Annotated in this window: 55 protein-coding genes and 1 pseudogene (1 of these 56 running past the window's edge); 48 read left to right on the forward strand and 8 right to left on the reverse strand. The window is 28.4% G+C overall.

Annotated elements, in window-relative coordinates; translation table 11 throughout:
- Both OW763_RS14570 and OW763_RS14575 read left to right on the forward strand, forming a co-directional pair.
- Nucleotides 1-344, forward strand: a 344-nt coding sequence (locus tag OW763_RS14570; RefSeq protein WP_268041992.1) for a 3-hydroxyacyl-CoA dehydrogenase family protein, incomplete at its 5' end; no start/stop codon positions are given.
- Nucleotides 345-489: 145 nt separating this feature from the next.
- The gene (locus OW763_RS14575) at nucleotides 490-1,671 is read left to right on the forward strand and encodes an acetyl-CoA C-acetyltransferase (protein WP_268041994.1); all 1,182 of its coding nucleotides are present in this window, start codon (nucleotides 490-492) and stop codon (nucleotides 1,669-1,671) included.
- A gap of 90 nt (nucleotides 1,672-1,761) precedes the next feature.
- Here the strand turns inward: OW763_RS14575 and OW763_RS14580 are convergent, their stop codons facing one another.
- A complete protein-coding gene (locus OW763_RS14580) occupies nucleotides 1,762-3,390 on the reverse strand; it encodes a Na/Pi cotransporter family protein (RefSeq protein ID WP_268041995.1) in 1,629 nt (542 codons plus the stop codon).
- A gap of 195 nt (nucleotides 3,391-3,585) precedes the next feature.
- Nucleotides 3,586-4,146, reverse strand: a complete 561-nt coding sequence (locus tag OW763_RS14585; RefSeq protein ID WP_268041997.1) for a manganese efflux pump MntP — start codon at nucleotides 4,144-4,146, stop codon at nucleotides 3,586-3,588.
- A gap of 471 nt (nucleotides 4,147-4,617) precedes the next feature.
- On the opposite strand from OW763_RS14585, the gene OW763_RS14590 reads away from it, so the two are divergent.
- From OW763_RS14590 to OW763_RS14620, 7 genes and pseudogenes are all read left to right on the forward strand, one after another.
- Nucleotides 4,618-5,322, forward strand: coding sequence for a cytochrome c biogenesis CcdA family protein (locus tag OW763_RS14590; protein ID WP_268041998.1), 705 nt, complete (start codon nucleotides 4,618-4,620; stop codon nucleotides 5,320-5,322).
- A gap of 105 nt (nucleotides 5,323-5,427) precedes the next feature.
- Nucleotides 5,428-6,030, forward strand: coding sequence for a TlpA disulfide reductase family protein (locus OW763_RS14595; protein ID WP_268042000.1), 603 nt, complete (start codon nucleotides 5,428-5,430; stop codon nucleotides 6,028-6,030).
- Nucleotides 6,031-6,246: 216 nt separating this feature from the next.
- Nucleotides 6,247-6,375: pseudogene (locus OW763_RS14600) on the forward strand (tRNA threonylcarbamoyladenosine dehydratase); the annotation flags it as partial.
- Nucleotides 6,376-6,479: 104 nt separating this feature from the next.
- A complete protein-coding gene (locus OW763_RS14605; RefSeq protein WP_268042001.1) occupies nucleotides 6,480-7,265 on the forward strand; it encodes an amino acid ABC transporter substrate-binding protein in 786 nt (261 codons plus the stop codon).
- A 17-nt stretch (nucleotides 7,266-7,282) separates the two neighbouring features.
- Nucleotides 7,283-7,951 (forward strand): amino acid ABC transporter permease, encoded by a 669-nt coding sequence (locus OW763_RS14610; RefSeq protein ID WP_268042002.1) that lies wholly within the window; start codon nucleotides 7,283-7,285, stop codon nucleotides 7,949-7,951.
- Between the two features lie 47 nt (nucleotides 7,952-7,998).
- On the forward strand, nucleotides 7,999-8,733 hold the full coding sequence (locus OW763_RS14615) for an amino acid ABC transporter ATP-binding protein (RefSeq protein WP_268042212.1): 735 nt from the start codon (nucleotides 7,999-8,001) through the stop codon (nucleotides 8,731-8,733).
- 110 nt (nucleotides 8,734-8,843) lie between these two features.
- Nucleotides 8,844-9,188: a four-helix bundle copper-binding protein gene (locus OW763_RS14620; RefSeq protein ID WP_336296901.1), complete on the forward strand. Its 345-nt coding sequence runs from the start codon at nucleotides 8,844-8,846 to the stop codon at nucleotides 9,186-9,188.
- A gap of 134 nt (nucleotides 9,189-9,322) precedes the next feature.
- Here the strand turns inward: OW763_RS14620 and OW763_RS14625 are convergent, their stop codons facing one another.
- Nucleotides 9,323-10,705 (reverse strand): urease accessory protein UreH domain-containing protein, encoded by a 1,383-nt coding sequence (locus OW763_RS14625; RefSeq protein WP_268042003.1) that lies wholly within the window; start codon nucleotides 10,703-10,705, stop codon nucleotides 9,323-9,325.
- Between the two features lie 224 nt (nucleotides 10,706-10,929).
- Here OW763_RS14625 and OW763_RS14630 point away from each other — a divergent pair, with 224 nt between their 5' ends.
- The 11 genes from OW763_RS14630 (at nucleotide 10,930) to OW763_RS14680 (ending at nucleotide 21,888) form a co-directional block, all read left to right on the forward strand.
- Nucleotides 10,930-11,067, forward strand: a complete 138-nt coding sequence (locus tag OW763_RS14630) for an LDCC motif putative metal-binding protein (protein ID WP_268042005.1) — start codon at nucleotides 10,930-10,932, stop codon at nucleotides 11,065-11,067.
- A gap of 21 nt (nucleotides 11,068-11,088) precedes the next feature.
- Complete coding sequence (locus tag OW763_RS14635; protein ID WP_268042007.1) at nucleotides 11,089-12,198, forward strand: C40 family peptidase; 1,110 nt, start codon at nucleotides 11,089-11,091, stop codon at nucleotides 12,196-12,198.
- A 98-nt stretch (nucleotides 12,199-12,296) separates the two neighbouring features.
- Nucleotides 12,297-12,575 (forward strand): metal-sensing transcriptional repressor, encoded by a 279-nt coding sequence (locus tag OW763_RS14640; RefSeq protein ID WP_268042215.1) that lies wholly within the window; start codon nucleotides 12,297-12,299, stop codon nucleotides 12,573-12,575.
- An 11-nt stretch (nucleotides 12,576-12,586) separates the two neighbouring features.
- Entirely contained in the window at nucleotides 12,587-15,028 is a 2,442-nt protein-coding gene (locus tag OW763_RS14645; protein ID WP_268042009.1) for a heavy metal translocating P-type ATPase, read from the forward strand.
- A 111-nt stretch (nucleotides 15,029-15,139) separates the two neighbouring features.
- On the forward strand, nucleotides 15,140-15,391 hold the full coding sequence (locus OW763_RS14650; protein WP_268042011.1) for a heavy-metal-associated domain-containing protein: 252 nt from the start codon (nucleotides 15,140-15,142) through the stop codon (nucleotides 15,389-15,391).
- Between the two features lie 13 nt (nucleotides 15,392-15,404).
- A complete protein-coding gene (locus OW763_RS14655; RefSeq protein WP_268042013.1) occupies nucleotides 15,405-15,563 on the forward strand; it encodes a YfgJ family double zinc ribbon protein in 159 nt (52 codons plus the stop codon).
- Between the two features lie 187 nt (nucleotides 15,564-15,750).
- Nucleotides 15,751-16,449, forward strand: a complete 699-nt coding sequence (locus tag OW763_RS14660; protein WP_268042015.1) for a response regulator transcription factor — start codon at nucleotides 15,751-15,753, stop codon at nucleotides 16,447-16,449.
- A complete protein-coding gene (locus tag OW763_RS14665) occupies nucleotides 16,450-17,844 on the forward strand; it encodes a sensor histidine kinase (RefSeq protein ID WP_268042017.1) in 1,395 nt (464 codons plus the stop codon).
- 251 nt (nucleotides 17,845-18,095) lie between these two features.
- A complete protein-coding gene (locus OW763_RS14670; RefSeq protein ID WP_268042019.1) occupies nucleotides 18,096-19,562 on the forward strand; it encodes a methyl-accepting chemotaxis protein in 1,467 nt (488 codons plus the stop codon).
- A 116-nt stretch (nucleotides 19,563-19,678) separates the two neighbouring features.
- Nucleotides 19,679-21,391, forward strand: a complete 1,713-nt coding sequence (gene hcp / locus OW763_RS14675) for a hydroxylamine reductase (protein WP_268042021.1) — start codon at nucleotides 19,679-19,681, stop codon at nucleotides 21,389-21,391.
- Nucleotides 21,392-21,582: 191 nt separating this feature from the next.
- Nucleotides 21,583-21,888: a Dabb family protein gene (locus OW763_RS14680; protein WP_268042023.1), complete on the forward strand. Its 306-nt coding sequence runs from the start codon at nucleotides 21,583-21,585 to the stop codon at nucleotides 21,886-21,888.
- A gap of 3 nt (nucleotides 21,889-21,891) precedes the next feature.
- On the opposite strand, the gene OW763_RS14685 is transcribed toward OW763_RS14680, so the two are convergent.
- Entirely contained in the window at nucleotides 21,892-22,569 is a 678-nt protein-coding gene (locus OW763_RS14685; RefSeq protein ID WP_268042025.1) for a Crp/Fnr family transcriptional regulator, read from the reverse strand.
- Between the two features lie 135 nt (nucleotides 22,570-22,704).
- On the opposite strand from OW763_RS14685, the gene OW763_RS14690 reads away from it, so the two are divergent.
- Nucleotides 22,705-23,454, forward strand: a complete 750-nt coding sequence (locus tag OW763_RS14690; RefSeq protein WP_268042027.1) for an ATP-binding protein — start codon at nucleotides 22,705-22,707, stop codon at nucleotides 23,452-23,454.
- Between the two features lie 232 nt (nucleotides 23,455-23,686).
- Complete coding sequence (locus tag OW763_RS14695) at nucleotides 23,687-25,069, forward strand: radical SAM/SPASM domain-containing protein (protein ID WP_268042029.1); 1,383 nt, start codon at nucleotides 23,687-23,689, stop codon at nucleotides 25,067-25,069.
- 73 nt (nucleotides 25,070-25,142) lie between these two features.
- On the opposite strand, the gene OW763_RS14700 is transcribed toward OW763_RS14695, so the two are convergent.
- Entirely contained in the window at nucleotides 25,143-26,252 is a 1,110-nt protein-coding gene (locus tag OW763_RS14700) for a glycosyltransferase family 4 protein (RefSeq protein WP_268042031.1), read from the reverse strand.
- A 153-nt stretch (nucleotides 26,253-26,405) separates the two neighbouring features.
- On the opposite strand from OW763_RS14700, the gene OW763_RS14705 reads away from it, so the two are divergent.
- The 4 genes from OW763_RS14705 to OW763_RS14720 are packed head-to-tail and all read left to right on the forward strand — an operon-like array spanning nucleotide 26,406 to nucleotide 29,433.
- Nucleotides 26,406-27,410: a CotS family spore coat protein gene (locus OW763_RS14705; RefSeq protein ID WP_268042033.1), complete on the forward strand. Its 1,005-nt coding sequence runs from the start codon at nucleotides 26,406-26,408 to the stop codon at nucleotides 27,408-27,410.
- A gap of 20 nt (nucleotides 27,411-27,430) precedes the next feature.
- On the forward strand, nucleotides 27,431-27,628 hold the full coding sequence (locus tag OW763_RS14710) for a hypothetical protein (protein ID WP_268042035.1): 198 nt from the start codon (nucleotides 27,431-27,433) through the stop codon (nucleotides 27,626-27,628).
- Between the two features lie 10 nt (nucleotides 27,629-27,638).
- Nucleotides 27,639-28,394 (forward strand): spore coat protein, encoded by a 756-nt coding sequence (locus OW763_RS14715; protein WP_268042037.1) that lies wholly within the window; start codon nucleotides 27,639-27,641, stop codon nucleotides 28,392-28,394.
- A 13-nt stretch (nucleotides 28,395-28,407) separates the two neighbouring features.
- Entirely contained in the window at nucleotides 28,408-29,433 is a 1,026-nt protein-coding gene (locus OW763_RS14720; protein WP_268042039.1) for a CotS family spore coat protein, read from the forward strand.
- Nucleotides 29,434-29,450: 17 nt separating this feature from the next.
- Here the strand turns inward: OW763_RS14720 and OW763_RS14725 are convergent, their stop codons facing one another.
- Complete coding sequence (locus OW763_RS14725; protein WP_268042041.1) at nucleotides 29,451-30,581, reverse strand: glycosyltransferase family 4 protein; 1,131 nt, start codon at nucleotides 30,579-30,581, stop codon at nucleotides 29,451-29,453.
- Nucleotides 30,582-30,721: 140 nt separating this feature from the next.
- On the opposite strand from OW763_RS14725, the gene OW763_RS14730 reads away from it, so the two are divergent.
- From OW763_RS14730 to OW763_RS14775, 10 genes are all read left to right on the forward strand, one after another.
- Complete coding sequence (locus OW763_RS14730) at nucleotides 30,722-31,726, forward strand: CotS family spore coat protein (protein WP_268042043.1); 1,005 nt, start codon at nucleotides 30,722-30,724, stop codon at nucleotides 31,724-31,726.
- 181 nt (nucleotides 31,727-31,907) lie between these two features.
- Nucleotides 31,908-32,828: a DUF975 family protein gene (locus OW763_RS14735; protein WP_268042045.1), complete on the forward strand. Its 921-nt coding sequence runs from the start codon at nucleotides 31,908-31,910 to the stop codon at nucleotides 32,826-32,828.
- Between the two features lie 206 nt (nucleotides 32,829-33,034).
- Nucleotides 33,035-33,922 (forward strand): sporulation peptidase YabG, encoded by an 888-nt coding sequence (gene yabG, locus OW763_RS14740; RefSeq protein ID WP_268042047.1) that lies wholly within the window; start codon nucleotides 33,035-33,037, stop codon nucleotides 33,920-33,922.
- 214 nt (nucleotides 33,923-34,136) lie between these two features.
- On the forward strand, nucleotides 34,137-34,370 hold the full coding sequence (locus tag OW763_RS14745) for a Veg family protein (protein WP_268042217.1): 234 nt from the start codon (nucleotides 34,137-34,139) through the stop codon (nucleotides 34,368-34,370).
- Between the two features lie 138 nt (nucleotides 34,371-34,508).
- Complete coding sequence (locus OW763_RS14750; protein ID WP_268042049.1) at nucleotides 34,509-36,071, forward strand: DUF3794 and LysM peptidoglycan-binding domain-containing protein; 1,563 nt, start codon at nucleotides 34,509-34,511, stop codon at nucleotides 36,069-36,071.
- Nucleotides 36,072-36,160: 89 nt separating this feature from the next.
- Nucleotides 36,161-37,003 (forward strand): 4-(cytidine 5'-diphospho)-2-C-methyl-D-erythritol kinase, encoded by an 843-nt coding sequence (gene ispE, locus OW763_RS14755; protein ID WP_268042051.1) that lies wholly within the window; start codon nucleotides 36,161-36,163, stop codon nucleotides 37,001-37,003.
- Nucleotides 37,004-37,134: 131 nt separating this feature from the next.
- Nucleotides 37,135-37,326, forward strand: a complete 192-nt coding sequence (locus OW763_RS14760) for a CLC_0170 family protein (RefSeq protein WP_268042053.1) — start codon at nucleotides 37,135-37,137, stop codon at nucleotides 37,324-37,326.
- 16 nt (nucleotides 37,327-37,342) lie between these two features.
- Nucleotides 37,343-38,803, forward strand: a complete 1,461-nt coding sequence (locus OW763_RS14765; RefSeq protein ID WP_268042055.1) for a spore germination protein — start codon at nucleotides 37,343-37,345, stop codon at nucleotides 38,801-38,803.
- Nucleotides 38,804-38,827: 24 nt separating this feature from the next.
- Entirely contained in the window at nucleotides 38,828-39,931 is a 1,104-nt protein-coding gene (locus tag OW763_RS14770) for a GerAB/ArcD/ProY family transporter (protein WP_268042057.1), read from the forward strand.
- Nucleotides 39,921-41,102: a Ger(x)C family spore germination protein gene (locus OW763_RS14775; protein WP_268042059.1), complete on the forward strand. Its 1,182-nt coding sequence runs from the start codon at nucleotides 39,921-39,923 to the stop codon at nucleotides 41,100-41,102. The genes OW763_RS14770 and OW763_RS14775 overlap by 11 nt, the downstream gene beginning before the upstream one ends.
- A gap of 50 nt (nucleotides 41,103-41,152) precedes the next feature.
- Here the strand turns inward: OW763_RS14775 and OW763_RS14780 are convergent, their stop codons facing one another.
- A complete protein-coding gene (locus OW763_RS14780; RefSeq protein ID WP_268042061.1) occupies nucleotides 41,153-42,334 on the reverse strand; it encodes a dicarboxylate/amino acid:cation symporter in 1,182 nt (393 codons plus the stop codon).
- Nucleotides 42,335-43,015: 681 nt separating this feature from the next.
- Between OW763_RS14780 and ilvA the strand changes: the two genes are divergently transcribed.
- From ilvA to rho, 10 genes are all read left to right on the forward strand, one after another.
- A complete protein-coding gene (gene ilvA, locus OW763_RS14785) occupies nucleotides 43,016-44,230 on the forward strand; it encodes a threonine ammonia-lyase (RefSeq protein ID WP_268042063.1) in 1,215 nt (404 codons plus the stop codon).
- A gap of 385 nt (nucleotides 44,231-44,615) precedes the next feature.
- On the forward strand, nucleotides 44,616-45,272 hold the full coding sequence (gene spoIIR, locus OW763_RS14790) for a stage II sporulation protein R (RefSeq protein ID WP_268042065.1): 657 nt from the start codon (nucleotides 44,616-44,618) through the stop codon (nucleotides 45,270-45,272).
- A 94-nt stretch (nucleotides 45,273-45,366) separates the two neighbouring features.
- Nucleotides 45,367-46,734 (forward strand): germination protein YpeB, encoded by a 1,368-nt coding sequence (gene ypeB, locus OW763_RS14795; RefSeq protein ID WP_268042067.1) that lies wholly within the window; start codon nucleotides 45,367-45,369, stop codon nucleotides 46,732-46,734.
- A gap of 302 nt (nucleotides 46,735-47,036) precedes the next feature.
- Entirely contained in the window at nucleotides 47,037-48,677 is a 1,641-nt protein-coding gene (locus OW763_RS14800; RefSeq protein ID WP_268042070.1) for a SulP family inorganic anion transporter, read from the forward strand.
- Nucleotides 48,678-48,908: 231 nt separating this feature from the next.
- On the forward strand, nucleotides 48,909-49,940 hold the full coding sequence (locus OW763_RS14805; RefSeq protein WP_268042075.1) for a D-alanine--D-alanine ligase family protein: 1,032 nt from the start codon (nucleotides 48,909-48,911) through the stop codon (nucleotides 49,938-49,940).
- Nucleotides 49,941-49,972: 32 nt separating this feature from the next.
- Nucleotides 49,973-50,956, forward strand: coding sequence for a tRNA 4-thiouridine(8) synthase ThiI (locus OW763_RS14810; RefSeq protein WP_268042077.1), 984 nt, complete (start codon nucleotides 49,973-49,975; stop codon nucleotides 50,954-50,956).
- A gap of 17 nt (nucleotides 50,957-50,973) precedes the next feature.
- Nucleotides 50,974-51,399 carry a YwiB family protein gene (locus OW763_RS14815; protein WP_268042079.1) on the forward strand — a complete coding sequence of 142 codons (426 nt, stop codon included), beginning with the start codon at nucleotides 50,974-50,976 and terminating at the stop codon, nucleotides 51,397-51,399.
- 515 nt (nucleotides 51,400-51,914) lie between these two features.
- Nucleotides 51,915-53,519 (forward strand): CTP synthase, encoded by a 1,605-nt coding sequence (locus OW763_RS14820; RefSeq protein ID WP_268042081.1) that lies wholly within the window; start codon nucleotides 51,915-51,917, stop codon nucleotides 53,517-53,519.
- Between the two features lie 284 nt (nucleotides 53,520-53,803).
- Nucleotides 53,804-54,148: a hypothetical protein gene (locus tag OW763_RS14825; RefSeq protein WP_268042083.1), complete on the forward strand. Its 345-nt coding sequence runs from the start codon at nucleotides 53,804-53,806 to the stop codon at nucleotides 54,146-54,148.
- Between the two features lie 180 nt (nucleotides 54,149-54,328).
- Complete coding sequence (rho, locus tag OW763_RS14830; protein ID WP_268042085.1) at nucleotides 54,329-55,768, forward strand: transcription termination factor Rho; 1,440 nt, start codon at nucleotides 54,329-54,331, stop codon at nucleotides 55,766-55,768.
- A gap of 21 nt (nucleotides 55,769-55,789) precedes the next feature.
- On the opposite strand, the gene rpmE is transcribed toward rho, so the two are convergent.
- A complete protein-coding gene (gene rpmE / locus OW763_RS14835) occupies nucleotides 55,790-56,005 on the reverse strand; it encodes a 50S ribosomal protein L31 (protein ID WP_268042087.1) in 216 nt (71 codons plus the stop codon).
- A 213-nt stretch (nucleotides 56,006-56,218) separates the two neighbouring features.
- Here rpmE and OW763_RS14840 point away from each other — a divergent pair, with 213 nt between their 5' ends.
- Both OW763_RS14840 and OW763_RS14845 read left to right on the forward strand, forming a co-directional pair.
- The gene (locus OW763_RS14840) at nucleotides 56,219-56,836 is read left to right on the forward strand and encodes a thymidine kinase (RefSeq protein ID WP_268042089.1); all 618 of its coding nucleotides are present in this window, start codon (nucleotides 56,219-56,221) and stop codon (nucleotides 56,834-56,836) included.
- Between the two features lie 26 nt (nucleotides 56,837-56,862).
- Nucleotides 56,863-57,671: the 5' portion of a DUF1385 domain-containing protein gene (locus OW763_RS14845; protein ID WP_268042091.1), read on the forward strand. It continues 190 nt past the right edge of the window; the window shows 809 of its 999 coding nt (coding positions 1-809); the start codon lies at nucleotides 56,863-56,865; its stop codon lies off the right edge, out of view.

Consider the following 57,671-nt stretch of genomic DNA (forward strand, 5'->3'; position numbering starts at 1 on the left):
CAGAAGAAATAGGAAAACAAGCAGTACAAGTAGAAGAAGCACCTGGATTTGTAGTAAATAGAATATTAATTCCAATGATAAATGAAGGAGTAGGAATTTTAGCAGAAGGAATAGCTTCAGCAGAAGATATAGATACAGCTATGAAGCTTGGAGCAAATCATCCAATGGGACCTTTAGCTTTAGGAGATCTTATAGGATTAGATGTATGTCTTGCTATAATGGATGTATTATACAATGAAACACAAGATTCAAAATATAGAGCTCATTCATTATTAAGAAAATACGTAAGAGCTGGATGGCTTGGTAGAAAAACAGGAAAAGGATTCTTTGATTATTCAAAATAATTAAATCTATTTGAGAGTTATACAAGTACGGTTTAATAAAATATAAAAAAGTTTAAATAAAGTTTTATTTATTAAAAAATTTATAAAAAATAGTTCTAAAATTCGAAAAATAATAAATATTGAAAATAAATAGGAGGGTATTATTATGAAAAATATAGTTATAGCAAGTGCAGTAAGAACAGCAATAGGAGCATTTGGAGGAGCTTTAAAAGATGTTTCAGCAGCAGATTTAGGATCTATAGTTATTAAAGAAGCATTAAATAGAGCTGGAGTTAAACCAGAACAAGTTGAAGAAGTTATAATGGGTCATGTTATTCAAGCTGCACAAGGACAAAATACATCTAGACAATCATCTATAAATGCAGGAATACCAGTAGAAGTACCAACATTTGCAATAAATAAAGTATGTGGTTCAGGATTAAGAGCAGTATCATTAGCAGCACAAATGATAAAAGCAGGAGATGCAGATATAATTGTTGCAGGTGGAACAGAAAACATGTCAAGAGCTCCATATGCACTTGAAGGTGCAAGATGGGGACAAAGAATGGGCGATGGAAAAATGGTAGATACAATGATTAAAGATGCATTGTGGGATGCATTTAACAACTACCATATGGGAATTACAGCTGAAAATGTTAATGATAAATATGGTGTAACTAGAGAAGAACAAGATGCATTTTCATTAAGATCTCAACAATTAGCAGAAAAAGCAATAAAAGAAGGAAGATTCAAAGATGAGATAGTTCCAGTAGTTGTAAAAACAAGAAAAGGTGAAGTAGTAGTAGATACAGATGAATATCCAAAATTCGGATCAACTGCTGAAAAATTAGCTAAATTAAGACCAGCATTTAAGAAAGATGGATCAGTTACAGCAGGAAATGCTTCAGGAATAAATGATGGAGCAGCAGCTTTTGTTATAATGAGTGAAGAAAAAGCTGAAGAATTAGGAATAAAACCAATGGCTAAAATAGCTTCTTATGGTTCAAAAGGGGTAGATCCTTCAGTAATGGGTCTTGGACCAATAGGAGCATCAAAAGTTGCATTAGAAAGAGCAGGATTAAATATAGAAGATATGGATCTTATAGAAGCTAACGAAGCATTTGCAGCACAAAGTATAGCAGTTTCAAGAGAATTAGGATTTGATAAATTAATGGACAGAGTAAATGTAAATGGAGGAGCTATAGCACTTGGTCATCCAGTAGGATGCTCAGGAGCAAGAATACTTGTTACTTTATTACATGAAATGGAAAAGAGAGATGCTAAAAAAGGTTTAGCTACACTTTGTATAGGTGGCGGAATGGGAACAAGCGTTATAGTTGAAAGATAATAATAATTAAATAAAGAATAAAAAAATCCCAAGTAGATTTTAATTATCTACTTGGGATTTTTTTATGGATAGGGATTAAGTGATAAATATTTAAGATACTTTATCTGTATTTGCATCAATGACAGCTCTAGCTATATTAGATGCATGATCTGCAATTCTTTCCATATTACTAACTATATCTAGTAAGATTATACCTGATTCAGTATTACATGAAGTAGTACTTAATCTACGTATATGATTAATTCTACAGGATTTTTCTAAGAAATCTACTTGTTCTTCTAATTTAATTACATCTAATGCTAAATTTGTATCTCCATTTTTTAGAGCATCTAATGCATATGTACAAGCATCTAGAACTTTATTAAACATGTTTTGTAAATCTCCTTTTGATGAATCTGAAAAAGGTAGATCTTTTTCTATTACGATAGTAGCAAGTTCTGCAATGTTCTCTGCATGATCTCCTATTCTTTCTATATCATTTACAGTATGAAACAAATCATCTACAATTGTTCGATTTCCAACTGATACAGATTTATTTGATAATGTTACGAGATATTCAGTTATAGCTTTTTCTAAAGCGTTAATTTCCTTTTCTTTTTCAAAAGTATTTTGTAAATCTTTTTTAGATTTATTAAAGAAACCATCCATTGAACTTTCAAAAGATTTTTTAGCTATTTTCCCCATTCTAAGACATTCTTTGATTGTGTTAGGAAGCGCTATAGAAGGAGTTTCCAATATTCTATCATCAAGATATTTTGTTGTTTTTAGTTGTTCTTCATTTTCAACTTCAGGTATTATTTTCATAGCTAGCTTAACTAAAAGCATAGCAAATGGAAACTGAATAACAACATTTATAATATTAAATAACGTATGAGCATTAGCTATTTGTCTTGTAACATCTGTTGGATTAAGCTTTGTTACTATATAGGTTATAGGAGTATTTAAAATCAATGCAAACAAAAGAGTTCCTATGATATTAAAAGATAAGTGCATTATAGCTGCACGTTTTGCATTTTTGCTAGCACCTATACTTGATAAAAGTGCTGTAACACATGTTCCTATATTATCTCCATATAAAATTGGAAGAGCAGAAGATAAAGGAATTAATCCTTCAGAAGCTAAGGCAAGTAATATACCCATTGAAGCACTACTGCTTTGAACCACTACTGTTAATCCAAATCCCATTAAAATACCTAAAAAAGGATTATGACCAAAAGTAACTAAAGCATTTTTAAAAGCTGGAACATCTCTTAGAGGCTTAACTGCATGTTTCATAAAATCCATACCTATGAACAATATACCAAAACCTATTAATATTTCAGCTATTTGTTTTGTTTTTTCATTGGAGGAAAATAAATATATTCCCATACCTATAGCTACAGCCACTGGAGCTATATCTGTAAATTTAAAAGATACAAGTTGTGCAGTTACGGTAGTTCCTATATTTGCACCCATTATAACTCCAATTGCTTGAGTTAATTTCATTATTCCTGCGTTTACAAAACCAACTACCATAACAGTAGTTGCACTACTACTTTGGATTATGGCTGTAACAAATACTCCAACTAAAGTCGCCATGAATCTGTTACTTGTTAAGAGTTCTATTATTTTACTTAATTTTTTTCCAGCTGCTTTTTGTAAGCCAGTACCCATCAAATTCATTCCATATAGGAATAATCCAAGTCCTCCTAAGATACCTAATGTAATTTCTAAAGCCATGTTTATCCTCCTCGTTATAGAGCAATTTTAATTTTAAATTAACGTTTTAAAGAATAAGTTATAAATATTAAAAATAGTACCTAGATAACTTTATCAAAAATTTATATTAGATATGTTAAGTATGTGTTAAATCTAAGTTAAAAATTACATTAGTGTATTTTTTGTCTTAGTATATTACTGGTAATTAGCTATTGGTTACTGAATAAGATGTTCTATTAATGTTTTTGTTCCTATTAATATAAGTACGATACCACCCGTAATTTCTGCTCTTTTTTTTAAAAGCTCTCCACATTTTTTACCTATTAGAACGCCTACAAAAGATATTACAAAAGTAATCAAACCTATTATACTTATTGCTTCTATTATGAAAACTTTGAGTAAAGCAAAACTTATTCCTACGATTAATGCATCAATGCTGGTTGCTATAGCAAGAAATAATAATACCGTATCTTTTAAGGGATTGAATGTTGCTTTATCTTCTTTTGAAGTTATAGCTTCATAAATCATTTTACCCCCTATAAGTCCTAAGAAAATAAAAGCAATCCAATGATCAAATATAATTATATAATTTCTAAATTTAGAAGCGATTGCCCATCCAATTAAAGGCATTAGAGCTTGAAATCCACCAAAATAAAAACTTATTTTTAGTGCATTTTTAATTTTTAAATTTTTAATGATTATTCCACTAGTAATTGATACGGCAAATGCATCCATAGCTAATCCGAATGCTATAAATATTATAGATAATATATTCATTTTATTGCCTCCTTTTAAAATTTTATAGTAAAAAATATTTAGGTAAAAATAATAATTTTTTATGCTGCTTTTAAGCAAAATAAAAAAAGACTAATATATAACGCAAAAAAACGTTATACATAAGTCTCACTATTTAAAACAAAGCCAGGTGAAAACACCAGTATGTTGACAGTGTTACACAATAAAAATGTGCTAGCTACTCCCTTATATATAAATTCAATACTAAAAATTAATTTAAATTTAGTTTTATAAAAATAAATCAACTTTAATTACTAATTGATTATTATATAGAACTTTAGGTTTTATACTTTTATAACTACATACATAGTATAAGTAAATAAATATATGTAGTCAACAGTTTCAGTATAGTATATGCATTTTATTAAAATTTGTAGACATAAAAGTATAAAATAAATCTTCATAAAATCTACATAAAATTAATATAAACTGAAAGAATAGGAGTTGATCTAGTTGAGAGATATAAACATATTACTTGCATTTTCAGCGGGAGTACTATCATTTTTATCACCGTGTGTACTTCCTCTTATACCTGGATATATTACATATTTAACTGGGCTTAGTGTAGAAGATTTATCAGTTGGTAGAAGTAAGACAGTTATTTTAAAAAAATCCATAGGCTTTGTAATTGGATTTTCAATAGTGTTTATTTTGATGGGAATATCTGTGAGTTCTATTACAACAATATTTTCGAATAATAGAGATATATTTAGAAAAATAGGTGGGATACTAATAATAATCTTTGGATTGCATACAATGGGAGTATTTAGGATAAGTTTTTTTTACAGAGAAAAAAGATTATTAAATTTTAATAAAGGAAATTGGAATTTAAGTTCAATATTAATGGGTATGGCATTTGCAACAGGATGGACTCCATGTATTGGACCAATACTTTCTTCTATTTTGATATATGCAGGAAGCACAAGTGATTTAGGTAAAGGAATAGTTTTACTAGTATTTTATTCAGCAGGGCTTGCAGTACCATTTTTATTAACTGCGTTATTAATGGATAAAGCTTCAAATTATATTAGAAAATTATATAAATATTTTCCTGTGATTTCTATAATCAGTGGGCTACTTTTAATAGTTATGGGAGTAATGACTTTTACTAATAAACTGACTCTTTTAAATAAGTATTTTGGTTTTATAGGTAATTAATATGTTTAGTGAAACAGCTAGACTTAGTAGTTAACACGACTAAATTGAAGAAAATAGTTAAATTAAGCTATAGCGACTAAACTTAAGATAGGTTGGTGGTATAATATGTCTAAAAAAACAGTTGTGGGACTTATTTCAGTTACTATAATTATAGTGGCTTTTTATGGAATAAAACTGTATACAAATTCTTATAAAAATGATTTAAATAAAGTGATTGAAGACACTGAACAAAATGAAAAAATAAAACAAGAAGAAAATGAAAAATTAGATAAAGAAAAAGAGGGTGAGAAAGAAGCTGGTGAAATTGATTATAATAAAGATAATAATTTTACTTTAGCTGATTTAGATGAAAATACAATATCTTTGAGTGATTATAAAGGTAAAAAAGTGTTCTTGAATTTTTGGGCAAGTTGGTGTAGTCCGTGTAGAAGTGAAATGCCGGATATGGATACGTTGTATGAGAACATTAAAGACTCTGATACGGTGATGTTGGCAGTTAACATAGGTGAAGATAAAGATGACGTAAAGAAGTTCATTGATAATAATGAGTTCCAATTTAAGGTGCTTCTTGATACTAAAACAAAAGTTGGTGAACAATATAGTGTTTCAGGTATACCCACTTCGTTCTTAATTGATGAAAATGGTAATATAGTTAGATCCATAACTGGAGCAATGAGTTTAAAACAAATGCAAGAATTTATTCGTTAGATAAAAAGTTTAGATTGTTTTTAATTAATTTGTTGAGAAAAAATAGTTTATTATCTGCCAAGGATATATTTTCTTGGCTTTTTTTATTATCTAAATGATATTTATACTAAAAAAATTGGGAATATTAAAATTACATAATAATTACATTGACTTTTTTTTTATAATAATATAATATATAAACAACATAAAACCTATAGGAATACTAGGAAAGAAAGGGGATACGTATGTAGTGGTGGAAGTGAAAAGTGTACTATAAAAAGACAAATTCCAGGCAGTATATCTTTTGTACCACTAGTAGCAGGAACGATAATTGGAGGAGAAATAATAAAAAATATAATATTTTAATTATGAGTTTGATTTTAGCTTATTTAATAAAAATAAGTTAATTATTTTTAAACATAAAACCCAGTAAACATATAGTAATAATAAGAAAAGAGGAGAAGTCAAATATGTTAAAAAGATTAAGTGTAGTATTACTAGCAATAGTTGTTTCAATGATAGGTTTAATAGGATGTGGTACAAAACAAAATACAACAGAAAATCAAAAAGTAATAAGGGTTGGAAGTTCAGGACAATATTATCCATTTACTTTTGTAGAAAATGATGAGTTGCAAGGATTTGAAATAGACGTATGGAATGAAATTGGAAAGAGAATTGGTTATGATGTTGAGTTTGTAACAGCAAAATTTAGTGGTTTATTTGGTATGCTTGAGACAGATAAGTTGGATACAATTTCTAATCAAATATCAATAACTCAACAGAGAAAGGAAAAATATTGGTTTACTACTCCTTATGTATATTCTGGAGCTCAATTAGTTGTGAAAAAAGGAAATGATTTTATTAAAGGATTTGAAGATTTAAAAGGCAAAAAAGTAGGAGTTAGTTTGGGAAGCAATTATGAACAAATGTTAAGAAAATTTGATAAAAATAATGAGATTAATATTATCACATATGATGGTGGGGCTTTAGAACAGGATGTTACTTTAGGTAGAATAGACGCATTTCTAATGGATAGGGTATCAAGCTTAGCATTAATTAAAAAAACAAAACTAGATTTACAGTTAGCAGGAGAACCTATTGCCATAAATGAAAATTCTTTCCCTTTCCCTAAAAAAGAAGATAACAAAGAACTTATTGAAAATGTTAATAAAGCTATAGAAGATATGAGAGCTGATGGTACTTTAAAAAATATATCAAAAAAATGGTTTGATATAGATATAACTGATAAGAGATAATTGGTGGTGGAATATGAATGATAAATTTTGATATACAATATGTTAGCAGATTATTTTCTATATTATTTAGATATTTACATGTAACTATGAGTATTTCGATATTTTCCATGATTATAGCATTGTTTTTAGGTGTACTATTAGCTTTAGTAAGAGTTTCGAAAGTAAAAACTATATATTTTTTTAGTAACTTATATGTTTCATTTTTTAGAGGAACACCATTAATTGCTCAATTGTTTTTACTTTATTTTGGATTTCCACAAGTTATACCTTTACTTAAAAATTTAGATGCTTATACTATAGCTATTATTGGGTTAGGGTTAAATGCTTCTGCTTATATGTCTGAGAGCATTAGAGCAGCTATAAATTCTATTGATAAAGGGCAAATGGAAGCATGTTTATCAGTAGGAATGAGTTATGGGCAAGCAATGAGAAGAATAATTTTTCCGCAAGCTGCAAGAGTAGCTCTTCCATCAATAGCTAATAATTTTATAGATATTGTAAAAGGTTCTTCATTAGCTTTTACAATAGGAGTGGCAGAAATAATGGGAAAGGCTCAGATGGAAGGAGCATCTTCTTATAGATTGTTTGAAAGTTATTTAGCAGTAGCATTATTATATTGGATAGTTATAATAATATTTGAATATATACAAAAGGTGTTAGAAAGAAAAATGAATGCAGCGTATTAGGATGTGATGATATGGGTAAAGTGTATAATTTTAATAGAAAATCAAATATGATAAAAATTAATAATTTGTATAAGAGTTATAACGAAATAGAAGTTTTAAAAGGAATTAATTTAGAAATAAATAAGGGAGAAGTTGTTGTAATTATAGGTCCATCGGGTACTGGTAAATCTACTTTTTTAAGATGTATAAATTATTTAGAAATTCCTAATGAAGGAACTATTCAGATAGGCGAAGTATCTGTTAATGCAAAATGTAGTAGTAAAAAACATATAGTAGATTTAAGAAAGTGTACTGCTATGATATTTCAGAATTATAATTTGTTTAAAAATAAAACTGCTATTGAAAATATTATGGAAGCATTAATAGTAGTGAAAAAAATGAACAAAAAAGATGCAGAAGAAAAGGCCTTAGATATACTTAAAAAAGTAGGATTACTAGAACAAAAATATAAATATCCTTCTCAATTATCAGGAGGTCAGCAACAAAGAATTGGTATTGGTAGAGCAATAGCATTAGAACCAAAAGTAATTTTATTTGATGAACCTACATCTGCCTTAGATCCTGAATTAATAGGAGATGTTTTAAACGTTATAAAGAGTATGGCGTATAATGGAATGACTATGATGATTGTTACGCATGAGATGGCATTTGCAAGAGAGATTGCAGATAGAATTATATTTATGGATGGTGGAAAAATAGTAGAGCAGGGAACACCAGAAGAAATATTTGATAATCCTAAGGATATAAGAGTTAAAAAATTTTTGAAACGAATATCCGTATAAAGAAAATACGGCTGTATGAATGCTAGCTTGAGCATAATTAGAAGAATACAATTTAGAATATAGGAGATACTATGACTTGTAATAAAAGTTAAGAAGGGAGTCAGATATATATGATGGCAACTGTAACTTCAAATGAAAAATATCAAAAATGTATTGATATTTGCTTAGAATGTGCTCAAGTATGTGAATTTTGTGCAACTTCCTGTTTAAATGAACCAGATCCTAAAACTATGGCTCGCTGCATAAAGTTAGATAGAGATTGTGCAGATATATGTGTTTTATCAGCTCAATTTATGGCCAGAGATAGTGAGTTTTCTAAGGTAATTTGTTCATTATGTGCTAACATTTGTAGAACTTGTGGACAAGAATGTGCTAATTTCACTCAAGAACATTGTAAAAAATGTGAAGACATTTGCAACAGATGTGCTGTAGAATGTGAAAATATGGCTAGATAAATTTATTAATTAAAATTAAAAGGCATAAAATCTTGTGTTTTCAAAGATTTTATGCCTTTATTTCTGTATAGAAAAATATAAAATTTCAAAACTGTGGATAATTTTGTTTCACAGTTCACGAAGTGAATTTTGTTCTAGTTAATTGGTACACTGCAGCAATTGCTTCCAGAAGAAGAAGGAACTATTTCTGAAGTGTTAGAGGTGTCAACAGTTTCTAAATCATTAGTAACCTTTATGATACCTCTAAGCATACCCATCCAGCAGCTAAAATTTATATCTTCATTGCCAGGTGTAAATTCTATAATATTTTCTCCAGATATTAATTTTTTTTGGATATTCAATGAAGGTATAATTATTTCATTATTACAAGAAGAAATTTGTTTACCGTCTATTATCCATTTTACTGGAATTCCTTTTTGTACATATATAATATTAGGATTATATCCACTATAGTCAGCATTTATTTTTACTATTTGAATATTATCTTGTATTTCAGCTTTTGCAAAAGAAACTGTAGAATTACTTTTTAATAAACTTTGTTTAGGAGATAAATTTATGCCAGATAGGGCTAAGCCTCTATTTATCATTATAAAACCAAGTATAAATACTAAAATTCCGCTAAATTTAAGAATTTTTTTAGAAAAATTTTTACTTAAAAAGCTGGTTGCAAGTCCAAAAGATAACATGAGAGGAACTGTTCCCAGTGAAAATATAAACATTGAAAGTGCTCCCTGTACTGCACTACCAGTACCAAGCGCATAAAGCTGCATTGTTTGTAGTGGGCCACAAGGCATTAACCCATTTAAGATTCCTACAATAAAAGGAGCTTTTGATTTATTTTTTATGGAACAGGTGGACCAAGGCAGTGTAATATGAAACTTCCTAAATAAATTAAAACCGGACATATTAAATCCCATAATAATCATAAATATACCAGCAAAAATAGTTATAGAAGATTTAATTTCTAATGATATAGAAAAAATTGATCCTATAGCACCAACAATTCCACCTAAAATAGTATAGGAAATTATTCTTCCTGTATTATAAAGTATGGAGGGTTTTATTGATTGCCATTTATTTTTTTGTACTGTAGAAATATTTTGGGATATCATAATTCCACCACACATACCAATACAGTGAACAGAAGTGAAAAGTCCTATTATAAACAATACAAAATAGGTTACTTCTTGCTGAAGTATAGAACTCATATCAAAACCGCCAGAATAATTTCCAAGAATAATTATTGTTCCAGCAATAAGTAGTATTCCTAATATTTTAATTATTTCGGAAAAAGTTTTGTTTGAAGAACCTATTGAATATCCAGATTTTGTGATTGATTTTTTTATGTTATTTGTACTGCATAGACTTGAATCATATGCAATAAAAACAGAAGATTCTTCATAAGAAGCTATGATATTTATTACACCAGTAAGTTTTTTTAGTTCTTTTTCTAGCTTTTGTTCACAGGATTTACAATGCATATCTTTTACTTTAAAAGTTTCTTTTTTTATTCTCATATTAAATTCCTCCAGGTTAGTAATTTTAAATGTTTTGAATTATATATTACTAAACATATATATAGATTTTATGAAGAAATCAAAAGAATAGTTTATTTTATTAGTTGGTAATAAAATAAACTATTCTTTTGTATTTTTAAAAATTTTTTAGTGATATAAAAAACATAAAATCTTCACAAAAAACAAATATAATATTCTCAAAGATATTAAGGGAGATGGAAAATATGAAAAAATGGTTTAAAAATTTTATAAAGAAAATAGCAGTGGAGAATGAAAAAAGTTTTGGAAGTGAGAAGTTAGATTGTTGTGGATTAAATACAAATAAAAAGAACAACAATAAAAATCAGTCTAAGAAAAAGTAATAGTTAAAAGGAGAAGTATAGATGAGAAAAAGGTTGAGTTTGTTTATAGCAATATCTTTAGTAATTACAATTAATGGCGCAGGAGTTAAGGCAGCACCATTATCTGATAAACTTAAAAATCAACAAAATCAATTGCAGCAGAACAAGACACTATTAAAAAACGCTAAAGAAAAAGTTGAAAATATAGAGCAAGAAATAGAACATTTAGATGATCAAATAGAAACGAAAATGAGAGAAGTAGATAATAATAAAAGTAACATAAGGGAAATTAAAAAAAATATTGAATTAACAGAAAAGGATATTCAAAAGGCAGAAAGTGATACTAAAAAGAAAAAAGAACTTTATAATTTGAGAATGCGAGCTATGTATATAAATGGTCTAGGAGGTTATTTGGATGTAATATTTGGTGCTGAAAGCTTAAGTGATTTATTTTTAAGAATTGAGGCTGTAAAAAAAATTATTGAACTTGATAAAAAAATTATGCAAGAGGTAAAACTTAAACAAGACAATATTAGAATAAAAAAAGAAAATCTTAAAGATGAACGATATATGTTAATAACTGCAGCTAATGAACAAATGGAAAAATTGGAAATACTTAAACAAGATAAGTTTAAACAGGACAAGCTAATCAAAGAAGCTCAAAAACAAGCTGCATTATATTCAAATAAAGTGAAAAATGATGAGATGGTAATAAATCAAATAAAGCAAAATGTTTATGGAATCACAAAAAAAGTATCAAAATATACTCCGTCTAGAGGAGTGAGAAATGTATCAACTAATGATATAGTTGCATATTCTATGAAATTTTTAGGCAAACCATATAAATGGGGAGCTACTGGACCAAATAGTTTTGATTGTTCAGGATTTACTCAATATGTATTTGCTAATTTTGGTATTAAAATGCCTAGAGTGTCTAGAGATCAAGGGAAATCAGGTAAATATGTACCAAAGAGTCAGCTTCAGCTAGGAGATTTAGTTTTTTATGCAAATAATAAAGGAAAAGGAAGAATACATCATGTAGGAATTTACATAGGAAATGGGATGTATATTCATGCACCAAGAACAGGAGATGTTGTAAAAATATCATCTGCATGGAGAAGTGATTATGCAACTGCAAGAAGATATAGATAATAAAAGAATATTGCAAATTATAAATATTAGGTGTATAATAAAATCAAAACACCCCCACGGGGTAGGGGAGGTATAATATGAGTGATATACATGTAAAAATGAATGATGAAAGAAAAAAAGCAATTCAATCTTTAAAGACATCAAAAGGACAAATAGAGGGAATAATAAAAATGATAGAAGATGGAAGGTACTGCATTGATATATCAAATCAAATAATTGCAGCTCAATCCCTTTTAAAAAAGGCTAATATGTTAATTTTAAAGCAGCATTTAAATCACTGTGTAAAGGATGCTTTTTCAAAAGCTAATAATGAAGAAGATATTGAAAAAAAGATAGAAGAGATAATACAAATACTTTCAAAAATTACAGGGAAATAAGGTGATTTAGAATGAAAAAAACATTAAAAATAGAAGGAATGACTTGTGCAGCTTGTTCAAGAGCTGTAGAAAGGGTTTCAAAAAAAGTTGAAGGTGTTAGTGAAGCCAATGTTAATCTAGCTACAGAAAAACTTAATATAACTTTTGATGAAACAAAAGCTTCATTAAACGATATTAAAAAAGCAATTAAAAAGGCAGGATATGAGGCAAATCAACAAGAAACCAATAAAGCTTTAAAAATAGAAGGGATGACATGTGCAGCATGTTCTAGAGCAGTTGAAAGAGCAGTAAATAAAGTAGATGGAGTTGTAGAAGCTAATGTTAATTTAGCTTCTGAAAAATTAAATGTGAAATTTGAGCCAGGGATAGTAAGAATTTTAGATATAAAAAAAGCAGTAGAAAAAGCTGGCTATAAAGTTTTAGAAGGTGAAACAACTATAGATGAGGATAAAGAGAAAAAAGAACAGAATTCAAAAGAAATGTGGAGAAGATTTATAACTTCAGCTTTATTCACTGTTCCACTTTTAATAATTACTATGGGGCATATGGTGGGACTAAAGCTTCCTAATATAATTAATCCACATATAAGTCCATTTAACTTTGCATTACTTCAATTGATACTTGTAACACCAGTTATGATAGTTGGTAGAAAATTTTTTGCGGTTGGATTTAAGACTTTAATTAAAAGAAGTCCAAATATGGATTCTCTTATTGCTATAGGTTCAAGTGCAGCTTATATTTATGGAGTATTTGCTATATATCAAATATCAAAAGGTGATACTGCATATGTTAGAGATTTATATTTTGAATCAGCAGCTACCATTTTAACACTAATAACTCTTGGTAAATATTTGGAGAGTGTATCTAAAGGTAAAACGTCAGAAGCTATTAAAAAACTTATGGGATTATCACCAAAAACAGCAATTATAATCCGTAATGGAAAAGAAGAAATTGTTTCTATAGAGGATGTAGATGTTGGAGATGTAGTATTAGTTAAACCAGGTGAAAAAATACCAGTAGATGGTATTGTTATAGAAGGAATTACTTCTGTAGATGAATCAATGCTTACGGGTGAAAGTATACCTGTTGAGAAAACTAAAGGGAATAGTGTGTTTGGTGGAAGTATAAATAAAAATGGTTCAATAAAATATCAAGCTACAAAAGTTGGAAAGGATACAGCATTAGCTCAGATTATTAAATTAGTTGAGGAAGCACAAGGATCTAAAGCACCAATTGCAAAAATGGCAGATATAATATCAGGATATTTTGTACCAATAGTAATGGCATTAGCTGTAATATCATCTTTGGCATGGCGCATATCTGGTGAGAGTTGGGTATTCTCTTTAACTATATTTATTTCTGTACTAGTAATAGCTTGTCCATGTGCATTGGGACTTGCAACTCCTACAGCAATAATGGTTGGTACAGGAAAGGGTGCAGAATATGGAGTGCTAATAAAAAGTGGAGAAGCACTAGAGACTGCACATAAAATTCAAACAATTGTATTTGATAAGACAGGTACGATAACTGAAGGAAAACCAAAGGTAACAGACATAATAACAGTATCTGATGTTAATAGAGATGAATTACTTTCAATTGCAGCCAGTGCTGAAAAAAAATCAGAACATCCACTTGGAGAGGCGATAGTTAAGAGTGCAGAAGAAAAAGAATTATCTTTAAAGAATATAGAATTTTTCAAAGCTATACCTGGACATGGAATTGAAGTTAAAATAGAAAACAAGACAATTTTGTTAGGTAATAAAAAGCTTATGAAGGAAAATAATATTTTACTAGAAAACTTTGAAGAAGAAGCTGTTAAATTAGCTAATGATGGTAAAACTCCAATGTTTATAGCATCAGATGCTAAGTTAATGGGTATAATTGCAGTAGCTGATACTGTTAAACAAAGCAGTGAGATAGCTATAAAGAAGCTGCATGATATGGGAATAGAAGTAGCTATGATAACAGGAGATAATGCTAAAACAGCACAGGCCATTGCGAAACAAGTAGGTATAGATAAGGTAATAGCTGAAGTACTACCAGAAGACAAATCAGCAAAAGTTAAAGAATTTCAAAAAAAGGGAAAAAAAGTTGCTATGGTAGGTGATGGAATCAACGATGCACCAGCTTTAGCACAAGCTGATATAGGAATGGCGATAGGTTCAGGTACAGATGTAGCTATTGAATCAGCAGATATTGTTCTTATAAAAAATGATCTAGTTGATGTAACAACTGCTATAGAATTAAGTAATAAAACTATAAAAAATATAAAACAAAATTTATTTTGGGCATTTGGATATAATACTATAGGAATACCAGTTGCAATGGGAATACTTCATGTATTTGGTGGTCCGCTTTTAAATCCTATGATTGCAGCTGCAGCAATGAGCTTAAGCTCAGTTTCGGTTGTAACTAATGCTTTAAGGTTAAGAGGTTTTAAGCCTACTAGGTAATATTATTAAGTTTAACCACCACGTTGAGTTTATTTACTGTGTTGAGCTTAAAAGGAATTGGCATAAGTAACAAAAATATAATTTTTATAAATGTGAAAGGAAGAGATTAATATGAAAAAGAAATTATTAATTGAAGGAATGAGTTGTCAACACTGTGTTAAGCATGTTAAGGATGCTTTATTAGAAGTAGAAGGAATAGCTAATATAGAAGTCGATTTAGATAACAAATGTGCTTTAGTAGATTTAGAAAAGAAAGTAGAAGATAGCGTATTAAAAGATGTGGTAGAAGATGCTGGATATGATGTTGTGAAAGTAGAAAACTTAGAAAGTGGTTGTGGTGGTGGGTGCAGCTGCAGCTGCTAAGGAGATTATACTTATGAATAAGGTGTATTATTGCCCTGATTGTGGAGAAAAATTAGAAGAGTATATAGGATGTGGTTCTAAAAGCTATTTTTGTAGAAAATGTGGTTCATTGAAATCAAGTAAAAGAATTTTAGAACAATCTCCTAAAGAAAATAAAAAAATATCACAATAAAATTTGTATATTAAAGTTTCATCAGTTAAGGCTATGTTCATAAATTTTAGGACATAGCCTTAAATATTCATAAAAAACACATAATTAATTAGTATAAATTTAATTATTTATACAAGCTAAATTTGAACATAAATCCTTAATTTTAATAAATAATATTTGTTGAAGAAAAGTTTTGAGGAGTGAGAATATGACGAATGAAAAAAACATACTAGTTGTTGATGATGAAAAGAAAATAGTTGAAGTTGTAAAATCATATTTGGAAAAAGAAGGATATACAGTTTTAGAGGCTTATAGAGGTAATCAAGCTATAGAGATATTTGAAAAAGCCAATCCAGATTTAATAATATTAGATTTAATGTTACCAGATATGACAGGAGAGGAAATATGTAAAATTTTAAGAAAGAAATCATCAGTACCTATTATAATGTTAACAGCGAAAGTAAGTGAAAATAATATTTTACAGGGGTTTGATATTGGTGCAGACGATTATGTAACAAAACCCTTTAGTCCCAAACAACTAGTGGCAAGAGTTGCAGCATTATTAAGAAGGTCTGAAAAAAATGTTAAGATTTGCTCAAATATAATGTCTTTTAACAAAGATGAATTAGTTATAGACGATTTAAAACATGAGATTAGAAAAAAATCAAAAATAGTAAATCTGACATCAACTGAATACAAACTTCTTGCAACTATGGCTAAATACCCTCAGAAAGCATTTACAAGAGAAGAGTTAGTTTTTCTGGTTTTAGGTGAAGAATATGATGGATTTGATAGAGTAATAGATACACATATTAAAAATCTTAGATATAAGATAGAAACTAATCCTAAAAATCCCCAATACATAATTACAATTCATGGTATAGGATATAGATTTGGTGGTGAATAGATGGAAAAAAGTTTAAGAAGAAAGTTAACACTGTCACATGTATTTGTAGCTGTAGTTTGTGCTTTGTTAATAAGTATAGTTGCTAACATATTTTTGGAAAAACAGTTCAAAAACTATGTAATCAATGTAAGAGAACGAAAAAGTGAAGATATAGTTTATTCTATAAGTCACCAGTATAGTATGGATGATAAATGGAATTATTATAGAGTTGAGAGTATAGGAATAGATGCTCTTGAAAATGGACTTATTATAAATGTACATGATATGAATGGAAAAGTAATATGGGATGCCAATATATATAATAATGGTAAATGTGAAGATATAATTGCTCATATGTCTCAAAATATGATGAAACGCTATTCAGATTGGAAAGGAAAGTATATAGAAAATAAATATGATATTGAATATGATTCTAAAAAAGTAGGAAGTGTTACAATAGGATATTATGGACCCTTTTACTATAATGATAACGACATGATATTTTTGAATACATTAAATAAAATTTTTGGTATTGTAGGGATAGTTTCAATGTTTATGGCATTAATATTAGGAATATTAATGGCAGGAAGGATGAGTAAACCTATTTCAAGAGTTATAGAAACATCAGAAAATATTTCTAATGGTAACTATAACGAAAGAATTAGTGAAAAATCAGATATTATAGAAATAAATAGACTTATTTCAACAATAAATAACTTGGCTCAAAGATTACAAGAACATGAAGCAATGCAAAAAAGGTTAACAGCAGATGTATCTCATGAACTTAGAACACCACTTACTACTTTGCAGAGCCATATTGAAGCTATTTTAGATGGAATATGGGAACCAACACAAGAAAGAATGAAAAGTTGCCATGAGGAAATTTTGAGAATAAATCGTTTAGTAAAAGATTTAGAAAAATTATCAATATATGAAAATGAAAATTTGACTTTAAATAAATCAAATTTTGATATAAGTGATGTTATTAAAAATATTGTATTGAATTTTGAAAGTGAATATATTAATAAGAATATAATTATGAAAATAGAATGTGATGAGAATCAAATGATTTTTGGTGATAAAGATAAAATTAGTCAAGTATGTGTGAATCTTATATCGAATGCTTTAAAATATACTGTTACTGGAGGAAAGGTTGAAATTAGTGTCAAGGGAGAATTGGATTATATAGAATTAAGCATAAAGGATAACGGTATAGGAATAGCTAAAGAAGATCTCCCATATATATTTGAGAGATTTTATAGAGCTGACAAATCTCGAAATAGATTGACTGGTGGAGCTGGAATAGGATTAACTATAACAAAAACAATTGTTGAAGCACATAAAGGTAAAATTTTTGTAAACAGCAAACTAGGTGAGGGAACACAGTTTAGCGTTTTTTTACCAAAGAATATTTAAATTTTAATATATGAATATTAGTAATAATTTAATTGGAAGCTTATATAAAAATAACTTTTATATAGGCTTTTATTTATTTTAATATAGTTGTTATTATACCCCATAGTGGTATAATAAATTATAGAGTATTTTATCCTTTATAAATATATACTTGAAAATATAGAATTTAGTGGTATGATAGATAATGATTGTTAGTAAATAATAATTATTGAAATAATGCGCTGAATAATATTCAAATAGGAGTGATATAAATGTTTAAAAATTTCAAACTTAAATCTCAATTAGTTAGTGTTGTTGAGTGTTTTAAAAATAATAATGCTGATGGATTAAATAATATGTATAAAGATAATACAGAGAATGTATTAATTTCAACTTTTGCATTTATGGGAAAAACAATATTAAAAATTTCTCCTGTAGTTAATAAATTAGTAAAAGGTATTTTAAAAACTACAACTGCAGTAAGTAGCTTTAATATTAAATTAATACATTCTTCAGAGAGATTAAAAAGCTCTTCACAAGAATTAAGACAAGCAAGTGAAGAACTCTTGGCTTCTATGGAAGAAACTAGTGCAAGTATATCAGAGGTATCATCATCTATGACTACAAATACAAATGCTATGGATAAAATAGCATCTAGTACTAATATAATTTCTAAAAGCTTAGAATCTAATGATACAATTCTTTCAAAAATGCATTTTATAAATGTTGAAATTTCTGATAATTCTACAGAGATGTCGGATAATATGAATAATCTTATTTCCGTTATAAAAAATATGAAGACAATAGTTGATGGAATAAGTCAAACTGCTGATAACACCAATTTGCTTGCATTAAATGCTAGCATAGAAGCTGCAAGGGCAGGAGAAAATGGAAAGGGATTTTCAGTTGTTGCTAACGAAATTAAAAAATTATCTGAAAATACTCAACAGCAGCTTGATTTTATACAAAAATTTATGCAGCAGATACAAGAAGCTTCTATTAAAAGTGATAATAGTCTTAATAAGACTTTGAGATCTATTGACAATATGGAGAAATACACTAAAGAAATGTCTTCTTCATTTTCAGAAAGCAAAAGTGTTACAAATGATGTTATTGGTGAAATACAAATTTTATCATCAAATTTTGAAGAGTTAAATGCTGTTACTGAGGAAATAAGTACAACTACACATGTAATAAGTGATAATGCAGAAAATTTAATTTCCGTATCAGATGAAATAAACTATAATGCAGATGAAATAAATACTATAGCTGTGGAGTTAGAGAAAGTTGAAAATGAGGTATCAGAATTAGCAAAATTAACTGGGGAAATAAATCAAGAAGAGCATTTTAAAATATCAAATCAGGATTTAATAGATGTCATGGATAAAGTAATTATAGCTCATAAGAATTGGGTGAAAACTTTAGAAGAAATGGTTCAGAATATGGTAGTAAAACCACTTCAATTAAATCCTCATCGATGTAATTTGGGACATTTTTATTATTCTGTTAATCCAGTAGATAATGAAGTTGCTGAGGTGTGGAAAGAAATAGAGAGTGTTCATGAAAAACTACATAATACAGGCGGTATAGTTATAAATGATATTAAACAAAACGATAAAGGAGCAGCAATGCAACAGTATAAAACAGCAGAAGAGTTATCTAAAATTGTTATAAGTAAGTTTGATTCAATAAAAAGTATTGCAAAAAAATTATCCAAGGAAAATAAATCAGTATTTTAAAATTAAAAATAAATCCGTAACATATGTTACGGATTTATTTTTCATATATTTTTATAATAAAGACAAGCGATAGGAATATTGTTAGATGATAAATTATAAAAAGGGAGGATATCATAATGAGTATGTTTTGTTATCAATGTCAAGAAGCAGCAGGTGGAAAAGGCTGTACAATAAAAGGAGTATGTGGTAAAACAGCAGATATAGCAAAAACACAAGATTTATTAATATATATTACAAAAGGAATAACTATTTATAATATAAAAGCAAGGGAGTTAGGTATAGCTAATAAAGAAGCTGATAAGTTTATAGTAGAAAGCTTATTTGCAACTATTACTAATGCTAACTTTGACAATGAAAATTTAACAGAAAGAGTAAAGAACGGATTACAGTTAAGACGAGAAATAAAAGAAGAATTAGTTAAAGCAGGTGCAAAAATAGAGTCAACTGAAAATACTAATTGGGTATCAAAATTATTAAAATTTGCAGGTATACAAGGAAAAGAAGAAGAAAAACTACATGATGCTGCTGTTTGGATGGCAGATAATGCAGATGGATTTAAGAAAAAAGCTGAAACTGTAGGAATATTAGCTACAGAAAATGAAGATGTAAGATCTTTAAGAGAGCTTTTAACTTATGGATTGAAAGGGATGGCAGCGTATTTACATCATGCTAATAATTTAGGATATGATGAAGAAGCGATTCATGCATTTATGCAAAAAGCTTTAGCATCAACTTTAAATGATAGTTTGAGTGGAGATGATTTAACGGCATTAGTTCTTGAATGTGGTAAATATGGAGTAGATGTTATGGCATTATTAGATAAAGCTAACACATCAACTTACGGAAATCCTGAAATAACAAAAGTAAATATAGGTGTAAAAAATAATCCAGGAATATTAATAAGTGGTCATGATTTAAAAGATTTAGAAGAATTATTAAAACAAACAGAAGGAACTGGAGTAGATATTTATACTCACAGTGAAATGCTTCCAGCACACTATTATCCAGCATTCAAAACCTATAAACACTTTGTTGGAAACTATGGTAATGCATGGTGGAAACAGGATAAAGAATTTGAATCATTTAATGGTCCGATATTAATGACAACAAATTGTATTGTACCTCCAAAAAGTTCTTATAAAGATAGATTATATACTACAGGAGCAACGGGTTTTCAAGGAGTAAAACATATAGAACAAGGAAAAGATGGTAAAAAAGATTTTTCACAAATCATAGAACAAGCTAAACAATGTAAATCACCCGTTGAAATAGAAAACGGAGAAATAGTAGGAGGATTTGCACATAATCAAGTGTTAGCTTTAGCAGATAAAGTAGTAGAGGCAGTTAAATCAGGAGCGATAAAAAGATTCTTTGTAATGGCTGGATGTGATGGAAGAATGAAGAGCAGAAACTATTATACTGATTTTGCAAAGGCTTTACCAAAGGATGCTGTAATACTTACAGCAGGATGTGCTAAGTATAAATACAATAAGCTTGAGTTAGGTGATATTGGAGGAATTCCAAGGGTATTAGATGCAGGCCAATGTAATGATTCATATTCATTAGCAGTAATAGCACTTAAATTAAAAGAAGTATTTGGATTAGAAGATATTAATGAGTTACCTATATCATATAATATTGCTTGGTATGAACAAAAAGCAGTAATAGTATTGTTAGCGCTATTACATTTAGGAGTTAAAAATATTCACTTAGGACCAACATTACCAGCATTCTTATCACCAAATGTAGTGAATGTTTTGGTGGAAAATTTCGGTATTGGTGGAATAACAAATGTAGAAGATGACATAAAAATGTTTATGGGTGAATAATTATAAAATCATATGGCGAAAGATAAGTTTAATTGTTTACTGCTTGGGAAAATCCTTTTTTAAGGATTTTCCTTTTGCATTTATAATTTTTAATATTCCATCTTCTTTTAAAAGTAAAAGTAATGATATAATAAAAAGGCATATAAAAGTTTAAATATACAGTATAAATAATATTTATAAGAGGTGATATTATGATAAAACATGTTGTAATGTGGAAATTAAAAGAATTTGATGAAAGTAGTAAAAAATTAGAAAATGCCTTACAAATAAAAACAAGACTAGAAATTTTAAAAAATGATATACCTGAAATACAATCAATAGAAGTTGGAATTAATAGTAAGGCAGCTCCTATTGGTAATTATGATGTTGTTTTAACTGTAATATGTAAGGATTTTAAAGAATTAAAAACTTATGCTCAAAATCCACTACATTTAAAAGTTGGTGAATTTATTAAGAGTGTTGTTGAAACGAGAGTAGCGGTTGATTGTGAAATATAAATATTATAGTAAATAATCTTCTAATGTTTCTAAGTTTTTAATTGTTATTGTTTGTCTATTAAAATCTATTAAGTCGTCATTTTTCATATTGATTAACTCACGGGAAAGAGATGGTCTTGTAATACCAAAAAGTTCAGCCATTGCTTTTCTTGAATGAGTTATTTTTATAATCAATTTTTTTTGTTTTTTATACTCATCAATTAAATAACTACAAATTTTCTCTCTTATTGTTTGATAGGAGAGATTTTTTAATTTTTTGTTTAACATAAGTATTTTATTAGATAATAACCCCATAAATTTATTCAAAAATATTGTGTTTGAACTGCAAAGATTCATTATATCATTTTTAGATATAAATATTATTTTTGATTTATCTGTAGAAATTATTGTTGCAGGATATTCTTTTTTATTTGAAAATATAATAACCTCACCAAAGATATCACCTTGTTTAATTTTGCTTATAGTAACAGTTTTGCCAGAAGGGTAGTTTTTTTGAACTTCTATAGTTCCATCAAGAACAATGCCTATGCTTGATATAGGATCTCCTTCTACTGCTATTACTTGATCTTTATTAAAAGAAGTTATTTTATAGTTAATATTGTTTAATATTTGTTGAAGTTGCTCTTCAGTAAAAGCATTAAATAATTTGGAGAATTTTAAATTGTAGATTATAGATTTCATATTTATCACCTTAAATTTTATAATGGATTTATAGTTTGGTAACATAGGTTACATATTTATTGTAACAATCTTAGTATAATAAAGTCAATAAATCAATAAAAAACAGACAATATTAATATTAGAGGAGGAATTAAAATGAAAAGAAAAATTATAAATATAGATGAAAAAAAATGTAATGGATGCGGACTTTGTGTCAAAGCTTGTCATGAAGGGGCTATTGAACTTGTAAATGGTAAAGCGAGACTAGTATCTGATGAATACTGTGATGGACTTGGAGATTGCTTGCCAGAATGTCCAACAGATGCAATAAAAATTATTGAGAGAGAAGCAAAAGATTATGATGATGATGCAGTTAAAAAGAGGATGGAGGAAATGAAAAATAAGAATGAAGAGGAAAAACCTATGGCGTGTGGTTGTCCGGGAACTATGGCTAAGATGATTAACAGAACATCAAATAATGATAAAGATAGTGTAAATATAAATAATAACCAAACAAATGAAATTAGAAGTGAGTCACAATTAAAACAATGGCCTGTTCAATTAAATCTTATAAATACTAAATCATCATTTTTAGAAAATGCAGATTTATTAATTGCTGCAGATTGTACAGCTTATGCATATGCAGATTTTCATAAAGACTTTATAAAAAACCATATTACAATAATAGGCTGTCCAAAACTTGATAATAATGAATATTATAAAGAAAAACTAACAGAAATATTAAGAAACAATAATATAAGAAGTGTAAAAGTTGTAAGGATGAGTGTACCATGCTGTACCGGAATTGTAAATTCAGTAAAGAGGGCGATGCTAGAGTCAAATGTTATAGTACCATACAGCGAAGTTATTATAGATACTGATGGAAGAATATTAAAAAATATATAAGATTTAATAAAATTAGGGAATAAAAAAGAATGCACGATTAATATGTGTATTCTTTTTTTGTTTTAAAAGGTATTATACTCTATATTTTATATTTATTAATACTTTGTAAATATAATTCTAATATTATTGACTTATGTATATATAATAATATAATGTAAATTAGGAGGAAATATGTTTTATAATAGTATTTCTGCAATAAAATGTAATATGAAATTTATTGGGGGGAATTATAATGAGCGTTAAGGATACTTTAGAAAAAGGTATAAAGCAAAAAGTCATGAGTACAGTGTTAGATATTATAGAGAAAGATCCAGGCAAAAATGTGGATAAAATTTTTGAAACTCTAAAAAAAGTTACTAATGATAAACATCAATTAGCTCAGATTGAATCAGTTCATGACTCTTATAAAAATCAAGAAGCAACTCGCGATTTAGTACTTAATATTTTAACAAAAACAGATAAAAAATGTTTGAAAAAATTTGTTGCTAATTTCTTTGCAAATGCCAATTGGTATGCAGGTTCTAAGAGATCTAAATATTTAGATGAAGAGGATACAAAAGTACCATTTACTATGCTTATAAGTCCAAGTATGCAGTGTAATTTAAGATGTAAAGGATGTTATGCTGCAGATCTATTAAATCAACCTAGAATTCCTATAGAAGAGGTAGATAGAATAGTAGGAGAAGCTAGAGACTTAGGAATCTATTATATTATTGTATTGGGAGGAGAACCTTTCTTCTATAAAGAAATGCTTGATATATATGAAAAATATGATGATGTAATGTTTTCACCTTTTACTAATGGAACATTAATTGATGAGGATGTTGCTGATAGACTTCAAAAATTAGGCAATGTAATTCCAATGTTATCTGTTGAAGGAGAAGAAGAAGCAACAGATTCAAGAAGAGGAAAAGGAACATATAAGAAAGTTATGCATGCAATGGATTTACTTAATGAAAAAGGGATACTTTTTGGAGTATCTACAGCTGTAACAAGTATGAATATAGATTCAGTATTATCAGATGATTTTGTAGATAAATTAGTTGAAAAAGGTGCTAAGATGAATTGGTACTTTTTATTCATGCCTTGTGGAACGAAACATCCTGACTATAGCTTAATGCTAACACCAGAGCAAAGAGAGTATCTTGGTAAGAGAACTCATGAACTAAGGAAAACGAAACCTTATTTTACAATAGATTTCTTTAATGATGCACCTTTTGTAGGTGGATGTATTGCAGGTAAATTCTTTTTCCATGTAAATGTACATGAAGACTGTGAACCTTGTATATTTGCTCATTTTGCAACGCAAAATTTGAAAGGAAAACATTTAATTGATGTATTTAGAGATCCGTTCTTTAAGGAAATAAGGCATAGACAACCATATAGTGAAAATATGCTCAGACCTTGTATGATGATAGATAATCCAGAAGTTGTTAGAGAGGTTTGTGCAAAAGTTGGAGCTAAATCAACGGACGAAGGTGGAAAAACTATGCTTCATGATAAAGATTTTAAAGATAATGTTCAAAAAATAGCAGATGAATGGAAACCTTACGCTGATAGAATGTGGAATGAAATGTATAATCAAAAAGGAAATGAATCATTTTCTAGAGGCTAAAGAGAGTGTGTGTAAAAAATAAGAATGGTTTTTTAGTGAACCATTCTTATTTTTGTTTAATAAACATTTTAGTTTAATTATTATAAATTTTTTCATAGATATTAAGAGTATTTTTAGCAGTTTTTTCCCAAGAAAAATTTGATGCTCTTTCTAGTCCTTTTTTTCTCAAACTTTCTTGTAGCTTTTTATCATTTAATAGTTTCAATAGAGAAGAAGCTAGTTCATCTTGGTTATATGGATCAATAAGTATACAACTATCACCTACAACTTCAGGTATTGATGTAATGTTTGAGGTGATAACAGGTGTTCCGCAGCTGATAGCTTCCAAAGGAGGAAGACCAAATCCTTCATATAACGAAGGATAAACAAATACATCACATGCATTGTAGAATATAGGTAATTCCTCTTGATTTATAAATCCGGTAAATACTATTTTTGAAACATCAACGAACTTATTACTTAGGTAATTTCCTAAGTCTTTTTTTGCGCCAACAATAACTAAGTTGTAATCTTTATCTAAATCAGAATTTATTTTAATGAAAGAATTTATAAGTGATTTTATGTTTTTTCTAGCACTAAATCCACCTATATATAATATGAAAGGTTTATTTATGTTGTAATTTTCTTTTATAAATTTTTTACAGATTCCTTTGTCTAAAGGTTTATATATATTGTTAGCAGCTAGAGGTGTTACAAAAATTTTATTTTCATCTATAGGAAAAAATTTCAATATATCTTTTTTTGAATATTCAGATACTGTAATTATTGCATCAGAATTTGCAATTATATAGGGTACTTCACGTAAAAATTTAAGTAAGTAGCCTCTACCCACAGTTTCAGGCATAACATAAGGAATCAAATCATGGATTGTTATTACTTTTTTACATTTAGCATTTTCATTTAAGCCAATTCCGTTTTGAGGTACATGGTAAATATCTATGTTTTCTCTATTTAAATCATATGGAAAATAATATTGTTGAAAAAATCTATGGTGTTTTTTAGAAGTAATAATTATATTAGAGTTATCCTTTGAAAAATAATTCCAATCATTACCTGTCCAATAGATATGATAGTAGTTGGTTTTATCTATATTTATTAAATTTTTTACAACATTTTCTGTATAAGTACCAATGCCTGTACCTTTATACCAATTGATAGCTCGAGCATCAATTGCTATTCTCATTAAATCCTCTCCTTAAAAAATCCCTATACATTATTAATAATATTAAATTAGGATCAAAAATGTGATATAAACACAGACAGAATCTCAATTATTCACACACTAAAAAATAGATTCATATACTGAAAATAGGAAAAAGATTTTGGGGGAAGACCTTTGGAAAGTAGTGAGATAAGAAGGATACTGGAGCAAGAATATGAGATGAATATTGATACCATAGAAAAAATGAAAAATATTTATAAAATAAATGCATCAAAGCAAAAATTTTGTTTGAAAGTTATTAAATATGAATTTGGGCATTTTATTTTTATTATAAGTGCTATAAAACATTTACAAGAAAAGGGATTCAAAAAAATACCAGAAATGATAAAAACAAAGCAGAAAAAAAATTATATAAAATTGGGGAACGATTATGCTTATTTAACACCTTGGATTGATGCTAGACTTTGTAATTATGACAACCCTATTGATATTAAGGCAGCTGTATTAAAGCTTGCTGATTTTCATAATAAAAGTGAAGGATTTAATGTGACTAAAGAAATGAATCCAAGAATTGGATGGCTTAAGTGGATAGAAACATATAAGACTAGAAAAAATGAAATTTTAGATTTTAAAAGTAGAATTAACAATAAGGATAGAAAGTCTGAATTTGATGCATTATATTTAAGCATTATGAAAGAGGAATTAGATAGGGCAGATAGTGCTATTCAAAATTTGGTTCAAAGTGATTATATAAAAAAAATGAAGAATGAAATTAGAAACAAAGGATTTTGTCATCATGACTATGCTTATCATAATGTTTTAATAGATAAGCATAGTGAAGTAAATATAATAGATTTTGATTATTGTATCTTAGATACACATCTGCATGATTTATCAAGTATTTTGATTAGAAGAATGAAGTATGGAAAATGGGATATGAAAAATGCTGTAGAAATAATAGACACATATAATTCTATAAAGAATGTAGAAAAGAATGATATTACTATTATGGCCGCTTTTATGGAATTTCCACAAGATTATTGGCAAAGAGGAATTCAATATTATTGGGAAAAAAAGGACTGGGGACAAGAATTTTTCTTAAGAAAGTTAAAAAAATACATTGATGACAGAGAACAAAAACAAGAGTTTATAAATGAGTTTAGAATTTATAAGTACTGAATTTATTATAGGAGGTTTTTATGAGTAATAAGGATAAAATTGAAGACTTAAATACAGATATACAGAATATTGATGTAGACGTATATGATAAGGAAGTTGATGATTTAAAAGATTATATAAAAAGATTGAAAAAGATAAAGAAAAAGCAAAAGAAGCTTAGAAAGTTAGAAAGAGAAAAAAAGTGTATTATGAAGAAAATGAAAAAAGTGGATAAGTAGAGGTGATGCTATGAATAGCTTATCTGGTAATTGTTTTTTCGAATATGTTAAAGAAAAAAAAATAAGAAAGATAGAACCGTATAAAGCACATACAGTTAAAAATGAAATTACTGATGAGCAAGCGTTAAATCAATTATATATAATTAGTCAATTTCATAAAAGGGTTAATGGTTATGATAACTATATTGGACATAGGTTAGAAGATAAAAGAGGGCGTACTATAGAACAATATAAAATATATATAAAAAGGATAAAGTATGAATATGAAACAGTTAAAAGAAAAACAGAGATTAATAGCTTCGAAAAACTATTTTTGAAATATGGAGAAAAATATTTAAACAAAGCTGAAGAATGTATAGAAGAAGTATACAATAATAGATACTTAGAAATTATAAGAAGAAGTATGGATAGAATAGAGATTTGTTTAGGGGATACGTATTTTACAAACTTAAGAAAGAATAATTGTATTGAAGTGGTGAATTTTGAAGACTGCTGTTATGATCTAGTTGAAATAGATGGGATTTATTTTTTGAATAAACTTAAATCAAAAGGTAAAAATTTATCTTTTGATATGTTAATTAATAAATTCTGTGAATATGAAAATTTAGATAAAGAGAGTGAAATATTTATGAAAGCACTTTTTGAATATCCTTATGAATTTATGAAATGTTGTATGAAATATAAGAAAAATAAGAATAACAAGAATAATTATGATAAATATATCAATAAATTGAACAAAGTAATACGCTCTGAAGAATTGTTATAAAGGGGGTGAAAGTATGTTGCAAAATGTAAAGATTAGAGATAAAAAGGAATTAGTGAAATATAATTTATGTGTGAATATTTTTAAAAGATTTAATTTTAAAGTAGAAGATGTAATTCCAGTTAGAAAGGTTTTTATACTTATTACTGATCAAGGAAATAAAATTTTAAAAAAGATTAATTATGATATAGATGAGTTAGAATTTATTTATGCTGGAATAAAATATATCAGAAATAATGGTTTTGATAGAGTGTTCGAATATACATTAACTAAAGATAATAAAATATATACGATTTGTAATAAAGATTTATATTGTGTAATGGATTTAATTGAGGGTAGAGAAAGCGAATACAGTAATCCGATTGATATAGCTATAGCTTCTCAAGGATTGGGTGAATTGCATAAAGCATGTGAAGGATTTAGATATAATGGTAAAACAAGATGTGTTTATGGTAATACAATTGATAGTTTTAAAAGAAAGCTATATGAAATGGAGTTATTTAAGAATATAGCTTCTTTAAGTGAAAAGAAAAGTGAATTTGATGATATATTTTTAGATAATGTAGATTATTATAAAGATAAGATTAAGGATAGTATAAATATTTTAGAAAAATCAAGTTTTTATAAGCTATGTAGCCAAGAGGATAAAAAGATATTGTGTCATCATGATTTAGCACATCATAATATTTTAATTAAGGAGGATAAGTCTTATTTTGTAGATTTTGATTATTGCATAATAGATTTAAAAGTACATGATTTATGTAATTTTATAAATAAAGCAGAAAAAAAATCAGCTTATGATATAGAGTTTACTAATACAATAATAGAGAACTATTGTATGTATAATGAGTTAAATAAAAAAGAGTTGGAAGTTTTATATGGTATGTTAACTTTTCCTCAAGATTTTTATACTATATCAAAACAATATTATACAAGAACAAAAGAATGGGAATATAAGGTGTTTTTACAGAGACTTATAAAGAAGAATGAATTTAAAGAAGATAAAGAGGAATTCTTAAAAAAATTTAAAGACAATATATAAGAATATTGCGAAGCATGTTAACTTTGCTTCGCAATATTTTTATATGCTTTTAAAGTTTTTTCAGCAGTTTTTTTCCAAGTGAATTTAGTACTTTGTGTTAAAGATTTTTTTATTAATTGATTTCTTAATATTTCATTAGAAAGAACAGTATATATAGAATTACTTAGTTCTGATATATCATTAGGATTTATAAGTATCCCAGCATTTCCCAATACTTCTGGGATTGATGTGAATTTTGAAGCTATTACTGGAGTACCACAAGCCATAGCTTCTATAGGAGGTAGGCCAAATCCTTCATAAAAAGAAGGATAAATAAAAATATTTGCAGAATTATAAAAAATAGGCATATGTTCTAGAGGTATAAATCCTGGGAAGATAACAGAGTTTTGAACATGTAAATCTTCTGTTCGTTTTTTATATATACTATAAGATTTACCTTGTTTTCCCACTATGATTAATTTAGTATTTTTATCTTTAATTTTTGATAAAAGTTTACTAAAAGCTTCAATTAAACCTATTATGTTTTTTCTAGGACTAAATCCTCCTACATATAAAATATAGTCATCTTTTATACCATAATGTTTTTTTATGAAATTTTTGCAGAAAGTTTTATCTAAAGGTTTATAAATATCTTCATTGGCTAGGTAAGTTACAAAAATTTTTTCAGGGGGAAAATTAAAAGCATTTATTATATCTTGTTTTGAAAAATTTGAAACTGTGATAATTCCATCACACATACTAATGATTCGTGGCATTTCTTTTGTGAATATTTCAAGATATCTTTCTCCTACGGTTTTTGGCATCTTATAAGGTATAATATCATGTAAAGTAATTACAAAAGGACAATTTTTTACTTTGGGTAAACCAACACCGTTTTGAGGAACATGATATAAATCTATGTTATTGTTTTTTAATATATTTGGAATATTAACTTCATCCCAAAAATTTGATTTAACATTCTGAGCAATATTTCTAATAGTATAATTTTTATTGAAATTTATATTGTAATTACTGCTTTTAGGCATGAAAAGCAAGTAATCGTTGTAATGATCTATTTTATTTAATGAATTAATTAATTGATATGAATAAGTTCCAATACCTGTTCCTCTATACCATTTGGCTGCTCTTGCATCAATTCCTATTCTCATAAGGCATCCTTTCAGAAAGTGCTAACCATCATAGTTTTATTATATTGTTTTTAGTTAAAAAACGTTAATAAAGTAGAATATAAAAAATTATTCTAAATAAGTTAGTGTATACATATAGATTATTAGAGGAGGCGATAAATATGATGAGGGAATTTGAGATTGAGAGACAATTTGATATTAAAATTGAAAGTATAAAACCTAATAAAGGTGTATATTGTTTAAAAACTAATAAAGGAACTAAATGTTTAAAAAGAATTAATTATGGTATTCAAAAACTTTATTTTGTATATGCGGCAAAAGAGCATTTAATAAACAATGGATTTACCCAGGTTGATAAATACGATATAAACATAGAAAAAGAGCCTTATGCGCTTGTCAATGAAGACATATATACTTTATCAGAATGGATAGATGGACGAGAAGCTGATTTCCATGATGATAATGATATAGTAATGGCAGCAAAGGCATTAGCAAATATGCATATAGCTTCAAAGGGATATGATCCACCTGAAAATAGTAAGTTAAAAACAGATTTAGGAAGATGGCCGCATTTAATGGAAAAAAGAATTAAAGCACTAGACAAAATGAGAAATATGTGTAGAAAAAGAAATAGAAAAAGTGATTTTGATTTGAATTATATAAAAAACATGGAATTTTATAAAGAGTTGGGTAAGAGAGCGTTGGGTGTTTTAAATGATTCTAAATATATGGAAATATGCGAGATTACAGAAAATGAAAAAAGTTTTTGTCATCATGATTATACTTACCATAATATTGTAATAGATAAAACTAACAATGTTAATATAATAGACTTTGATTATTGTAAAAGAGAAGTTGAAGTTTATGATATTTCTAATTTTATGATAAAAGTACTAAAAAGAAGAGAATGGGACATAAATTGTGCTAAGTTAATTATTAATTCTTATAGTGAAGTAAAACCTTTAAGAGAAGAAGAATATAGAGTATTATTTGCATTTTTACTTTTCCCACAACGTTTTTGGAGACTTGCAAATAGATATTATTATAATGAAGTTAATTGGGCTACAAATACTTTTAATAAAAAAATTGGAGCTTTGATTAATGAACAAGAAGGATATATGAATTTTATTGAAGAGTTTAAAGAAAACTATGAACAAGAAGGATAGTTTATAATAGAACCATATAAGAAATTTATAACTTATGTGGTTCTATTATATTATGCTTGATAGTAATCATAAAGAATAGTATAGTAATATATGGAAAACAATCAAAGCATAAATAGTTAGGGGGCGGGCTTGTGATACTAATAAAGGGTATAGTTTATTAGTTATAAACAAGTGATTTAAGATGATAGGACAGAACAAATTTAAAGATATTAGAAAATTAAAAAAAGAAGCAAAAGAGTGTTTGAGTGGAAATTGGTTAATGGCAGTTCTTGTATGTTTTATTGCAATTATCTTTACAAGTATATTTGGGTATATGGCTAGAATTGGTGATTTAATACATGCTTTTTCATTAGGTGTTTATGTAAATGAGATTTTTTGGAAACATATTGCAGAAAGAACAATTATTTCGATTGTGTTAAGTAGAATCGGATTTATAATAAATCTCTTAATTGGAGGAGCTGTTACTTATGGAGTCTGTAGATTTTTTCTTAATTTGACTAGGAAGCAGAATTTTCAAATAGAAAATTTGTTTGAAGGTTTTAAGTTTTTTGGTAAGAATTTTTTAATTCAATTACTTGTATTTATATTTAGTTCTTTATGGTCTATGCTTGTACTTATTCCAGCTACAATAATTACGATAATTGTTATGATAAAAGTTATTTATACAAATGTACATAACATACAAGGGATATCTACAGAACAAATTTTATTTAGATTAGGAAATGGAATTGTAGTATTTTTAATTATATTATCAATAATTTGTTATATAATTATTTATCTTATAGTAAGCCGTTATTCAATGACATTTTTTATTTTTAATGATAATCAAGAACTTGGAGTTATGGAATGTATAAATACTAGTAAAGAAATGATGAAAGGACACATTAAGAGGTATTTCTTACTAAACCTAAGCTTTGTAGGGTGGCATATTTTAGCTACCATTCCTTTGGGAATAGGACATCTATGGCTTAGACCATATAAGTATGCAACTAGAGCTAATTTTTATAATGATTTAAAAGAAACTTTGCAATATACTCATGGTGAAGAAATTTTTATAAATAATGAGAATGGAAAAGTTTATAACGAATTTAAGGAAAGATAAATATAATTCAGGTGTTTAATTTAGAATTTATGAATACACATTCTAATAAACTAATTAGCAATTTTGAGTTTGAGACTATGAATATAAAACGATATTATTCATAGTCTTTTAATTTTTGGATGAACTATGAATTTCCAAGTGTTTGTCAACATTATATAATATTGCACATATTATATAAACAGGACTTGTAGATTGGAGTTGATAGTTTGAAGATAGGTGATGTTGTAGTAAGAAAATCCTACGGAAAGGATATTACTTTTAAGATTATAGATATAAAAACTAATGACAATGATGACTCTGTTTATGTTCTTAAGGGAATTAATTTGAGAATAATAGCTGATTCTCCTATTTCAGATTTAGAATTAGCAACTAGTTTAGGTAAAAAGGATGTTATGTTTAATGAAAAAGTAAAAGGTTCAATAAAGAAGATATTAATGAGTAGAAATGATAAAAAAAAATATAGAATGTATAGAGAAATAAAAGTTATAAGAAATGATAGAAATATAAAAAATAGTGGATCGGAAATGTTATTTGGACGTCCAGGAAGAATTTTACATGTGGATGGAGATTCGGAATATTTAGATGTATGTATGAGAACATATAAACAATTAGAAATGGAGGCTATGGGATACGTTATACCAGAAAAAGATCAGCCTAAGCGAATTTTAGAACTTGCCAAGCGTATAAGACCAGACATAGTTGTGTTAACAGGACACGATGCTATTATTAAGGGTGCTAAAGATTATATGGATTTAAATAATTATAAGCATTCAAAGTATTATGTAGATTCAGTAAGGGAACTTAGAAACTATAAGTCGGGTTACGATGATTTAGTAATATTTGCAGGAGCATGTCAATCATGTTACGAGGCAATATTAGATGCAGGTGCTAATTTTGCTAGTTCTCCTAATAGGGTGTTAATTCATTGTTTAGATCCGGTTTTTATTTCAGAAAAAATAGCATATACAAATATAGATAAGATAGTTTCTATTCAGGAGGTTATTCAAAGTACAATAACTGGATCTGCAGGGGTAGGGGGACTTCAAACTAGAGGAAAACATAGAGAGGGATTTCCAAAATCAAAATATGCATAGAAAATGTATATTAATTAAAAAAAATGAGAATACTAGTAATATAAATAGATAGAGTTAGTATAATTAGCTTCAAGCTAAAATAATGCTTGAAGCTTTATCTGTTCACAAAAATTTAACATTGACAAGTTTAATCGATGGTGATAAAATTATAGGTTTGCTTGACAATTGAATTATTTTGAGGTATAATATAGAGTGTAGAAAGAGGGTGCTTGCTATGAAAAAAAATATTTTAGCGTCAATAAAAAATCAAATGGATAATCATGTAGGAGAAAAAGTGACGCTAAGAGCTAACAACGGAAGAAGAAAAATAGTTGTAAATTGTGGTGTACTTGAGAAGACATATCCAAGTATTTTTGTTGTTAGATTAGAAAATGACACCCAAAGGAAGGTCACATATAGTTATTCGGATATTTTAACTAAAACAGTTCAAATAGACTTTGCTGGTTAATAAAAGTGATGCTGTGTTATCAGTATCATTTTCTTTTTTTTTTGAAAGAATGTAAAATTATTTAATAAAAATATATCATATTTTTAGGAGAAGATATATATACATTAGTTAGTAGGTATTTTATGGGAGGTCAGTTATATGGCTATGAAATTGATTAAAGAAAATATAGAATATGAGCAGCTACTGGGAGAAGAGACAATGGATATTGTCATTAAAGAAGAATATGTTGTACCTGATATCCAGCCAGATGTTAAAAGTATACTAATGTTAGATTCTCAACCTAAAATAACGAATAGAGAAGTAATGCATGATAAAGTTTATCTAGAAGGACAAATAAAATATAATGTATTGTATATGGCAAATACAGATGAAGATAGTGAAGCGTATAATGCCATATATACAAAAAGTTTTTCGACTTATATTGAAATGCGAGGAGTTCAGGCTGACATGAAATGTACAGCAGAATGCTATATTGAACATATGGAATGTAACATAATTAATGAAAGAAAAGTGGCGGTTGAAGGTATTATTAAATTGAAATCATCCATTTATAAGAAATATGAGATTGAAGCAGTAAAAGATGTAGAGGATATAGACGATATTCAATTTTTAAAAAATCCATCTTCAGTTGATAAAATAGTTGGAGTAGTAAATGGAGAACTGGTAAGTAAATCACATATGCAAGTATCAATGGATAAACCTGAGATAGGAAAAATATTAAAATGTAATGTTACTATTCATAAAAAAGAAGTGAAATTATTAGAAGGAAAAATTCAAATAGAAGCATTTACCAGGGTAGAAGTTTGCTATAAAGCTCAAAATAGTAGAGAACTTTATAAAATTGAAGATGATGTATTTATTAGTGATGAAGTAGAATTTGAAGGTATAGATTACTTTATGGATAACAATACAGAATTTGTTATTGAGGATGTTGAATATGATGTTAAGGATAATGATTTAGGAGAAAGACGTATAGTAGATGTTGAATCTTTAATTAAAACTGAAACAAGAGTTATGTATAAGGCTGAAGTGGATATGATAGAAGATGCATATTCTCCTACTAAATTACTTGAAATGGATAAGACGAATTATGAGCTTAATGTTATGTTGGGACAAAATACGTATGAAACTATTGTAAAAGAAAATATTGAGTTAAATAATAAAAATATAAGAGCAACTGAAGTTGTATTATGTTGCGGGAAAACCTGTGTTACAGATAAGAAAATAGTTGAAGATAAAGTTGTTATTGAAGGATTGGCAAGGGTTGATGTTATATATAAAACAGATGATAAAGAAGAATATATTGGCATTGCAAGCCAAGAAATACCTTTCAATTGTACCGTTGATATACCTGGTGCTAAGATAGATATGAGTTGTATGGTTAAAATTTATCTAGAAAACTTAGAAGCTTTTGTTGAAGCTAATACTATTGCAGTAAAGGGTATTATAAAAGCTTATGCAAGTGTTAACTATTCAACTAATAAGGAATTTTTAGTGGATATAGTGCCTTCAGAAGATAATGTTATAAATAAAAAGGCTAGTATTACAATTTATGTAGTACAGGATGGAGATACACTTTGGAAGATAGCTAAAAAATATTGTACAACAGTAGATGATTTGGTTAAAATCAATGAAATAGAAAATGAAGATAATATTATGGTAGGTGAAAAATTAATTATACCTGGAAGAGCTGTTATTTAAAAAATTTCTCCATACTTAGTATGGAGAAATTTTTTATGTTATAATTAATGAGTTGATTTGAAAATATTTATTCACGGAGGGGTAACACTATGTTAGTTAAAGCCTTTGCTAAAATAAATATATCTTTAGATGTGGTAGGTAAGAGAGAAGACGGGTATCATCTACTAGATATGATAATGCAAAAAATTGAATTGTATGATGTATTGAAATTTGATAAAAGCAAAGAAGAAATTAATATAAGATGTAATAAACCTTATGTTCCAGTAGATGAACGTAATTTGGTTTATAAAGCTGCAAAACTTTTTATTAATACATATAAAACACAAGAGGGAATAACTGTAAGTATAAAAAAAAATATACCTGTAGCTGCAGGACTTGCTGGAGGTAGTGCTGATGCAGCGGCAACCTTAATAGCTATGAGGAATATTTATAATATAGATGTTTCCGATAAAGAACTTTGTGAATTAGGTTTACAAATAGGTGCAGATGTACCGTATTGTATAATGGGTAGAACTGCGTTATGTCAAGGGGTTGGGGAAATAGTTACACCTTTAAAATCTTTTGAAGGACATATATTAGTACTTGTAAAACCTAATTTTGGTGTTTCAACTAAAGATGTTTATAAAGCATTAGATATTAACAAGATATTTAAACATCCAAATACAAAAGACTTAGTACAAGCTATAAAGAAAAATGATATCTATTATGTAAGTGAAAATATGAAAAATGTACTTGAAAACGTAACTTTAAGAAAACATACAATGTTGAGGGATATAAAGGATAGCATGCTTAAAATGGGCGCTCTGGGTTCCATGATGAGTGGCAGTGGTCCTTCGATATTTGGTTTTTTTGATGATATTTTAAAAGCTCAAAAGTGTTATGAAGAGTTTAAAGAAAAATATTCAGAAGTTTTTATTACAAGAACCATATAAGTAAGAATTAAGTTTTATCTTAATTCTTTTTTTTTACACTATATGAGAATATTGCGACGCAATATTCTTATATAGTGTATATTTTTAACCTCTAAGACAAAAAATAATCTGAGTAAAGTAGGGGTGAAATTATGAGAATTATAGATCTGTTTGGAAGATATTTTCTAATGTTACTTTTAATACAAGGAATTATATTAGGTTTTTATGATTCTGTAAATTTTAAAAAAGCAAATATGCCAACTATGGCTAAAAAATCAAAAATTATAGGAAGAGGAATGGTTATTATTGGAATTGTATTGTTTATTATAAGAGCAATTTTATAAAAGGAGGGTCACAAAATTGAAAGAGTGGATAAAGCAAAGTATTTCTTTAAAAATTGATAATGATATTGCCTATATGAAAGATTTGTTTAAAGATAATTCAGATATAGTTTTTAGAGAATTTTACATTAAAGAATGGAAAGCGGCTTTTGTTTACATAGATGGAATGGCGGATAAAATCTTAATAGATGATTATGTTCTTGAACCTCTTATGAAGGAAAATAATTCTGTTCAAAAAGTTGGAGATATTAAAGATAAAATTTTAGCTGTATCTGATATTAAAGAGGTTAATGATTTGTCTGAAGGGATAAAAGCTGTACTTTGTGGTGAAACATTTATGTTAATTGATGGATTAGAGGCAGGGTATATTATAGCTACTCGTTCTTGGCCAGCAAGAGGGGTCGGTGAACCATCTGGAGAAACTGTAGTAAGAGGAAGTAGAGATGGATTTACAGAAACTATAAGATTTAATACTGTACTTATAAGAAGAAGAATTAGAGATACAAGACTAAAAGTTGAACCTAAGGCTTTGGGGGTTCGGTCCAAGACAGATTCAGTAATAATGTATATAGATGATATTGTAAATAAGACTGTTCTTGATGAACTAAAAAGAAGAATAAATAAAATTAATATAGATGCTGTACTAGATAGTGGTTATGTAGAACAAATGATAGAAGATAGTAATTTTTCTATTTTTCCTCAAATTCAAAGTACAGAAAGACCAGATGTTGTTGCAGCTGCATTATATGAAGGTAGGGTTGCAGTACTCGTAGATAATTCTCCTTTTGTACTTATAGTACCAGCAACACTTCCTAATTTATTACAGTCTCCTGATGATTATTATCAAAGATGGATTTATATGTCGGTTGTGAGATTTATAAGAGTTTTGTCAATAGTGCTTTCGGTTATTCTTCCTGCTTTGTATGTAGCTGTTACTTCGTTTCATACATCAATTATTCCAACAAAGCTAGCTTATGCTATAGCGAGTTCTAGAGAAGGAGTGCCTTTCCCTGCTTTTGTTGAAACATTAATTATGGAAGTTAGTTTGGCACTGTTACTAGAAGCAATTATACGCCTGCCCAAACCGATAGGAGCAACAATAGGTATAGTAGGAGGTCTTATTATAGGTCAGGCAGCAGTTAGTGCAGGAATAGTGAGTCCTATTATGGTGATTATCATTGGAGTTACTGCTATTTCAGAATTTATTACACCCAATTATGCTGTTACTTCTGCGTTAAGAATTATAAGGTTTTTTCTTATAATTGCGTCTGTGGTTATAGGTCTTTATGGAATAATACTTGGAATTTTAGTGGTATTGATTCATTTAATTAGACTTAAAAGTTTTGGAATACCATATTTAGCACCAAGTGTTAATCCCAATATTAAAGATTTTAAGGATATGTATATAAGAATGCCATTCAAGTATTTTAGAGAAAGACCTGAATATATGAAGCCTAGAGATAAGATAAGACAAAAATAGTTGAAGGGTGGCGAGATAGTATTTATGGATAATAAAAACATTGTAAGTAAATATGATTTGTTTGTAACAACAGTAGTAACGGTTATAGGAACGGGGATTTTTTCATATCCAAGTGAATTGTGTAAATTTGTAGGTTCGGATGCTTGGATTGTAATTCTTTTAGCTGGGGTTATTTTTGTTCCCTTACTTTACTTATTGCATAAATCGGTAGAACTTAATAACTATGCTAGGTTTATAGATATACTTCAAAATAATTTTGGAAATGTAATGGGAAAAATAATAGCATTTGTATTTGCATCAATGGGGATTTTTATAATTTCTCTTCAGATGAGAACATTTATAGAAGTTATGAAAATGTATCTTTTACAGAGAACTCCAACTGAATTTATGTTATTGGTTATGATATTAACGGGAACTTTTCTTATAAGAGGAGAATTTGAAGATATAATTAAATTTAATGAACTAGCATTTTGGTTAATGTTTATACCTGTTTTTTTGGCTATCCCTTTTATATTATTAAACGAAGCTGATTTTACAAATATATTTCCAATATTATCTCATAAACCAATAGAGTATTTAAAGGCAGGAAGTAATAGTTTTTATAGTTTTTTGGGGTTTGGTATCCTATATATGATCCTTCCTTTTCTTAAAGAAAAAAAGTCAATTATTAAAGTGACATTTAGAAGTTTAGTGTTTATTATAGTGTTTTACATTCTAGTGATTATGACCACTATAATTGTATTCACTTCTAAATATAATACTCAATTATTATGGCCTACAATAACAATGATATCAATTGTAGATATACCAGGAACCTTTGTAGAACGGTGGGAAGGAATAGCGATGGTTTTCTGGCTGTTATTTTATTTCACAACGTATGTAAATATATATTATTTTAGTTCGGAAATAATAAGGGATGTTTTTAATTTAGAAGATATAAAAATTTCATTAATGCTTATTATTCCTTTTATTTATGTAATAGCGCTATATCCTGAAAATATAACGGAAGTTTATCAGTTTCAAAAAAAAGTTGAACCTTTTGTAGATAGTGGAATGATAGCAATATTACCTTTGGTGTTAGTGATAATAGCTTTTATTAAAGGGAGGCGGAGTAAGGGTGAAGTATAAAAAAATTATCCCTTTAATATTGATATGTTGTTTGTTAAGTGGGTGTTGGGATAAAGTGGAAATAGATAGAAGGATTTTCATATCAACTATGGCTGTGGATGTTGGAAGGGACATAGGTAAAGAGGATAAATTTAAGGATATAAAATCAAACGAAATATTTAATGAGAAAGAATTTAATAAATTATCTATTACTTATGGATTTCCTGATATAAGTGAAGTTGAACCAGGAAAAACAGCAACAGGTAAAGAAAAATTTATTACGATAGATGCTTTTTCTATGGAGGATGGTATGGCTAAAATGGTGTCTAGAAGTAGCAGAACTTTACATTTAGGTCATATTAAACTCTTGATTTTAAGTGATGAATTGTTAAGACATCCTGATACCGTAAAGGAAATACTTGATTATATTGAAAGAAAGCCTTGTATTAATAGGATGATGTTGGTTGTGGTAGCAAAGGGAAGGTCAGAAGATTATGTAAAGTATCAACCTGTTATGGAAAAAAATATAGAAAGCTATATAACAGGAATAATGGAGAATAGCGGTATAAAATCTAATGTTATACCTATTAAATTTAATGAACTTGCAATTTTGTTATATCAAAATGGTAATGCAATAATTCCTAACATAAGTTTTGATAAAGCTAAAAACGAGATTTATTTATCAGGAGTAGCATTAATAAAAAATTATGAATTACAAGGAAATTTAGATTCTGAGGAAACTTCAGCGCTAGAAATGCTAAGAGGTAAAATTAAAGGAGGAAAAGAGGTCGTTTTTAAAGATGGTCATCCAATAGAATTTGAAATAGAAGGCGCAGAAAGAAAAATAAGTCTTGTTAATGATAACTATGAAAAAGGTTTAGAATTTAAAGTAGATATAAAGCTAGAAGGACAATTAAAACAATACTATTTAGAAGAAGATGTTTTTGAAGAAAATGATTTAAAGGAGATTCAAAGCAATTTCAATGATGTTATTGAAAAGAAATGTGAAAAAGTTACTAGGATAACGCAAGAAAAATACTCTATTGATCCTATTGGGTTTAGAGAATATGTAGAAAAATTCAAACCTAAATTATATGAAAAAATTAAGGACGATTGGGATGAGGTATATGAAAAAGCCAATATTGATATTAATGTTGAAACAAGAATAAGAAGAATAGGAACAACTAAATAATAAATAAAAGCCCTACATTTTGTAGGGCTTTATTTATTATTTAGTTTAAATTAAGCAGCAGTTGTTTTTGATGTGCTTTTTGATTTCTTTTGAATAGTATCAACTATCATAGCTACAGCTTGGTCACCTGATACGTTACAAGCTGTTCCAAAACTATCTTGAGCTATATATAGAGCTATCATTAATCCAAGTAAAGCTTCGTTGAAGCCAAGGATTGATTGTAATACTCCAAGAGCTGCCATTACAGCACCACCAGGTACTCCAGGCGCTGCAACCATTGTTACACCTAACATTGCTATAAATGCGGCAATTTTACTTATATCTAAAGGCATGCCATTTAACATCATAACAGACATTGCACAAATTGTTAAAGTTATTGTACTTCCTGATAAGTGAACAGTAGCACAAAGAGGAATAACAAAGTCTCTTACACCTTTACTAGTTCCGATTTCTTCTGCACATTGTAAATTAACTGGTATAGTTGCAGCAGAAGATTGAGTTCCTAAAGCGGTTAAATATCCTTTAATTTGAACTTTTAAAGATCTAAATGGATTTCTACCAGCAATAGATCCACTAATTGTAAATTGAATTGTCATCATTATCCAATGAAGAGCTAAGATTATTATGAAAACTTTCCAGAAAACAGACATAACAATTGCAACTTCACCAGTATAAGCTAAATTAGCAAATATTCCAAGTATATATATTGGAAGTAGTGGAATAACAACACCTTCAATAAGCTTTGTTATTATTTGTTGGAAACCTATAGCAGCATCTTTTAACGTTTTGTTTTGTACTTTAGCTATACCTAATCCCAAAACGAAAGCGAATATAAGTGCAGACATAACTTCCATTATTGCTGGCATTTTAATAACGAATAATGGATCAAGAGCTTTCTTCGCTTCTGTGATATTACTAGCAGCATCAGATGTGATTATTGATGGCAATATAGTTTTACCAACTAATAAAGCAGTAAATCCTGAAAGTAATGTGAAGCAGTAAGCTAAACCAACTGTGATTCCTAATAACTTACCAGCACCCTCTCCTAATTCAGCAATACCTGCAACGATAAATCCTAAAATTATCAAAGGTATTATGAAACCAAGAAATTCTCCGAAGATAGAACTGAATGTTCTAAAAATACGAACAATAATATCTGGAGCATAACTACCAATAAGAACACCTAGGATAATAGCAATAATGATTTTTGGAATTAAACCTAATTTTTTCATAGTTTTTTTCCTCCTTAATATAAATATATTTATTATTATGTAAAAGTAAAAAAATTAAATTAGATCATATTGTCAACATTTTCTAAAACATGAAATTTTATAAAATGCTGACATCATAAATTATTGAATTTTATTTAAGTATATCAATCTGATTTAACGATTATGAAATTTAAACAAAACAATAATTCATATATCAAATAATTTAAAAATGTAAACGTTATTTAAAAAAACAAAATAATTAAGTAAAAATATTTTTATACTGTTTACGTAAATGAGTATATCATAAGGGGATAAGCATTTCAATTGTCTTTTTAAAAAAAATCGAAATTCTTTCAGTGGGACACACATGTTCTTTGCATAAAGCAATGTTACAAAACTATGTTTGTTATTGGGATACACGTGTTTTCCCAGGAAATTTTATTCGATTTTTCAGCATTTTTTGCAAAAAAGGTAGTGACAATTTCAAAATTTAACTTATAATAAAAGTAGCTAGATGAATAAGGGTTTGCTCACTACGTGAAACTTAAACTGATGTATATTTCAAAATTCATAATAGTCTGAAATTTTACCTTGAAATATATACGTTTACATTTTGACTTAACAAAATATAGTTTGCTAGCTGAAATTAAAGCTTAAATATACAAAGTATACAAAATATATAAATGAGAGGGAGAAAAGAATATGAATTTAGATTTAAACAAAATTAAACAAGCACAAGAAAATATAAAGGGAGTAGCGAGAAGAACTCCACTATTTTATTCAAGTACTTTTTCAAATCAAAGCGGATATGAAGTTTATTTTAAATGTGAAAATAAGCAAAAAACAGGCGCATTCAAATTAAGAGGAGCTTATAACAAAATAGCTAATTTAACACAAGAAGAAAAAGATAAAGGAGTACTTGCATCATCAGCAGGAAATCACGCTCAAGGAGTAGCATATGCAGCAACTGCTTTTGATGTTAAATCTACTATTGTTATGCCAGCTACTGCACCTCAAGCTAAAGTTCAAGCAACAAAAGGATATGGTGCTGAAGTAGTTCAATTTGGAGAAGTTTATGATGATTGTTACGGTAGAGCAGTAGAAATTCAAAAGGAAACTGGCGCAACTTTTGTTCATCCTTTCAATGATGAAGATGTAATGGCAGGACAAGGAACTATTGGTCTTGAAATTTTAGAAGATTTACCAGAAATTGATGCAATAGTTGTTCCTATCGGTGGTGGCGGATTAATATCAGGAATAGCTGTAGCTGCTAAAGCTATAAAACCTGATGTTAAAATAATAGGAGTTCAACCTGAAATAATAGCTTCAGCTAAAGCTTCTGTAGAAGCTGGAAAAGTAGTAACAGTTAAAGGTGCTAAATCTTTAGCAGATGGTATATCTGTAGCTACTCCTGGAGATAATTCATTCAAATATATTCAAAAATATGTTGATGAAATAGTAACTATTACAGAAGATGAAATATCACGAGCTATGTTCCAATTGATGGAAAGAGGAAAATTAATAGCAGAAGGAGCAGGAGCTTCACCACTAGCAGCTTTGTTAGCTGGCAAAATAAAAGTAGATGGTAAGAAAGTAGCACTACTTATTAGTGGAGGAAATGTTGACATAGCTATGGTATCAAAGATAATTAATAGAGAATTAATACTTCAAGAAAGAAGAATTTCTTTCTCTGTAGAATTAAAAGATAAAGTTGGACAACTTGGATCACTTATTACTAAAATAGGTGAATTAGGAGCTAATATTGTAAAAGCAAGACAAGAAAAGAACTGGGAAGCAAAAGGACTTGAGTATGCAAATGTAACTTTTGAAGTAGAATCACAATCAAAAGAACATTCAATGAACATACTTAATGCATTAAAAGAAGCTGGATATGATTTACGAGTAATTAATAACTAATATAAAAAACATATATTAATAAAAAGGGTGTAGAATTATTATAATTCTACACCCTTTTTATTTGAGAAAATTGCATACTATAAGAAAAGTGTGAAACACTTTTTAGTTGACAGATGACAGAGGAAAATTGACAGTGAAGGAAAGAATTAAGCTGAGTTTAATTCTAAATCCGCAATTTCAACAAGTTGAAATGTACGTAAGCAACTATGTTGCAATATATTGTAGTTTTGCGTTAGCAAAACATTATTCACTGTCCACTGTCCTCTGTCAATTGTCAACTATAAGAATATTGTTACACAATATTCTTATAGTGTGTATACAAATTTATTTCGTGGCAATAATCACTAATAACAAAGCAAAAAAGAATATTAGGGGGACAAGCGTTATGAAAAAGATTATTGCCGTGTGGATATTTTTATTAATTTTATTTGGGAGTATATTAGGGGGGGGGTATAAACAAGTTAATGCAAGCCAAGAGACTATTGCTAAAAAAATTATAAGATTTCATGTTATAGCTAATAGTGATACTATAGAAGATCAGGCTTTGAAGTTAAAGGTTAGAGATGAAGTTTTAAAATATATTTCACCTAAACTTAAAAAATCGAGCAGTATAGAGGAATCAAGAAAAATAATTAGAGATAGCGATGAATGTATAAAAAAAGTAGCACAAAAGGTTATTAGAGAAAAAAAATATAACTATAAAGCAGAGACGATTTTATCTCATGAGAATTTTCCAGTTAAAAGTTATGGAAATATAACTTTACCAGAAGGAGAATATGAAGCATATAGAATAATAATAGGTAATGGTAAAGGGCATAATTGGTGGTGTGTTATGTTTCCGCCTTTGTGTTTTACTGACATAACTAAGGGAGAAGTTGCGTATAAGGAAACTGAAAGGGAGATGAAACAGACATTAACGCCACAAGAATATGAACTTGTAAATAATTCAGATAGCGATTTAAAAGAAGATGATGAAATAATTGTTAAGTTTAAATTTATGGAAGTTGCAAAGAAGATAAGAAAAAAAATCCAAGGGAATTAATTCTCTTGGATTTTTATGTATAACAACAATTATTACAACAAATACTACCGTTAGGAGTTTTTAGTTGGTAAAAATAAATGAAAGGAAGAGTTGTATGAAAATGACTAAAAAGAGAATTATATATACTGTTGTTGTAGCTTTTATAGTAGTGTTTTCAACTACTTTTGCTATTTTAATGACTCTTGAAAGAATGGATTATAGGAATTATCTGCAAGGTGAATATAATAAAAATATGAATCAATTAGTTGATGCTGTAAGAAATATAAAGGTTGATTTAACGAAAGCTGCTATAGTGGGTTCGAGGGAACAAAGTATAGTTGTATTTGAGGATGTTTTCAGATATGCTGATATTGCTAATGACAAAATACACTCTCTTCCTGTGCCACAAGAATCAATTGAAGGAACAAGTGAATTTCTATCTCAAGTAGGAGATTTTTCATATAGTCTTGCTAAAATTTCGTCACAGGGAAATGAATTAAGTAATGAAGATTATAAAAATATTGAAGATTTAAAAAATGAAGCTGACTATCTATTGATGCAGTTAAATGAAGTTCAATCAGATATAAATGCAGGTGAAGTCAAATGGGGAGAAATAAGAAAAAGAGCAAGTCGTGGATTGAGTAAAAATACTGAAAAAATAGCAACTAGTAAGTTTAAAGCAATACAAAAACAGGTTGTTCAATACCCTGCTCTTATTTATGATGGACCTTTTTCTGATAATGTGTTAGATGTAAAACCCAAAATAATGTCTCAAAAAGAAATTAGCGAAGAACAAGCTATTGCTATTGCAAAAAAACTTTTAAATAAAGATAGGATTAGTAATATAACAAAACGAAAAGAAGAAGGGAAAACGAGAATACCTGCATATGGTTTTGATGTTCTGATTGAAGGAAGAGAAAAAGAGGAAAATGTTGTTTTAGAAGTAAGTAAAAATGGAGGCAAGGTTATTTATTTATTGGATAGTAAAAAAATAGGAGAGCCGAAACTAAATGTGAAAAAAGCTATTGACATAGGAAGCAAATATTTAAAAGATATTGGATATAAAAATATGGAATCTACATATGCTTTGAAACAGGAAAAAACAGCAGTTATAAGTTATATTTATAAACAGGATAATATTGCTATATATCCAGATCAAATAAAGTTGAAAGTAGCTTTGGATGACGGCAAGATAATAGGCATAGAATCTGAAAAATATTTAGTGGCACATACTGAAAAAAGAGATATTCCTACTGCTAAGATAGATATATCAAAAGCTAAAGAAAGGGTTGGGAAAAAACTTAAGATTACTTCTGAAAGGTTTGCTATAGTGCCTACTGAAGCTGATAAAGAAGTACTTTGCTATGAATTTAGTGGAACTTATAAAGATGATGGTTTTATAGTTTATATAAATGCAGAAACTGGATACGAACAAAAGATACTCCAAATTATAGATACACCAAATGGACAATTAACCATATAAAAAAAGTGCTATGCACTTTTTTTATATGGTTAATTTACTTAGTTTAGTTATACTGATGTACTTGTTTTATCTATTTTGTTAAGTTAAGTTGGCTTGTGTTGAGGTTTGAATGAAGTAAAAGGGGTAAAATTGCAATCTATGAATTGTAATATAATAATGTTCATTTGTAATGTTATTAGATTTAGTAGAGCAAACTTAAATTTGAAATATAACCAAGATTTTGTTGATAAATATAAAAAAGGTACTATAATTATATAGGGTTTAAAAAGAAGACAAAAGAAAAATGTTTGGAGGTTTTATTAGTGTTAGTACCAAAATTATTTACATGTTTAAAAGATTATACTAAGGAACAGTTTGTGAAGGATATAATTGCAGGTATCATAGTTGCAATTATTGCGTTACCTTTATCCATAGCTTTAGCTATAGCGTCAGGTGTTTCTCCGGAGAAAGGAATGTATACGGCTGTGGTTGGAGGCTTTATAATAGCCTTGTTGGGTGGTAGTAGAGTACAAATAGGAGGTCCTACGGGGGCTTTTGTAATTATTGTATATGGTATTGTGGAGAAATATGGATTGGAAGGTTTGACAGTAGCAACTATAATTGCGGGTATTTTTTTAATTATAATGGGGGTATTTAGATTTGGAGCTATGATAAAGTATATACCTTATCCTATAACTACAGGGTTTACCAGCGGTATTGCTATAACTATATTTTCTACTCAAATAAAAGATTTCTTTGGATTATCAATAGATAAAGTTCCTTCGGAATTTATTTCTAAATGGGCTATATATTTTGAAAGTATAAAATCTACAAATTTAACAACTCTATTCATAGGGGTGTTATCACTTTTGATAATAATGTTTTGGCCTAAAATAAATAAAAAAGTGCCAGGAACGCTTATAGCTGTTGTAGCAAGTACAGTTATAGTTATGGTTTTTGGAATGAATATTGAGACTATAGGTAGTCGTTTTGGAAATATATCAGGAAGTTTTCCAATGCCTACAATTCCTAAAGTTAATATTAATATGATAAGAGAACTTATTATACCGGGAATAACTATAGCTATTTTAGGTGGAGTTGAGTCGCTTCTATCAGCGGTAGTTGCAGATGGGATGATTGGTGGAAATCATCGTTCCAATATGGAACTTGTAGGACAAGGAGTTGCTAATATATTTTCCGGTATTTTCGGCGGAATACCAGCTACGGGTGCTATTGCAAGAACTGCTGCTAACGTTAAAAATGGAGGAAGAACACCAATTGCTGGAATTGTACATGCTATAAGTCTTTTAGTTATAATGTTGGTTTTTATGCCCTATGTTAAACTGATACCTATGGCTTCTTTGGCGGCTATATTAATTGTGGTATCTTATAACATGGGAGAATGGGAAGCTTTTAAAAAAATAGTTAAAGCACCTAAAAGTGATGCTGTAGTGTTTTTAAGCACTTTTTTATTAACTATATTTTTGGATTTGGTGGTAGCAATAGGTATTGGGGTTGTTCTTTCTTCTTTCTTATTCATGAGAAGAATGGCAGAAGTTACAAATGTTACGTATGATTTAGATGCGAGAGAAAATGATGAATGTGCGAAAATTTTAGAAAATAAATCTATTTTAGAACAGATTTCTTTTTACGAAATTAGTGGGCCGTTCTTCTTCGGAGCTGCAGAAAAATTTGTTAATGTGATTAGGGAAATAGGAATATCATCTAAGGTTTTAATAATAAAAATGGGTAATGTACCAGCTATGGATGCTACGGCTTTTCATGCTGTCGAAATTTTATATGATATTTGCAAGAAAAACAAGACTAAACTTATTATTTCGGAACTTCAAGAACAACCTGTGCAGATGCTTAATAAATACGGGTTTATAGAAATGGTAGGAGAAAAAAATGTTTGTAAGGATATTAAGGAAGCAGTACAAAGAGCTCATGAATTATTAGAATAATTTTATATAAAAATAAAATACGAGAAAGTTACTAAGTGGATAAAGTAATATGATGTATAGAATGTTATTATAAAGAGTAAAAAATATTTAATAGTTCACATATTTAGAGGGTTAGTATATAATTTTAAGTGTTTGTAATTGGAATTAAAGCAAAATGTATAAATATATATTATGTGATAAAATTTAGATGAAAAATATTTGATTAATAAGTTGTGTAAGGGGAGAAAAAGTATGAAAAAGAAAGTAGCTATATTGTTTGGAGGACAATCTACAGAACACGAAGTATCACGTGTTTCAGCATCATCGGTGTTAAGAAATATTGATTTGGATAAGTTTTGTGTTTATCCAATAGGAATCACAAAAAATGGAAAGTGGTTTAAGTATACAGGGGATATAGATAAGATAGAAAATGGGGAATGGGAAAAGGATGAAGAATGTAAGATTTCTAGTGGATATGAAATTCTTTTCAATAGGGAAGTAGATGTGGTTTTCCCTGTGATGCATGGATTGTATGGAGAAGATGGAACGATTCAAGGGTTGTGCAGACTTGTGGATTTGCCATGCGTAGGTCCTGGAGTGATGGCTTCGGCAGTTTGTATGGATAAAGTTTATACAAAGTATGTTTTAGAAAATTTTAATATAAAACAAGCTGAATATGTGGTTGTAAATGCTCATGAGTATAGAAAAAATAAGGATAAAATATTAAAAAATATTGAGAATAAATTAGGTTATGATGTATTTATAAAACCTTCTAATAGTGGTTCTTCTGTGGGAATAAGTAAAGCTTGCAACATACAAGAATTAGAAACTGGATTAAAAGAAGGACTAAAATTTGATAGAAAGATTTTAGTTGAAAAAGCTATTAATGCAAGAGAAATTGAGGTTGCTGTACTGGGAAATGATGAGCCTGTAGCTGCAATTCCCGGAGAAATTATTCCTGCTAATGAATTTTATGATTATGAAGCTAAATATTCAAATGCTGAATCTAGACTATTGATACCTGCTGCCTTAAGTGAAGAAAAACTTGAAATGGTAAAAAAACAAGCTATTAAAATATATAAAATGTTAGATTGTGCAGGGTTGTCTAGAGTTGATTTTTTAGTAGATAAGGAAACAGAAGAAGTATATTTAAATGAAATAAACACTTTACCTGGATTTACTAGTATAAGTATGTATCCTAAAATGTGGGAAGCGTCAGGAAAGTTATATGGCAATCTTATAACTGAACTTATAGAACTTGGTATAGAGAGAAATAATAAATAATATATAATAGGGTAAATTGAAAGGAGAAACTTATGACGAAAGCATTGGCGCTTATATCTGGAGGATTAGACAGCATACTTGCTGCGAAGCTTGTGAAGGATCAAGGAATAGAAGTTATTGGAATATGTTTTAAATCGTATTTTTTTGGAGCTAAAAGTGCAGAGAAAATGACTAAACAAATCGGAGTCCCTTTAGAAGTTGTGGATTTTTCAGATGAACATTTAGAAATAGTCAAAAGTCCAAAGCATGGTCATGGTAAGAATATGAATCCTTGTATTGACTGTCATGCCATGATGATGAAAGAAGCTGGAAAACTTTTAGATAAATATAATGCGGATTTTATTATAACAGGAGAAGTTTTAAATCAGAGACCTATGTCTCAAAACAAATCTTCACTAAATGTTGTGAAAAAAGAATCTGGAATTGGAGAAAAGATACTAAGACCGCTTTGTGCTAAGGTTTTGCCTGAAACGGAAATGGAGAAAGAAGGATTGATTGATAGAAACAATCTACTAGGGATTTCGGGTAGAGGAAGAAAAGTTCAAATGGAACTTGCTGAAAAATGGGGCATAAAGGATTATCCTTCACCAGCAGGTGGATGTAAGCTAACAGAACCTAATTATTCAATACGACTTAGAGAACTATTGGAACATGTAGAAAACCCTAGTGAAAGAGAATTAGAACTACTTAAATATGGAAGACATTTTAGAGTATCAGAGGGATGTAAAGTCATTTCTAGTAGAACAGCTGTAGAAGCTGATGAAATAAGAAAATTAGTTAATGATCAAGATATCGGATTTTTAGTTAAAGATTTTAAGGGCTCAATGGTCATTATTGATGGAGAATCCTCAGATAAAGACATTGAGTTTGCAGCTAAAGTTGCGGGTAGATATTCTAAGGGAAAAGATGAAGAAAAAATTAAGGTTATATATGGAGAGTATGCTAAGCCTTATAATAAATCTATTGAAGTAAAACCAGCTTCAGATGATGAAATAGCTGAATTTATAATTAGCTAATGAAAGAGAGGAATAGTATGAGCAAGAAAAAGGCTATTATATCTGTATTGAGTAAACAAAAGGGAAGTGAAAATGACGCTATAGAAATTGTTACTCAAGGGGAATTTTATAAGAAAGAAGAATGTTATTATGCAGTTTATGATGAAACGGAATTATCTGGCATGAAAGGTACTACTACTACATTTAAAATAAAACCTGACCAATTCAGTCTTATAAGAATGGGTAGTACTACTGGCAAAATGAACTTTAAGCATAATGGTAAAGATGTGTCTATGTATAATACTCCTTATGGAACTCTAGAGTTATTTATAGACACTCAAAAAATCGATATAGATATTAATGATGATGGAGGAAGTATTGCCATAGGTTATGATATGAAGTTAGAGGGGCAGAAGGCTATAAAAACAGAACTTGATATAAATATAAAAACTAAAGAAAGTTAAATGTGTGTTAAGACTCACCTTATTTGGATAATGATTCAAATAAGGTGAGTCTTATATGTATAGAATGGATAAGTGTGAAAAAATAATACAAATTATATGCTCGGTGAAAGGTATAGAAAAGAAAGAATTATATAAAATATTAAAAGATAGAGAATATAAATATTTTTGTTTTTGTTATTGAAAAAAAATAATTGTGATAATAGTGAAAAGATAAACAAAGATTTTTCTATAAATAATAAAAGAATTATAAGATACAATATAAGAAAAGGGAAAGAGAAAGTCCTTATAAATAAAGGTTTTAGAGAAATATATTTTGGAATTGAAGAAAGACTTAATAATAAAGTGTATAAATAAAAAAATATTACCTCAAAAAAAGTCTAGCATTATTAAAAAAAATGTGATATTATATTTATTATGTTTCAGGGCGCAGATTAACCATTTTATAGGGTAATTTCTATTATAATGCTTAATAAGTAACTTGTCAACAGTTTTTACATACAAAAGGAGGAGTTTTTTTGAATACAAAATATGTTTTTGTAACTGGAGGAGTTGTTTCTTCATTAGGAAAGGGAATAACGGCAGCTTCTCTTGGAAGATTATTAAAAAACAGAGGACTAAAGGTTTCTATACAAAAGTTTGATCCTTATTTAAATATTGATCCAGGTACAATGAGTCCCTATCAACACGGAGAAGTTTTTGTTACAGATGATGGAGCCGAAACTGACTTGGATTTAGGACATTATGAAAGATTTATAGATGAAAATTTAAGTAAAAATAGTAATGTAACAACGGGTAAAGTTTATTGGTCAGTTTTATCTAAAGAAAGACGCGGAGACTATTTAGGTGGAACTGTTCAGGTAATACCTCATATAACAAATGAGCTTAAAGAAAGAGTTTATAGGGTAGCTAAAGAAAAAGATGTAGATGTAGTTATTACTGAAATTGGTGGTACAGTTGGAGATATAGAATCTTTACCTTTTTTAGAAGCTATAAGACAAATTAAATACGAAGTTGGACCAGAAAACACATGCTTTATTCATCTTACTTTAATACCGTATTTAGGTAAAGCTGGGGAACTAAAAACTAAACCTACTCAACATTCTGTAAAAGAATTAAGAAGTATTGGTATTCAACCAGATATCTTAGTGTGTAGAAGTGAAAAATCTCTTCCACATGAAGTGAAAGAAAAAATAGGTTTATTCTGTAATGTGAATGCAGACGCGGTAATTCAAAATTTAGATGCAGAAAACCTTTATCAAGTACCTTTAATGCTTCATGAAGAAGGATTGGATAATTTAGTTTGTAATAAGTTAAATTTAAAATGTAAGGGAATAGACAATTCTGAATGGATACAATTAGTAGAAAAAGTTAATGATTTAAAACAAAATGTAACTATTGCACTTGTTGGTAAATATGTAGAACTTCATGATGCTTATCTTTCAGTAGTTGAAGCTTTAAATCATGGAGGGATTTCCAATGATGCTAATGTAGATGTAAAATGGGTAAATGCAGAACATATTACAGTGGAAAATGTAGATGAATATTTAAATAATATAGATGGAATATTAGTTCCAGGAGGATTTGGAGATAGAGGAGTAGAAGGGAAAATAGAAGCTATAAAATATGCTAGAATTAATAAAGTACCTTTTTTCGGAATATGTCTTGGAATGCAGTGTTCAGTAATAGAATATGCTAGAGATATATTAGGATATAGTGATGCTCAAAGTTCGGAAATAGATGAAACAACAAAGCATCCAGTAATTGATTTAATGCCTGAACAAAAAGATGTAGATGAAAAAGGTGGAACAATGAGGCTTGGATTATATCCTTGTAAGCTAGTTGAAGGTTCTAATGCTGAAAAAGCGTACGGAAAAGAAGTTATATATGAAAGACATAGACATAGATATGAGTACAATAATGAATATAGAAAACAATTGGTAGAGGCAGGTCTTAAGATAACTGGAGTAAGCCCAGATGATAGATTGGTTGAAATAGTAGAGGTAGAAGATCACCCTTGGTTTTTAGCTACTCAATTTCATCCAGAGTTTAAATCAAGACCAACTAGACCGCATCCTTTATTTAAAGATTTCATAAAAGCTTCAATAGATAATAGTAAGTAATAAATAAGTAAAAATAGTGCAAATTTTTAAAGATTGTTATAGATAAGGTGGCTAGAGTGTTTAACTAATGCTCTAGCTATTTCCTTTTATGAAAAATCGAATAGATATTAAACGATTTTATTATGTATTAATGGAATATAATTTAAAAATATTGAAAAAATTGAAGGAAATATAAAAAAAAGATAGAATTTATTAATATAGAAAGTCCAAAATGTTACTTAAAGTAAAGATTTAAAATTAATTTCCGTAATAAAGAATTTTTGTAAAGTATGGAGGTGTAATGAGTGGTAATAAATGCTGTTATCAGTATAGCTTTTAAAAATTGTATTGGACAGTATGATATGATTAGGTTACCGGTGTTTAAAATAACTAATTTGCCTACATATTTTTCAGGTTTACAAATAAATTATATAGATAGTAAGGAAATTCAAATTAATGTTAAATGTCCTATATGTGGAGAATGTCATAATTACACTTATAATATTGTAGAGTTTATTAAAGGGACCATGATAATTGGTGGGTGCGAGAAAATAGGGTTACCTATATTTTTTATTGGCAATACAGAGAAGGTTGAACAAAAGATTAATAAATATAAAGAAGTTAATGAAAAAATACATGCAATGATTTAAATTCAGTAGTAATCTTACATAGCTTTTTATGTATAGGTTACTTTTTTTTATCAAAGAACTAGATAAAAAATAAGAAATGGGTTATAATCTAAAAAGTGATACCTTTCAAATATTTCTTTATCGAATGTTTATTCCCTAAGGTTTAATATAAAATAATAATTGAATATGGAGGTGCTATGTTTGTCAGGTGAAAATTTACAAGACATGACAGTTGTTGAGCTTAAAAAAGTAGCTAAGGAATTAGAAATTAAAGGGACTTCTAAGATGAAAAAAGCTGATTTAATAGAGGCAATAAATAAGAAAGCTTCTATAAGCATAAACAAAGATGGAGTTACACTAAGAGAGAATATAAGTCCTAAAGAAAATATAAGTTCTAGTGTTATACATAAAAAAGAAAATGACAAAGATATAACAGAAAAAAAAGAAGTTAAGAATGAAGTTGAAACTAATAACAGTAATAAAGATAAAGAAAAAAAATTACGAGATATGATTCATGAATCAGAAAGATCAAAAGGTGTACTTGAAATTATTGAGAATAATAATTATGGATTTCTAAGAGGAGAAAATTATTTAACAGGACCTAAAGATATTTATGTATCTCCTTCACAAATAAGAAGATTTAATTTAAAAACAGGAGATGAAGTTAAGGGAAAGGTCAGAACAGCAAAAGAAGGAGAAAAGTTTCAAGCACTTTTATATGTTGAAGAAGTAAATGGAGAAGAGCCAGAAAAAGCTGCAAGAAGAAAGAAATTTGAAAAATTAACACCTATCTATCCAACTCAAAGATTAAGACTTGAAACTAGTCAATTAGATTTATCTTCAAGATTAATGGATATAATTTCTCCAATAGGTAAAGGGCAAAGAGGATTAATAGTAGCTCCACCTAAAGCTGGAAAAACTACTCTTCTTAAAAAAATTGCTCACAGTATATCTAAAAATCATCCAGAAACAAAATTGATAGTTTTATTAATAGATGAAAGACCTGAAGAAGTAACTGATATGCAAAGATCGATTAATGGTGAAGTTATTTATTCAACTTTCGATGAAGAACCAGAACATCATACTAAAGTTGCATATATGGTACTTGAAAGGGCTAAGAGAATGGTTGAACAAGGTCAGGATGTTATAGTCCTTTTAGATAGTTTAACAAGACTTGCAAGGGCATATAACTTGACTATTAATCCTACCGGTAGAACTTTATCAGGTGGACTTGATCCAGGAGCTTTAATAATGCCTAAGAAATTCTTTGGTGCTGCTAGAAATATAGAAGAAGGTGGAAGTCTCACAATACTTGCTACTGCGCTTGTAGATACTGGAAGTAGAATGGATGATATGATTTTTGAAGAATTCAAGGGAACGGGTAATATGGAAGTTCATTTAGATAGAAAACTTGAAGAAAGAAGAATCTTCCCAGCTATAGATATCTATAAATCAGGTACAAGAAGAGAGGATTTATTACTTTTACAAGAAGAATTAGATACTGCATTTAGAATTAGAAAGACAATGTATAATGAAGGAAATATAGGAAAAATAACTGAAAAACTTATAGGAATATTATCTAAAACAAAAAACAATAAAGAGTTTTTAAATATGTTTAATAAAGAAAAATGGGAAAGATAAAATCTTTCCCATTTTTTAATATTATTTATTGTCTGCTTTTAAGTTGTATTTCTTCATGAATTTTTCTACTCTTCCACCTGCATCTAGTATTTTTTGTTTTCCAGTGTAGAATGGATGACACTTAGAGCATACATCAACTTTAAGTTCTTTTTTAGTAGAACCAGTAGTGAAAGTGTTTCCGCATGCACATTTAACTACTGCATCATGGTGGTATTCTGGATGTAAACCTTCCTTCATTTGTTTCACCTCGCTTACCATATTATTCTTGTTAAAGAATAATTCAAACCAAATTGTCAACTTCTAAAATTATAACATAGAGAGTATAAAATATCAATAAAAAGTATGTCTTTTATTAGGTTAATATATTTAACTTGAAATTTAAGCGAATAAACATGTACAATAAATTAGTAAACTAGAATTTTAAATAAGCAATGGAGGCATCAATAAAAAATGAGCAAATTGTATTTTAGATATGGAGCTATGAATTGTGGTAAATCAACAAATTTATTGCAAGTGGCTCATAATTATGAAGAACGTGGAATGAAGGTTATTATTATAAAGCCTAAAACCGATAACAAAGGTGGAGAAAAAGTAATTTCAAGACTTGGAATTACACGAAAAGTTGATTTGTGGATAAATAAAAATGAGAATATTTATGAAAAAGTAAAGGAATGGATTCAACAAACGGGGAAAATTAATTGCATTTTAGTTGATGAAGTACAGTTTTTCAGGAAAGAACAAATAGATCAACTATTTGAAATAGCTGTTAAATTGGATATTCCAACAATGTGTTATGGACTTCGTACTGATTTTCAAATGAAAGGTTTTGAAGGAAGTTCAAGATTACTTTTAATAGCGCATAGTATAGAAGAATTAAAAAATATTTGTCATTGTGGCAAAAAAGCTATTTTAAATGGAAGAAAGATAAATGGAAAATTTGTTTTTGAAGGAGAACAAGTAGCCATAGATAATAGTGATGATATAGAATATGAGGCGTTATGTCCGAAATGTTTTTTTGAATACAAAGAGAAATATAAAAAAAATAAAAATAATAAAAATAATATTTAATACATTATTAAGAAAGAGGTGAATATATGAAAAAGAATTGCTCCGTTGGAGGTCAGGCTGTAATTGAAGGTGTTATGATGAGGGGCGGCAAGGGAGTAGCTACTGCTGTTAGAAAAACAGATGGTGAAATTGCTGTTGATTTTCAAGATATTAAACCACTTTCTAAAAAGAATAAGTTTTTTTCACTTATAATTGTAAGAGGGTTTATTAATTTGATAGATTCTTTAATATTAGGAATAAAAACACTAAATTATTCTGCATCGTTTTTTGAAGAATGTGAAGAAGAAGAGTTATCTAAATTTGATAAGTGGATTGAAAGTATTTTTAAAGATAAAACTAATGATGTTATTATGGGATTTTCATTATTTATATCTTTTGCGTTTTCCATACTATTATTTTTTGCAATTCCAACCTTTGCAGCTAATGCATTTAAAAAATTAAGTATTGATAATAAAATTGTTCTGAATATTTTAGAAGGAGTTATGAGAGTTGGAATATTTCTAATATATATATGTATTATAGGTAAAATGAAGGATATAAATAGAGTGTTTCAGTATCATGGAGCAGAACATAAAACTATATTTTGTTATGAAAAAGAGCTAGAGCTAATACCAGAAAATGCAAAACAACAACAGAGATTACATCCTAGATGTGGTACCAATTTTTTATTTCTTGTAATGATAATAAGTATTATCTTGTTTTCTTTAACTCCGTGGAATTCGATTTGGGAAAGAATTATATATAGAATAGTTCTACTTCCAGTAGTTTCGGGAATAACTTATGAGATTATAAAATGGATGGGAAAAAGCAATAGCAAGATATCTAAAATTTTAGC

The sequence above is a fragment of the Clostridium aestuarii genome, assembly GCF_026735135.1.
GTDB lineage: Bacteria > Bacillota > Clostridia > Clostridiales > Clostridiaceae > Clostridium_H > Clostridium_H aestuarii.

Bases quoted from the DNA above. Each gene is read 5' to 3' on its own strand.
- OW763_RS14605 (WP_268042001.1), top strand. From the start codon at position 6,480: ATGTTAAAAAGATTAAGTGTAGTATTACTAGCAATAGTTGTTTCAATG.
- OW763_RS14690 (WP_268042027.1), top strand. From the start codon at position 22,705: ATGAAAAGAAAAATTATAAATATAGATGAAAAAAAATGTAATGGATGC.
- OW763_RS14760 (WP_268042053.1), top strand. From the start codon at position 37,135: ATGAGAATTATAGATCTGTTTGGAAGATATTTTCTAATGTTACTTTTA.
- OW763_RS14625 (WP_268042003.1), bottom strand. From the start codon at position 10,705: ATGAGAATAAAAAAAGAAACTTTTAAAGTAAAAGATATGCATTGTAAA.
- OW763_RS14665 (WP_268042017.1), top strand. From the start codon at position 16,450: ATGGAAAAAAGTTTAAGAAGAAAGTTAACACTGTCACATGTATTTGTA.
- OW763_RS14695 (WP_268042029.1), top strand. From the start codon at position 23,687: ATGAGCGTTAAGGATACTTTAGAAAAAGGTATAAAGCAAAAAGTCATG.
- OW763_RS14640 (WP_268042215.1), top strand. From the start codon at position 12,297: ATGAATGATGAAAGAAAAAAAGCAATTCAATCTTTAAAGACATCAAAA.
- OW763_RS14615 (WP_268042212.1), top strand. From the start codon at position 7,999: ATGATAAAAATTAATAATTTGTATAAGAGTTATAACGAAATAGAAGTT.
- OW763_RS14685 (WP_268042025.1), bottom strand. From the start codon at position 22,569: ATGAAATCTATAATCTACAATTTAAAATTCTCCAAATTATTTAATGCT.
- OW763_RS14780 (WP_268042061.1), bottom strand. From the start codon at position 42,334: ATGAAAAAATTAGGTTTAATTCCAAAAATCATTATTGCTATTATCCTA.
- OW763_RS14710 (WP_268042035.1), top strand. From the start codon at position 27,431: ATGAGTAATAAGGATAAAATTGAAGACTTAAATACAGATATACAGAAT.
- spoIIR (WP_268042065.1), top strand. From the start codon at position 44,616: ATGAAAAAGATTATTGCCGTGTGGATATTTTTATTAATTTTATTTGGG.
- OW763_RS14585 (WP_268041997.1), bottom strand. From the start codon at position 4,146: ATGAATATATTATCTATAATATTTATAGCATTCGGATTAGCTATGGAT.
- OW763_RS14595 (WP_268042000.1), top strand. From the start codon at position 5,428: ATGTCTAAAAAAACAGTTGTGGGACTTATTTCAGTTACTATAATTATA.
- OW763_RS14815 (WP_268042079.1), top strand. From the start codon at position 50,974: ATGAGCAAGAAAAAGGCTATTATATCTGTATTGAGTAAACAAAAGGGA.
- OW763_RS14580 (WP_268041995.1), bottom strand. From the start codon at position 3,390: ATGGCTTTAGAAATTACATTAGGTATCTTAGGAGGACTTGGATTATTC.
- OW763_RS14680 (WP_268042023.1), top strand. From the start codon at position 21,583: ATGATAAAACATGTTGTAATGTGGAAATTAAAAGAATTTGATGAAAGT.
- OW763_RS14735 (WP_268042045.1), top strand. From the start codon at position 31,908: ATGATAGGACAGAACAAATTTAAAGATATTAGAAAATTAAAAAAAGAA.
- OW763_RS14750 (WP_268042049.1), top strand. From the start codon at position 34,509: ATGGCTATGAAATTGATTAAAGAAAATATAGAATATGAGCAGCTACTG.
- OW763_RS14720 (WP_268042039.1), top strand. From the start codon at position 28,408: ATGTTGCAAAATGTAAAGATTAGAGATAAAAAGGAATTAGTGAAATAT.
- rpmE (WP_268042087.1), bottom strand. From the start codon at position 56,005: ATGAAGGAAGGTTTACATCCAGAATACCACCATGATGCAGTAGTTAAA.
- OW763_RS14840 (WP_268042089.1), top strand. From the start codon at position 56,219: ATGAGCAAATTGTATTTTAGATATGGAGCTATGAATTGTGGTAAATCA.
- OW763_RS14645 (WP_268042009.1), top strand. From the start codon at position 12,587: ATGAAAAAAACATTAAAAATAGAAGGAATGACTTGTGCAGCTTGTTCA.
- OW763_RS14610 (WP_268042002.1), top strand. From the start codon at position 7,283: ATGATAAATTTTGATATACAATATGTTAGCAGATTATTTTCTATATTA.
- OW763_RS14635 (WP_268042007.1), top strand. From the start codon at position 11,089: ATGAGAAAAAGGTTGAGTTTGTTTATAGCAATATCTTTAGTAATTACA.
- OW763_RS14730 (WP_268042043.1), top strand. From the start codon at position 30,722: ATGATGAGGGAATTTGAGATTGAGAGACAATTTGATATTAAAATTGAA.
- OW763_RS14650 (WP_268042011.1), top strand. From the start codon at position 15,140: ATGAAAAAGAAATTATTAATTGAAGGAATGAGTTGTCAACACTGTGTT.
- OW763_RS14725 (WP_268042041.1), bottom strand. From the start codon at position 30,581: ATGAGAATAGGAATTGATGCAAGAGCAGCCAAATGGTATAGAGGAACA.
- OW763_RS14670 (WP_268042019.1), top strand. From the start codon at position 18,096: ATGTTTAAAAATTTCAAACTTAAATCTCAATTAGTTAGTGTTGTTGAG.
- OW763_RS14715 (WP_268042037.1), top strand. From the start codon at position 27,639: ATGAATAGCTTATCTGGTAATTGTTTTTTCGAATATGTTAAAGAAAAA.
- ispE (WP_268042051.1), top strand. From the start codon at position 36,161: ATGTTAGTTAAAGCCTTTGCTAAAATAAATATATCTTTAGATGTGGTA.
- OW763_RS14810 (WP_268042077.1), top strand. From the start codon at position 49,973: ATGACGAAAGCATTGGCGCTTATATCTGGAGGATTAGACAGCATACTT.
- OW763_RS14620 (WP_336296901.1), top strand. From the start codon at position 8,844: ATGATGGCAACTGTAACTTCAAATGAAAAATATCAAAAATGTATTGAT.
- OW763_RS14745 (WP_268042217.1), top strand. From the start codon at position 34,137: ATGAAAAAAAATATTTTAGCGTCAATAAAAAATCAAATGGATAATCAT.
- OW763_RS14575 (WP_268041994.1), top strand. From the start codon at position 490: ATGAAAAATATAGTTATAGCAAGTGCAGTAAGAACAGCAATAGGAGCA.
- hcp (WP_268042021.1), top strand. From the start codon at position 19,679: ATGAGTATGTTTTGTTATCAATGTCAAGAAGCAGCAGGTGGAAAAGGC.
- OW763_RS14655 (WP_268042013.1), top strand. From the start codon at position 15,405: ATGAATAAGGTGTATTATTGCCCTGATTGTGGAGAAAAATTAGAAGAG.
- OW763_RS14770 (WP_268042057.1), top strand. From the start codon at position 38,828: ATGGATAATAAAAACATTGTAAGTAAATATGATTTGTTTGTAACAACA.
- OW763_RS14700 (WP_268042031.1), bottom strand. From the start codon at position 26,252: ATGAGAATAGCAATTGATGCTCGAGCTATCAATTGGTATAAAGGTACA.
- OW763_RS14630 (WP_268042005.1), top strand. From the start codon at position 10,930: ATGAAAAAATGGTTTAAAAATTTTATAAAGAAAATAGCAGTGGAGAAT.
- OW763_RS14805 (WP_268042075.1), top strand. From the start codon at position 48,909: ATGAAAAAGAAAGTAGCTATATTGTTTGGAGGACAATCTACAGAACAC.
- ypeB (WP_268042067.1), top strand. From the start codon at position 45,367: ATGAAAATGACTAAAAAGAGAATTATATATACTGTTGTTGTAGCTTTT.
- ilvA (WP_268042063.1), top strand. From the start codon at position 43,016: ATGAATTTAGATTTAAACAAAATTAAACAAGCACAAGAAAATATAAAG.
- OW763_RS14660 (WP_268042015.1), top strand. From the start codon at position 15,751: ATGACGAATGAAAAAAACATACTAGTTGTTGATGATGAAAAGAAAATA.